General features: G+C 69.1%; 51 protein-coding genes, 1 other RNA gene and 1 riboswitch (2 of these 53 running past the window's edge). Of the genes, 27 read left to right on the top strand and 25 right to left on the bottom strand.

What is annotated here, in order from left to right; translation table 11 throughout:
* Both WS54_RS25910 and cobA read left to right on the top strand, forming a co-directional pair.
* Positions 1-1,284: the 3' portion of a sulfate adenylyltransferase subunit 1 gene (locus tag WS54_RS25910; protein WP_034208152.1), read on the top strand. 33 nt of this gene lie to the left of the window's left edge; 1,284 of the gene's 1,317 nt are visible here — the last part of the coding sequence; its start codon lies off the left edge, out of view; it ends in the stop codon at positions 1,282-1,284.
* A 60-nt stretch (positions 1,285-1,344) separates the two neighbouring features.
* Positions 1,345-2,094, top strand: a complete 750-nt coding sequence (gene cobA, locus WS54_RS25905) for a uroporphyrinogen-III C-methyltransferase (RefSeq protein WP_034208151.1) — start codon at positions 1,345-1,347, stop codon at positions 2,092-2,094.
* Between the two features lie 81 nt (positions 2,095-2,175).
* On the opposite strand, the gene WS54_RS25900 is transcribed toward cobA, so the two are convergent.
* The 3 genes from WS54_RS25900 to lptF are packed head-to-tail and all read right to left on the bottom strand — an operon-like array spanning position 2,176 to position 4,832.
* The gene (locus tag WS54_RS25900; protein WP_034208150.1) at positions 2,176-2,559 is read right to left on the bottom strand and encodes a sirohydrochlorin chelatase; all 384 of its coding nucleotides are present in this window, start codon (positions 2,557-2,559) and stop codon (positions 2,176-2,178) included.
* A gap of 26 nt (positions 2,560-2,585) precedes the next feature.
* Positions 2,586-3,734: an LPS export ABC transporter permease LptG gene (lptG, locus tag WS54_RS25895; protein ID WP_034208149.1), complete on the bottom strand. Its 1,149-nt coding sequence runs from the start codon at positions 3,732-3,734 to the stop codon at positions 2,586-2,588.
* A gap of 3 nt (positions 3,735-3,737) precedes the next feature.
* The gene (lptF, locus tag WS54_RS25890; protein WP_034208148.1) at positions 3,738-4,832 is read right to left on the bottom strand and encodes an LPS export ABC transporter permease LptF; all 1,095 of its coding nucleotides are present in this window, start codon (positions 4,830-4,832) and stop codon (positions 3,738-3,740) included.
* A 122-nt stretch (positions 4,833-4,954) separates the two neighbouring features.
* Here lptF and WS54_RS25885 point away from each other — a divergent pair, with 122 nt between their 5' ends.
* From WS54_RS25885 to WS54_RS25875, 3 genes are read left to right on the top strand one after another with little or no spacing between them, the layout of a single operon-like run.
* Positions 4,955-6,466 (top strand): leucyl aminopeptidase, encoded by a 1,512-nt coding sequence (locus tag WS54_RS25885; RefSeq protein WP_034208147.1) that lies wholly within the window; start codon positions 4,955-4,957, stop codon positions 6,464-6,466.
* Positions 6,467-6,500: 34 nt separating this feature from the next.
* The gene (locus WS54_RS25880; RefSeq protein ID WP_034208146.1) at positions 6,501-6,917 is read left to right on the top strand and encodes a DNA polymerase III subunit chi; all 417 of its coding nucleotides are present in this window, start codon (positions 6,501-6,503) and stop codon (positions 6,915-6,917) included.
* A gap of 25 nt (positions 6,918-6,942) precedes the next feature.
* Positions 6,943-7,704 (top strand): DUF2486 family protein, encoded by a 762-nt coding sequence (locus tag WS54_RS25875; RefSeq protein ID WP_059782280.1) that lies wholly within the window; start codon positions 6,943-6,945, stop codon positions 7,702-7,704.
* A gap of 164 nt (positions 7,705-7,868) precedes the next feature.
* Here WS54_RS25875 and WS54_RS25870 read toward each other — a convergent pair whose 3' ends face one another.
* Positions 7,869-8,195: a c-type cytochrome gene (locus WS54_RS25870; RefSeq protein ID WP_059782282.1), complete on the bottom strand. Its 327-nt coding sequence runs from the start codon at positions 8,193-8,195 to the stop codon at positions 7,869-7,871.
* 125 nt (positions 8,196-8,320) lie between these two features.
* Positions 8,321-9,994, bottom strand: coding sequence for a dihydroxy-acid dehydratase (ilvD, locus tag WS54_RS25865; protein WP_059782284.1), 1,674 nt, complete (start codon positions 9,992-9,994; stop codon positions 8,321-8,323).
* A gap of 134 nt (positions 9,995-10,128) precedes the next feature.
* Between ilvD and WS54_RS25860 the strand changes: the two genes are divergently transcribed.
* Both WS54_RS25860 and lgt read left to right on the top strand, forming a co-directional pair.
* Positions 10,129-11,043, top strand: coding sequence for a LysR substrate-binding domain-containing protein (locus WS54_RS25860; RefSeq protein ID WP_034208142.1), 915 nt, complete (start codon positions 10,129-10,131; stop codon positions 11,041-11,043).
* An 89-nt stretch (positions 11,044-11,132) separates the two neighbouring features.
* Positions 11,133-12,029 carry a prolipoprotein diacylglyceryl transferase gene (gene lgt, locus WS54_RS25855; RefSeq protein WP_034208141.1) on the top strand — a complete coding sequence of 299 codons (897 nt, stop codon included), beginning with the start codon at positions 11,133-11,135 and terminating at the stop codon, positions 12,027-12,029.
* Positions 12,030-12,153: 124 nt separating this feature from the next.
* Here the strand turns inward: lgt and WS54_RS25850 are convergent, their stop codons facing one another.
* The 5 genes from WS54_RS25850 to WS54_RS25830 all read right to left on the bottom strand — a co-directional run bounded on the left by WS54_RS25850 (position 12,154) and on the right by WS54_RS25830 (position 14,530).
* Complete coding sequence (locus tag WS54_RS25850; protein WP_059782286.1) at positions 12,154-12,894, bottom strand: SIMPL domain-containing protein; 741 nt, start codon at positions 12,892-12,894, stop codon at positions 12,154-12,156.
* 180 nt (positions 12,895-13,074) lie between these two features.
* Positions 13,075-13,536, bottom strand: coding sequence for an EVE domain-containing protein (locus WS54_RS25845; RefSeq protein ID WP_034208139.1), 462 nt, complete (start codon positions 13,534-13,536; stop codon positions 13,075-13,077).
* Positions 13,537-13,605: 69 nt separating this feature from the next.
* Positions 13,606-13,787: non-coding RNA, 6S RNA (gene ssrS / locus WS54_RS25840), on the bottom strand.
* A gap of 81 nt (positions 13,788-13,868) precedes the next feature.
* Positions 13,869-14,183: a cell division protein ZapA gene (locus WS54_RS25835; protein WP_006478091.1), complete on the bottom strand. Its 315-nt coding sequence runs from the start codon at positions 14,181-14,183 to the stop codon at positions 13,869-13,871.
* Positions 14,180-14,530: an ATPase gene (locus WS54_RS25830; protein ID WP_034208138.1), complete on the bottom strand. Its 351-nt coding sequence runs from the start codon at positions 14,528-14,530 to the stop codon at positions 14,180-14,182. Before WS54_RS25830 ends, WS54_RS25835 begins: the two co-directional genes overlap by 4 nt.
* A gap of 154 nt (positions 14,531-14,684) precedes the next feature.
* Positions 14,685-14,932, top strand: a riboswitch (cobalamin riboswitch).
* Positions 14,933-15,092: 160 nt separating this feature from the next.
* Between WS54_RS25830 and WS54_RS25825 the strand changes: the two genes are divergently transcribed.
* The 5 genes from WS54_RS25825 to cobC all read left to right on the top strand — a co-directional run bounded on the left by WS54_RS25825 (position 15,093) and on the right by cobC (position 19,379).
* Entirely contained in the window at positions 15,093-16,091 is a 999-nt protein-coding gene (locus WS54_RS25825; protein ID WP_059782348.1) for a FecCD family ABC transporter permease, read from the top strand.
* On the top strand, positions 16,088-16,906 hold the full coding sequence (locus WS54_RS25820; RefSeq protein WP_034208137.1) for an ABC transporter ATP-binding protein: 819 nt from the start codon (positions 16,088-16,090) through the stop codon (positions 16,904-16,906). Before WS54_RS25825 ends, WS54_RS25820 begins: the two co-directional genes overlap by 4 nt.
* 61 nt (positions 16,907-16,967) lie before the next feature.
* Complete coding sequence (cobT, locus tag WS54_RS25815; protein WP_059782288.1) at positions 16,968-18,023, top strand: nicotinate-nucleotide--dimethylbenzimidazole phosphoribosyltransferase; 1,056 nt, start codon at positions 16,968-16,970, stop codon at positions 18,021-18,023.
* A gap of 13 nt (positions 18,024-18,036) precedes the next feature.
* Entirely contained in the window at positions 18,037-18,789 is a 753-nt protein-coding gene (locus WS54_RS25810; protein ID WP_059782345.1) for an adenosylcobinamide-GDP ribazoletransferase, read from the top strand.
* Positions 18,774-19,379 carry an alpha-ribazole phosphatase gene (gene cobC / locus WS54_RS25805; RefSeq protein WP_059782289.1) on the top strand — a complete coding sequence of 202 codons (606 nt, stop codon included), beginning with the start codon at positions 18,774-18,776 and terminating at the stop codon, positions 19,377-19,379. Before WS54_RS25810 ends, cobC begins: the two co-directional genes overlap by 16 nt.
* Positions 19,380-19,460: 81 nt before the next feature.
* Here the strand turns inward: cobC and WS54_RS25800 are convergent, their stop codons facing one another.
* The 4 genes from WS54_RS25800 to cobU are packed head-to-tail and all read right to left on the bottom strand — an operon-like array spanning position 19,461 to position 22,879.
* Complete coding sequence (locus WS54_RS25800; protein ID WP_059782291.1) at positions 19,461-20,378, bottom strand: cobalamin-binding protein; 918 nt, start codon at positions 20,376-20,378, stop codon at positions 19,461-19,463.
* The gene (gene cobD / locus WS54_RS25795; protein WP_059782293.1) at positions 20,375-21,394 is read right to left on the bottom strand and encodes a threonine-phosphate decarboxylase CobD; all 1,020 of its coding nucleotides are present in this window, start codon (positions 21,392-21,394) and stop codon (positions 20,375-20,377) included. Before cobD ends, WS54_RS25800 begins: the two co-directional genes overlap by 4 nt.
* Complete coding sequence (gene cbiB / locus WS54_RS25790) at positions 21,387-22,331, bottom strand: adenosylcobinamide-phosphate synthase CbiB (RefSeq protein WP_034208131.1); 945 nt, start codon at positions 22,329-22,331, stop codon at positions 21,387-21,389. The genes cobD and cbiB overlap by 8 nt, the downstream gene beginning before the upstream one ends.
* Positions 22,325-22,879, bottom strand: coding sequence for a bifunctional adenosylcobinamide kinase/adenosylcobinamide-phosphate guanylyltransferase (gene cobU, locus WS54_RS25785; protein WP_059782295.1), 555 nt, complete (start codon positions 22,877-22,879; stop codon positions 22,325-22,327). Before cobU ends, cbiB begins: the two co-directional genes overlap by 7 nt.
* 75 nt (positions 22,880-22,954) lie before the next feature.
* On the opposite strand from cobU, the gene WS54_RS25780 reads away from it, so the two are divergent.
* The 4 genes from WS54_RS25780 to WS54_RS25770 all read left to right on the top strand — a co-directional run bounded on the left by WS54_RS25780 (position 22,955) and on the right by WS54_RS25770 (position 26,046).
* Entirely contained in the window at positions 22,955-24,457 is a 1,503-nt protein-coding gene (locus tag WS54_RS25780) for a cobyric acid synthase (RefSeq protein ID WP_059782297.1), read from the top strand.
* 82 nt (positions 24,458-24,539) lie between these two features.
* Complete coding sequence (locus WS54_RS34030; protein WP_179955212.1) at positions 24,540-24,677, top strand: hypothetical protein; 138 nt, start codon at positions 24,540-24,542, stop codon at positions 24,675-24,677.
* Between the two features lie 148 nt (positions 24,678-24,825).
* Entirely contained in the window at positions 24,826-25,239 is a 414-nt protein-coding gene (locus tag WS54_RS25775) for a DoxX family protein (protein ID WP_059782298.1), read from the top strand.
* 147 nt (positions 25,240-25,386) lie between these two features.
* Positions 25,387-26,046: a ParA family protein gene (locus WS54_RS25770; protein ID WP_034208127.1), complete on the top strand. Its 660-nt coding sequence runs from the start codon at positions 25,387-25,389 to the stop codon at positions 26,044-26,046.
* Between the two features lie 189 nt (positions 26,047-26,235).
* Here the strand turns inward: WS54_RS25770 and panD are convergent, their stop codons facing one another.
* The 4 genes from panD to WS54_RS25750 form a co-directional block, all read right to left on the bottom strand.
* Entirely contained in the window at positions 26,236-26,622 is a 387-nt protein-coding gene (gene panD, locus WS54_RS25765; RefSeq protein WP_034208126.1) for an aspartate 1-decarboxylase, read from the bottom strand.
* A gap of 45 nt (positions 26,623-26,667) precedes the next feature.
* On the bottom strand, positions 26,668-27,507 hold the full coding sequence (gene panC / locus WS54_RS25760) for a pantoate--beta-alanine ligase (protein WP_034208125.1): 840 nt from the start codon (positions 27,505-27,507) through the stop codon (positions 26,668-26,670).
* Between the two features lie 259 nt (positions 27,508-27,766).
* Positions 27,767-28,639 (bottom strand): segregation and condensation protein A, encoded by an 873-nt coding sequence (locus WS54_RS25755; RefSeq protein ID WP_012329011.1) that lies wholly within the window; start codon positions 28,637-28,639, stop codon positions 27,767-27,769.
* Positions 28,640-28,643: 4 nt separating this feature from the next.
* Positions 28,644-28,832, bottom strand: a complete 189-nt coding sequence (locus WS54_RS25750) for a DUF3460 family protein (RefSeq protein WP_009692996.1) — start codon at positions 28,830-28,832, stop codon at positions 28,644-28,646.
* Between the two features lie 255 nt (positions 28,833-29,087).
* Between WS54_RS25750 and WS54_RS25745 the strand changes: the two genes are divergently transcribed.
* A complete protein-coding gene (locus WS54_RS25745) occupies positions 29,088-30,902 on the top strand; it encodes an autotransporter assembly complex protein TamA (protein WP_059782300.1) in 1,815 nt (604 codons plus the stop codon).
* Positions 30,903-30,942: 40 nt separating this feature from the next.
* Positions 30,943-34,986: a translocation/assembly module TamB domain-containing protein gene (locus WS54_RS25740; protein ID WP_059782350.1), complete on the top strand. Its 4,044-nt coding sequence runs from the start codon at positions 30,943-30,945 to the stop codon at positions 34,984-34,986.
* Between the two features lie 92 nt (positions 34,987-35,078).
* Here WS54_RS25740 and metG read toward each other — a convergent pair whose 3' ends face one another.
* Both metG and WS54_RS25725 read right to left on the bottom strand, forming a co-directional pair.
* Positions 35,079-37,235 carry a methionine--tRNA ligase gene (metG, locus tag WS54_RS25735; RefSeq protein ID WP_059782302.1) on the bottom strand — a complete coding sequence of 719 codons (2,157 nt, stop codon included), beginning with the start codon at positions 37,233-37,235 and terminating at the stop codon, positions 35,079-35,081.
* A gap of 381 nt (positions 37,236-37,616) precedes the next feature.
* Positions 37,617-38,264, bottom strand: coding sequence for an OmpA family protein (locus WS54_RS25725; RefSeq protein ID WP_006485420.1), 648 nt, complete (start codon positions 38,262-38,264; stop codon positions 37,617-37,619).
* 352 nt (positions 38,265-38,616) lie between these two features.
* Here WS54_RS25725 and apbC point away from each other — a divergent pair, with 352 nt between their 5' ends.
* The 5 genes from apbC to WS54_RS25700 all read left to right on the top strand — a co-directional run bounded on the left by apbC (position 38,617) and on the right by WS54_RS25700 (position 44,316).
* Positions 38,617-39,708 (top strand): iron-sulfur cluster carrier protein ApbC, encoded by a 1,092-nt coding sequence (gene apbC / locus WS54_RS25720; RefSeq protein ID WP_059782303.1) that lies wholly within the window; start codon positions 38,617-38,619, stop codon positions 39,706-39,708.
* A gap of 133 nt (positions 39,709-39,841) precedes the next feature.
* Complete coding sequence (gene sodC / locus WS54_RS25715) at positions 39,842-40,378, top strand: superoxide dismutase [Cu-Zn] (protein ID WP_034208121.1); 537 nt, start codon at positions 39,842-39,844, stop codon at positions 40,376-40,378.
* Between the two features lie 195 nt (positions 40,379-40,573).
* Complete coding sequence (gene dcd / locus WS54_RS25710) at positions 40,574-41,143, top strand: dCTP deaminase (RefSeq protein ID WP_006398615.1); 570 nt, start codon at positions 40,574-40,576, stop codon at positions 41,141-41,143.
* Positions 41,144-41,224: 81 nt separating this feature from the next.
* Positions 41,225-43,504: an arginine/lysine/ornithine decarboxylase gene (locus tag WS54_RS25705; protein WP_059782305.1), complete on the top strand. Its 2,280-nt coding sequence runs from the start codon at positions 41,225-41,227 to the stop codon at positions 43,502-43,504.
* Positions 43,504-44,316, top strand: a complete 813-nt coding sequence (locus WS54_RS25700; RefSeq protein ID WP_034208119.1) for a lysozyme inhibitor LprI family protein — start codon at positions 43,504-43,506, stop codon at positions 44,314-44,316. The genes WS54_RS25705 and WS54_RS25700 overlap by 1 nt, the downstream gene beginning before the upstream one ends.
* A gap of 89 nt (positions 44,317-44,405) precedes the next feature.
* Here the strand turns inward: WS54_RS25700 and WS54_RS25695 are convergent, their stop codons facing one another.
* The 3 genes from WS54_RS25695 to WS54_RS25685 all read right to left on the bottom strand — a co-directional run bounded on the left by WS54_RS25695 (position 44,406) and on the right by WS54_RS25685 (position 47,509).
* Complete coding sequence (locus WS54_RS25695) at positions 44,406-45,089, bottom strand: HAD family hydrolase (RefSeq protein ID WP_059782307.1); 684 nt, start codon at positions 45,087-45,089, stop codon at positions 44,406-44,408.
* A gap of 96 nt (positions 45,090-45,185) precedes the next feature.
* Complete coding sequence (argH, locus tag WS54_RS25690) at positions 45,186-46,595, bottom strand: argininosuccinate lyase (protein WP_034208117.1); 1,410 nt, start codon at positions 46,593-46,595, stop codon at positions 45,186-45,188.
* Between the two features lie 104 nt (positions 46,596-46,699).
* Positions 46,700-47,509 carry a helix-turn-helix transcriptional regulator gene (locus WS54_RS25685; RefSeq protein ID WP_034208116.1) on the bottom strand — a complete coding sequence of 270 codons (810 nt, stop codon included), beginning with the start codon at positions 47,507-47,509 and terminating at the stop codon, positions 46,700-46,702.
* A 232-nt stretch (positions 47,510-47,741) separates the two neighbouring features.
* On the opposite strand from WS54_RS25685, the gene WS54_RS25680 reads away from it, so the two are divergent.
* Complete coding sequence (locus tag WS54_RS25680; RefSeq protein WP_034208115.1) at positions 47,742-48,494, top strand: class I SAM-dependent methyltransferase; 753 nt, start codon at positions 47,742-47,744, stop codon at positions 48,492-48,494.
* Positions 48,495-48,612: 118 nt separating this feature from the next.
* Here the strand turns inward: WS54_RS25680 and ppc are convergent, their stop codons facing one another.
* Complete coding sequence (ppc, locus tag WS54_RS25675; protein ID WP_059782309.1) at positions 48,613-51,642, bottom strand: phosphoenolpyruvate carboxylase; 3,030 nt, start codon at positions 51,640-51,642, stop codon at positions 48,613-48,615.
* Between the two features lie 216 nt (positions 51,643-51,858).
* On the opposite strand from ppc, the gene hemC reads away from it, so the two are divergent.
* The 3 genes from hemC to WS54_RS25655 are packed head-to-tail and all read left to right on the top strand — an operon-like array spanning position 51,859 to position 56,023.
* A complete protein-coding gene (gene hemC / locus WS54_RS25665) occupies positions 51,859-52,863 on the top strand; it encodes a hydroxymethylbilane synthase (protein ID WP_059782311.1) in 1,005 nt (334 codons plus the stop codon).
* Complete coding sequence (gene hemDX / locus WS54_RS25660) at positions 52,863-54,833, top strand: fused uroporphyrinogen-III synthase HemD/membrane protein HemX (protein WP_059782313.1); 1,971 nt, start codon at positions 52,863-52,865, stop codon at positions 54,831-54,833. The genes hemC and hemDX overlap by 1 nt, the downstream gene beginning before the upstream one ends.
* Positions 54,834-54,835: 2 nt before the next feature.
* Positions 54,836-56,023 carry a heme biosynthesis protein HemY gene (locus WS54_RS25655; protein ID WP_034208111.1) on the top strand — a complete coding sequence of 396 codons (1,188 nt, stop codon included), beginning with the start codon at positions 54,836-54,838 and terminating at the stop codon, positions 56,021-56,023.
* A gap of 273 nt (positions 56,024-56,296) precedes the next feature.
* Here the strand turns inward: WS54_RS25655 and WS54_RS25650 are convergent, their stop codons facing one another.
* Positions 56,297-56,500 carry the end of an MFS transporter gene (locus tag WS54_RS25650; protein WP_034208110.1) on the bottom strand. 1,101 nt of this gene lie beyond the right edge of the window, so the window shows 204 of its 1,305 coding nt (coding positions 1,102-1,305); the start codon falls outside the window, past its right edge — the gene reads right to left on this strand; its stop codon occupies positions 56,297-56,299.

Raw genomic sequence — 56,500 nt, 5'->3', positions numbered from 1 at the left:
GTGTTGCGCTTCATCACCGCAGGCAGCGTCGACGACGGCAAGAGCACGCTGATCGGCCGCCTGCTGTACGACAGCAAGGCCGTGCTGTCCGACCAGCTGTCCGCGCTGTCGCGCGCGAAGAACAAGCGCACGGTCGGCGACGAGCTCGATCTCGCGCTGCTGACGGACGGGCTGGAAGCCGAGCGCGAGCAGGGCATCACGATCGACGTCGCGTACCGCTATTTCGCGACCGCGAAGCGCAAGTTCATCATCGCCGACACGCCGGGCCACGAGCAGTACACGCGCAACATGGTGACGGGCGCGTCGACCGCGCACGCGGCGATCATCCTGATCGACGCGACACGCATCACGGTCGAGAACGGCGTCGTGCAACTCCTGCCGCAGACCAAGCGCCACAGCGCGATCGTCAAGCTGCTCGGGCTGCAGCACGTGATCGTCGCGATCAACAAGATGGACCTCGTCGACTACAGCGAGGCGCGCTTCAACGAGATCCGCGACGCGTACGTCGCGCTCGCGAAGCAGCTCGGCCTGACCGACGTGCGCTTCGTGCCGGTGTCGGCGCTGAAGGGCGACAACATCGTCGGCGCGAGCGAGCGCATGCCGTGGTACGCCGGCGAGCCGCTGCTCGACGTGCTCGAGTCGCTGCCGGTCGAGACGCAGGCGCACGACGCGCTGCGCTTCCCGGTGCAGTGGGTCGCGCGCCAGGACGGCAGCTCGGCCGACGATTTCCGCGGCTACATGGGCCGGATCGAGTCGGGCGAAGTGAAGGTCGGCGACGCGATCGTCGTGCTGCCGTCGAACCGCACCGCGACGGTCGCCGAGATCGTCGCGCCGGTGCCGGGCGGCACCGCATCGGTCGCGCACGCGTTCGCGGGCCAGACGGTGACGATCCGTCTCGAAGAGGATGTCGACGTGTCGCGGGGCGACATGTTCGTCACGGCCGCCGAGCCGGTCGAGCCGGCGAAGAAGCTCGAGGCGGACCTGTGCTGGTTCGACGAGACGCCGCTGTCGCCGCAGCGCAAGTACCTGCTGAAGCAGACCACCAGTACGGTGTTCGCGAAGATCGGCGGCGTCAAGCAGGTGCTCGACGTGCATACGCTGTCGCACGCGACCGATCGCCAGGACCTGAAGATGAACGATATCGGCCGCGTGGCGCTGACGCTGCAGAAGCCGATCGTGTGCGACACCTACGATGCGCACCCCGGCACGGGCGCGTTCGTGCTGATCGACGAGGCGACGCACCACACGGTCGCCGCCGGGATGATCCGCGCGTTCTCGGCGTAATCGTCAATCTGCGCGGCGGCGAACCGGCCGCCGCTGCAGGACCCTAGCGAAGCGACAAACATGGGCAAGGTATATCTGATCGGAGCAGGACCGGGCGCCGCGGACCTCATCACGGTGCGCGGCATGCGGCTGCTCGAGCAGGCCGACGTCGTGCTGCACGACGCGCTCGTCGAGCCTGCGATGCTCGACTATGCGCCGAACGCGCGGAAGATCGCGGTCGGCAAGCGCTGCGGGCAGCGCTCGACCGCGCAGCATTTCATCAACAAGCAGATCGTCGACGCGGCGCGCGAGCACGCGTGCGTCGTGCGGTTGAAGGGCGGCGATCCGATGCTGTTCGGTCGCGCCGAAGAGGAAATGCGCGCACTCGACGCGGCCGGCATCGACTACGAGATCGTGCCGGGCATCACCGCGGCGCTGGCCGGCGCGGCGACGCTGAAGCGTTCGCTCACGTTGCGCGGCGTATCGCGCAGCGTCGCGTTCGCGACGCACAGTCGCGCACCGGGCAGCGACGAGATTCGCGAAGCCGCACGCGCCGATTCGATCGTCTACTACATGGGCCGCGACAGCGCGCCCGGCATCGCGCAGGAATTGATCGACGCCGGCCGTGCGCCGGCGACGCCGGTGGCGATCGTCGAGGCATGCAGCACCGCGCGCGAACGCACGCTGACGCTGACGCTCGCCCGGATGGCGGCCGGCGATGCGCAGGCGTGGCTCGACCCCGCGGAACCGAGCCTGCTGATGATCGGCGATGCATTCGCCGAACGCACACGGCAGGCGCAGGCGGGCGATCCGGTGCGCAATGCCGCCTGAGCGCGGCTCGCGCGCGGTCCCAAACGCAAAAAGCGCCGGCAGATGCCGGCGCTTTTTCTTTGGGCGTCGCGAAGACGTGGCCTACGCGTCGTCGCCGAGCTGGTCGACGCAATAGCGCGCGACCGCGTCGAGCACGCCGTCGTCTTCGCCGACGGCCGTCGCGCAGCGGATCTCGACGCCCGGATGCGCGGCGCGGCATGCGTCGACGAGCTGCGGCAGGTCGCGGCGGACATGGCCGCCCTGGCCGAAGAACACGGGCACCACGGTGATGCGCGCGCAGCCGGCCGCGACTTGCGCGGCCACGGCCTCGGCGAGCGACGGCGGCATCAGTTCGAGGAACGCGAGCGACACCTGCGCGGCAGGGGAGCCGGCGCCGCGCAGCCGCGCGGCGAGCCGCTCGAACGGCTCGGCCCAGCGCGGGTCGCGGGCGCCGTGGCCGAACAGGACGATACCGTGCGAATGCATGTCGAAGCCTCCGTCGCGCGCGGCGCTCAGTGCCGGTCGACCCACTTGAGCGCGAACAGGCCGAGCGCGAGATAGATGAGACCCGGCGTCGCGGCGGTGAGCGGCGCGGGCCACGTGTTCAGCGTGCCGATGTGCGAGAACAGCGTGTTGAGCAGCTGGAAGCTCATGCCGAGCATGATGCCGCCGAACACCTTCACGCCGACCACGCCCGCCCGCGTGTGCAGGTAGGCGAACGGCAGCGACAGCACGAGCATCACGAATACCGCGAACGGATACAGCAGCTTGCGCCACAGCGCGATGTCGTAGCGCTGCGTGTCCTGCTGGTTCTCGCGCAAGTGCTGGATGTAGCGGAACAGGTTGATGATCGACATGCGCTCCGGCGACACGAGCAGCACCGACAGGATCTGCGGCGTCAGGTCGGAGCGCAGCCGGTATTCGGGCAGCGACACCTGCTGCGACCGGTACACGGGGTTCAGCGCATCGGCCGGCTGGCCGCTGACCGGCTTGATCGGCGTCAGCTCCGTTTCGGTGACGCCTTTCAGCAGCCAGTGGCCGGGGGGCTCGTAGCGGCCGGTTTGCGCGATCCGCACGTTCTGCAGCTGGAACTTGGAGTCGAACTCGTAGATGCGCACGTTGCTGATCGTCGAGTCGGGCGACAGGCTGCCGACGTTGACGAAGCGCGTGACCTGCTCGCCGTTCTCGCGGGCCGCGAGCGTGTCCTTCACCCATACGCCCGACTGGAAGTTCGACGACACCGATGCGCCGAGCGCCTGCAGCCGCACGCGTTCGGACAGCTGGTCGGCGTACGGGCCGACGAATTCGCCGATCAGATAGGTGACGATCACGAGCGGCACGCCGATCTTCAGCAGCGAACGCAGCGCCTGGTTGGTCGCGAGGCCCGACACGCGGAAGATCGTGAATTCCGAGTTCGCGGCCATCTGTGCGAACACGTAGATCGCGCTGATCAGCGCGGCGACCGGGATGATCTCGTAGAAGCGCGACGGCGTCTGTAGCGCGACGCGCAGCACCGCGTAGCCGAACTTGTAGTTGCCGTGCCCGACCGAGTTCAGTTCGCTGATCAGGTCGAAGAAGAAGAACAGACCGGAGAACGCGAACAGGATGAAGATGAACGTGATGTAGATCTGCCGCGCGAAGTACTTTTCATAGAGCCGCATCGATCATGCTCCCGAGCGGCCGAACAGCGCGCGTGACAACAACGGACGATTGCGCACGCGCAACCAGAAAATGAACGCGACGATCGCCGCGACGAGCACGTGCAGCCCGACGAGACCGACGCCGAACGACATCTTGCCCTGCTCGATCTGCGCTTGCACGACGTTCAGCAGGTTCGAATACGTGAGGTAGATCAGCACGGCCATCACGAGGTTGATCGTGCGGCTGCGGCGCGGGTTCTGGTACGCGAGCGGGATGCCGAGCACCATCAGGTTCAGCGCGATCAGCGGCAGCCCCGCGCGCCACGCGAATTCCGCGAGATTGTCGCGCGTCGGGTTGCGCAGCAGGTCGGGCGTGGGCGTGCTGTTGGTGGTCTGCACGTTGACGACCGGCTTGCTGGTGATCTTCACGCCGTAGCGCTCGAATTCCATGATCTTGAAGTTCGGCTGGCCGGGCGTGCCGTCGTAGCGGCGGCCGTCTTCGAGGACGACGAAACGATCGCCGTCCTTCGCGGTTTCCGTATGGCCCGTCTGCGACACGACCACGTTGAGCTTGCCGTTTTCCGTCGACGTGACGAACACGTTCTGGACCTTGCTCTGGTCGGGCGACATCTTCTCGATGAAGAACACGCGATGGTTCGCGGCCGATTCGCGGAACTGGCCGGGCGCGAGCAGCGAGATTTCGTCGCGCTGCTGGAAACGTGCCTTGATCATCTTGCTCTGCTGGTTCGACCACGGCCAGCCGACGAACGCGAAGAACGCGATCAGCAGGACGATCGGCGTGGCGAACACGCCGATCGGCTTGATGAGGCGCGTGAGGCTCACGCCGGACGCGAGCCACACCACCATTTCGGAGTCCCGGTACCACCGGGTCAGCACGAACAGGATCGACACGAACAGCGTGACGACGAGCATCACGGCGAGGTAGCCGATCACGGTCAGGCCGATCAGCACGAGCACGTCCCGCGGATCGATTTCGCCGGACGCGGCGTAGCCGACGATGCGAATCATCATCGTCGTGAGCATGATCGTGAGCAGCACCATGAACACGGCGCCAGCCGTATACGCAAGCTCGCGCTGGAGGGAGCGTTCGAAGATCATTCTTGATGAGAAGAGGGCGGGAGGCTGCGCACGCGTGGTGGAGCGCTCGCGCCGCCACGGGAAAAATAGCGGATAATTGCGGCTTTCATCCTTAGCCCAGATTTTATCCGAGGACAAGCGCGATGGACTTTAGCATAAAAGGCTGTGATTGGAGCAAAGGCGAGGCCAAGGGGTTCCTGACCGGGAAGTCCGACTGCATCGTGCTCGGCATCTTCGAGGCGCAGACCCTGTCGGGCGCGGCGCTCGACATCGACACGGCCACCAAGGGGCTGATCTCGCGCGTGGTGAAGGCCGGCGACATGGACGGCAAGCGCGGCAAGACGCTGTTCCTGCACGAAGTGTCGGGCATCGGCGCGTCGCGCGTGCTGCTCGTCGGGCTCGGCAAGCAGGATGCTTTCAATCAGAAAGCCTATAACGACGCGGTGACCGCCGCCTGGCGCGCGCTGCTGGCGACCAAGGTCGTCCAGGTCACGTTCTCGCTCGCGCAACTGCCGGTCGACGAGCGCAGCTCCGACTGGGGCGTGCGCGCCGCGATCCTCGCGCTGCGCAACGAGACCTACCGCTTCACGCAGATGAAGAGCAAGCCGGAACCGGCGTCGCACACGCTCAAGCGTGTCGTGTTCAGCGTCGATCCGGCGGACGAAAAGGCCGCGAAGGTCGCGATCAAGCAGGCCGTCGCGCTCGCGAACGGGATGGATCTGACCCGCGACCTCGGCAACCTGCCGGGCAACGTCTGCACGCCGACCTATCTCGGCAACACCGCGAAGAAGATCGCGAAGGATTGGGGCCTGAAGGCCGAGGTCCTCGGGCTCAAGCAGATCCAGGCGCTGAAGATGGGGTCGTTCCTGTCGGTCGCGCGCGCGTCGGTCGAGCCGCCGCAGTTCATCGTCCTGCACTACCAGGGCGCCGCCGCGAAGGCCGCGCCCGTCGTGCTGGTCGGCAAGGGCATCACGTTCGATACGGGCGGCATCTCGCTGAAGCCGGGCGAAGGCATGGACGAGATGAAGTACGACATGTGCGGCGCGGGCTCGGTGCTCGGCACGATCCGCGCGGTCGCCGAGATGGGCCTGAAGATCAACGTCGTCGCGATCGTGCCGACCTGCGAGAACATGCCGGGCGGCAACGCGACGAAGCCGGGCGACATCGTCACCAGCATGAAGGGGCTGACGATCGAGGTGCTGAACACCGACGCCGAAGGCCGCCTGATCCTGTGCGACGCGCTCACGTATGCCGAGCGCTTCAAGCCGGCCGCCGTGATCGACGTCGCGACGTTGACGGGTGCGTGCGTGATCGCGCTGGGCGGCCACAACAGCGGGCTGTTCTCGACGAACGACGCGCTCGCCGGCGAGCTGCTCGACGCGTCGCGCGAGGCGAACGACCCGGCATGGCGCATGCCGCTCGACGACGAGTACCAGGAACAGCTGAAGTCGAATTTCGCGGATCTCGCGAACATCGGCGGGCGTCCGGCCGGCGCCGTGACGGCCGCATGCTTCCTGTCGCGCTTCACCGAGAGCTATCCGTGGGCTCACCTCGACATCGCGGGCACCGCATGGAAGGGTGGCGCGGCGAAGGGCGCGACGGGCCGTCCGGTGCCGTTGCTCGCGCAGTTCCTGATCGACCGCGCCGGCCAGTGATGGCGGTGCCGACGACGCTGCGGGTGCGCGGGCAATGACGCGGATCGATTTCCACTCGAACGTCGGCGATTCGCTTGCGTACGCGTGCCGGCTGCTGCGCAAGGCCTATCAGGCCGGGCAGCCGGTCGTCGTGCTCGCCGAGCCCGCGCGCCTGCGCGCGCTCGACGAGCGGCTCTGGACGTTCTCGCCGCTCGATTTCATCCCGCATTGCGGCATCGACAGCGAGCACGCCGCCGGCACGCCGATCGTGCTGGCCGCCGATCTCGACCGCGCGCCGCATCATCACGTGCTGCTGAACCTCGGCGCGACCGTGCCCGCGCAGTTCGCCCGCTTCGAACGCCTGCTCGAAGTGGTCGGCAACGCGCCGGACGAGCTGGCCGCGGGCCGCGACCGCTACCGGTTCTACCGCGACCGCGGCTATGCGCTGAACAACTACAAGCAGGGCGGCTAGCCGCAACCGTCGACGGAGTGTTCCCGTGACAGAAGCCGATTCATCCTCGATTCCGACGCTGACTGACGTGCTGGTGCCGGGCAAGCCGGCGCCGGCGCGCTCGCCCGCGTCGGCCGCCCCCCGGCCGCACGACGATGCGGCGATTCCGGTGCTCACCGACGTGATCGCGCCACCGGCCGCCGCGGGCGCCGCGTCGGCCGAATCGCGTAAAACCGAGGCCGACCCCGATTCCGTCGTGATCGAACCCGTGCCGACGCCGCACGTGCCGGCGGTCGAGCTGCCGGGCGACGCGGCGACGGCCGCCGCCGCGGGCGAAACCGATGCGCCGGCCGAGCCTGGCGCCGCCGAGCACGTGGTCGCGGAGGATGCGGCGGCGATGACGGCGCCGCTGCGCTCGTCGCTCGTCGATGACAACCTGCCGAAACACACGTTCGCCGCGATGGCGCGCGACGCGGCCGCGCACGCGCCCGAATCGGCGACGCCGGAGGTGGTCCTACCGGGCGCGGTGCCGCCGCAGCCGGATGCGCAGGCCGCAGTCGCGCTGACGCCGGAAGATGCGCAGCACATCGCCGAACGGCTTCGCAATCGCCTGACGAACTATCTGACCGGGGCAGGGCGCGACGCCATCGAAGCGCGTTGTCGCGATGCGCTGCACGAGCATTCGGCCTGGCTGGTCGGCCAGGTCACGCGCGAAGTCGCACTCGCGCTGGAAACCGAGGTGATGGACTGGGTGCGCGAGGCGGTCGATGAAGAGATCGCTCGCCGTCGCGCCGGTCATTCCGGCTGAACGGGCAATCGTTCGCGGCGGCGAAAAAGAGAATGCGGGTTCAGTAAGCGCAGTAAACGCGTGCGAAGCCGCTGGGGAGGGGCCGGTCGGTCAGTACGCGGCCGTCCTCTCGCGACGTCCCGCGCACAAGCGCACAAGGTGGGTACCCGCGCGGGTATTCGCTTTCAGCGTACCGACAGCACCCACTGGGCGAGCGTATGGGCCTCGGTGCTCGTCAGTTGCGTATTGGCGGGCATCGGCACGCTGCCCCATACGCCGACGCTGCCTTTCACGATCGATTGCGCCAGGTAGTCGACGCCGTCGCCGCGCACCGCGTACTTGCCGGCGATGTCGCGGAACGACGGACCCATCAGCGGCTTGCCGATCGCATGGCAGGCCATGCAGTTCTTGCGCTGCGCCAGCGCGAGCCCGTCGGCCTGGTCGGCACGTGCCGCCGCCGCGGCGCCGGTCAGCAGCAGGGCGAGCAGCACGCGCAATATCGTCTGTTTCATGCGGTTCTCCGCCGGCGGGGACGGCCGGCTTCATGGTCCGCGCATTATAGAAGCAAAGGGAACGCACGTTTTGCGCGTTCCCCCGGGCGCCCTTTATCGGGGTCGCATGCGATGGCGCCTCTGCATCAACCCGTGACCGCCCCCTGGTTCGCCGGCCGGGCGAGCGCCGCGAATTTGGCGAGCACGCCGCGCGTATAGCGGGGCGCCGGCTGCCGCCACGCAGCGCGGCGGCGCGCGAGTTCCGCGTCGTCGACGTTCAGTTGCAGCAGCAGCCGGTGCGCGTCGATCGTGATCGAATCGCCTTCCTGCACCAGCGCGATCGTGCCGCCGACGAACGCCTCAGGCGCGACGTGGCCGACCACCATGCCCCAGGTGCCGCCCGAGAAGCGGCCGTCCGTGATGAAGCCGACCGATTCGCCGAGCCCCTTGCCGATGATCGCGGACGTCGGTGCGAGCATTTCCGGCATGCCGGGGCCGCCCTGCGGGCCGAGGTAGCGCAGTACGAGGATGTCGCCCGCGCGGATCCGGTCGCCGAGGATCGCATCCATCGCGCTCTGCTCGTCGTCGAATACGCGCGCCGGGCCCGTGATTACCGGGTTCTTCAGGCCGGTGATCTTCGCGACCGCGCCGTCCTCCGCGAGATTGCCCTTCAGGATCGCGAGATGGCCCTCGTTGTACAGTGCGCGCTCGATCGGGAAGATCACGTCCTGGTCCGCGCGCGGCACGCTCGGCACGTCCTTCAACTCGTCGGCGATCGTGCGGCCCGTGATCGTCATGCAGTCGCCGTGCAGCAGCCCCGCGTCGAGCAGGATCTTCAGCACCTGCGGAATCCCGCCGGCCCGGTGCAGGTCGGTCGCGACGTACTTCCCCGACGGCTTCAGGTCGCAGATCACCGGCACGCGCTTGCGGATGCGCTCGAAATCGTCGATCGTCCAGTCGACCTCGGCCGCGTGCGCGATCGCGAGATAGTGCAGCACCGCATTGGTCGAGCCGCCGGTGGCCATGATCACCGACACCGCGTTCTCGATCGATTCCTTCGTGATGATGTCGCGCGGCTTCAGGTCGCGCTTCACGGCCTCGACCAGCACACGCGCCGATTCGGCGGCCGAATCGACCTTCTCCTGATCGGGGTTCGCCATCGTCGACGAATACAGCAGCGACATGCCGAGCGCCTCGAACGATGAACTCATCGTGTTCGCGGTGTACATGCCGCCGCACGAACCGGACGTCGGGCACGCGTTTTTCTCGACGCCTTCGAAGTCCTCCTGCGACATCCGGCCCGCGGTGAATTCGCCGACGGCTTCGAACGACGACACGATCGTCAGGTCGCGGCCCTTCCAGTTGCCCGGGCGGATCGTGCCGCCGTAGACGTAGATGCCCGGCACGTTCAGGCGCGCGAGCGCGATCATGCCGCCGGGCATGTTCTTGTCGCAGCCGCCGACCACCACGACGCCGTCCATCCACTGGCCCTGCACGCAGGTCTCGATGCAGTCGGCGATCACTTCGCGCGACACGAGCGAGTACTTCATCCCTTCGGTGCCCATCGACATGCCGTCCGAAATCGTCGGCGTGCCGAAGATCTGCGGGTTCGCGCCGGCGGCCTTGACGGCGTCGACGGCCGCGTCCGACAGGCGCTGCAAGCCGGAATTGCACGGCGTGATCGTCGAATGGCCGTTGGCAATGCCGATCATCGGCTTGTCGAAATCTTCCTTCTGGTAGCCGAGGGCGTAATACATCGAGCGGTTCGGCGAACGGGCCACGCCTTGCGTGATGTGCTTCGAGCGACGGTTGTACGACATGGGGGACTCCATCGTGGTATGGGCGTCGCTCGCGAGGGCGCGCCGGTTCGGATCGACCAAGCATGGAGTGTCCTGATTGGGATGTCCAATATATTATTTGTCGCCTATTAAGTCGTTTTGCGAATGAGTCGAACATGGCCGATCCGATCCCCGACCTGCGCCAGTGGCGCTATTTCGCGACCGTCGCCGACGAGCGCCATTTCGGCCGCGCGGCCGAGCGCCTGTCGATGACGCAGCCGCCGCTGTCGCAGGCGATTCGCGCGCTGGAGGACGCGCTGGGCGTCGCGCTGTTCGTGCGCACCAAGCGCTCGGTGGCGCTGACGGCGGTCGGCGCGGCGCTGCTGCCCGACGTGCGCCGGCTGCTGGCGTCGGCCGATGCGCTGCCGCCGCTGGCGCGCCGGCTCGCGCGCGGCGAGGCCGGTTCGCTGTCGCTCGCGTTCGTGTCGACCGCCGATTACGGGCTGTTGCCGTCGTTGCTGCGTGCGTTCGGCGCGCGCTATCCGCAGGTGCGGCTGCAGCTCGCGGAAGCGACGAGCGACGTGCAGATCGACGAACTCGTCGCCGGGCGCATCGACGCCGGGCTCGTCATTCCGCCCGTGCCGCCGCGTCACGCGGCCGGCTTGTCGTACCTGCCCGTCGTACGCGAGCCGCTGGTGGTCGCGATGCCGAGTACGGCTTCCGACGCGCCCGAGGACGAGCCGGTGCAGCTTGCCGACGTCGCCGCGTTGCCGCTCGTGATCTTTCCGCGTCGTTTGGCGCCCGGCTTTTATGACATCATTACGGGCTGCTACGGCGCGGCGGGGGAAACCCCGCGCATCGGTCAGGAAGCAATCCAGATGCAGACGATCGTCAGCCTCGTGTCGGCCGGCATGGGCGTCGCACTGGTGCCGCAATCGCTGCGTAACCTGCGGCGCACCGGCGTGGTCTACCGGCCGCTCGCCGGCCACGCGCCGCTCGTCGAGACGGGCCTCGTGTGGCGTACCGACGACGTGAGCCCCGTGCTTGCCGGGTTCATCGACGTCGTGCGCGCGCAGGGTCTTGCCGCATGACGTGAACGATGGCGTGCGGGCGCCGTCCAACGCGCGGTGCTGCGCGCGTGCGACGGCCGTACCGTATTCGAAAACTTCTTCGCTAATCCATGATCATTCACCCGAATTTCGACCCCGTTGCGATCCATCTCGGGCCGCTGGCCGTGCGCTGGTACGGCCTCATGTATCTCGTCGGCTTCATCGCGGCGATCGTCGTCGGCCGGATCCGCCTGAAGCTGCCGCATGTCGCGGCGCAGGGCTGGACCGCGAAGGACATCGACGACATGATGTTCTACGGCGTGCTCGGCACCGTGCTCGGCGGCCGGCTCGGCTACGTGCTGTTCTACAAGGCCGGTTTCTACTTCTCGCATCCGCTCGACGTGTTCAAGGTGTGGGAAGGCGGCATGTCGTTTCACGGCGGCTTCCTCGGCGTGACGCTCGCGATGATGCTGTTCGCGTGGCAGCGCAAGCGGCACTGGCTCCAGGTCACCGATTTCGTCGCGCCGATGGTGCCGACGGGGCTGGCGGCCGGGCGTCTCGGCAACTTCATCAACGGCGAACTGTGGGGCCGCGTGACCGATCCGACGGCGCCTTGGGCGATGCTGTTCCCGGGCGCGATGCGCGACGACGCGGCCTGGTTGCCGAAACATCCGGAGCTCGTCGAGAAGTGGCATCTCGCCGACGTGTTCATGCAATACCAGATGCTGCCGCGCCATCCTTCGCAGCTCTATGAAATCGCGCTCGAGGGGATCGCGCTGTTCTTCGTGCTGTTCTTGTTCGCGCGCAAGCCGCGGCCGATGGGTGCGATATCCGCGCTGTTCCTGATCGGTTATGGCCTCGCGCGTTTCACGGTCGAGTTTGCGCGCGAGCCGGACGACTTCCTCGGGCTGCTCGCGCTCGGCCTGTCGATGGGGCAGTGGCTGTCGCTGCCGATGATTCTCGCGGGGATCGCGTTGATGGTCTGGGCGTATCGCCGCCGCGCGGCGAACGCGAATGCGGCTGCGTGACGTGGCTGCATGACGCGGTATCGATGCATACGCGATCGGCGCGTGCATCGATACCCGGACGCGCATAAAAAAACGCCGGCCCTCGGGCCGGCGTTTTTCGTTTCCTGCAGCCGCGCGATGCGCGTTACTTCATCTGCACGGAGCCGTTGACGGTGACCGACACGGTGGCCTTGCCGCCTTCGACCGCGATCGGCGCGCTCATCTTCGCGCTGTCCATCGGCGCCGCGGCCATCGCCATCATGCGCGGGTACGGCTGCACGTTGCGGCCGCTGCCGACGTTCACGTCGCGGATCGTGTAGCTGCTGTAGCCGAACGCCTTCGCGGCTTCGTCCGCGCGGGCGCGGAACGACTTGATCGCTTCGGTCGTGAGCTTCTGCTCGGCCGTGCGCTGCGCTTCCGGCGACAGCGAGAACTCGACGTTCGCGACCTGCATCAGGTTCGACAACTGGCCCGCCAGCTTCGACGCCGCGGCGAAATCGCGCGATTCGAGCGCGACCTCGGTGCGGCCGCGCCATGCGGAGATCTTCCCGTCGCGATCGGTGCTCGGATACACGGAGAACGCGCCCGTGTGCGCGGTGACGCCCGACACGCCCTTCGCCTGCGACAGGGCCGCGTCCGCGCGCTGGTTCAGCTGCGCGGTGAGGCTGCCCGGATCCTTGGCCTGCTGCTCGTAGAACAGCGTGATGTGGATGATGTCCTGCGGCACGTCGGCACTGGCCTGCGACGAAAGCGACAGCACGCCGGCCGGCTCCGGAAAGTGCGGGTTCACCGCCTGGGCGTGCGCGGCGGGCGACGCGAGCGTCAGCGCGACGGGAACGGCGGCGGCGAGGGCGAGCGACAGCGCGAGTGCGGATTTCTTGGTCATTGTTGGATTCCTTGTGCGAGGGCGCGCACGCGGGTTACGCGTGCGCGACGCGGGCGTACCGCGCAACGAAAAAACGACGGCCGGCCCGTTCGGCCGGCAGTGGTTGCTTAGGCTGCGCGACAGTGCCGCGAGTTCCGTTACGGTCGCGCGTACTGACCGGATTTGACCTTTGGCGCGCGCCTACTTCATCAGCTTTTCGGTGATGAATCGCCATTCCGCACGCGTGACGGGCGTGATCGACAGCCGGTTGCCGCGCGCGAGCACGCGCATGTCGGCGAGTTCGTCGTGCTCGCGCAGCGTGGCGAGCGGCACGAGCGGAGACTTCTTCACGAAGCGCACGTCGACGAGCAGCCAGCGTGGCGCTTCCTGCGTCGATTTCGGGTCGTAATAGGGGCTTTTCGGATCGAACTGCGTGGGATCGGGGTAGGGCGTCGACGAGACTTCGGCGAGCCCGGCGATGCCCGGCTCGGGGCAGCTCGAGTGATAGAACAGCACGCCGTCGCCGATCTTCATCGTGTCGCGCATGAAATTGCGCGCCTGATAGTTGCGCACACCCGTCCACGGCAGCGAGCGCTGCGGTGCGTCGGCGAGATCGTCGATGCTTGCTTCGTCCGGTTCGGACTTCATCAGCCAGTATTGCATGGTCGTGGTCGACGCAGAAAAGGCTGCTACAAAAGAAAACGGCACCGGGACTTGCCCGATGCCGTTGGATAGGCCCCCACCTTGGCCGCTAGGCCGGCATCCTGAACCTGAGGTTCAGAATTGGTCGCAGTTAGCAGCACTTCGGGTACATCAGACAGAGTGACGCGCGCGCCCGTGCTACAAATTTCCGCAACCGTGCACATGGCATTGGTTCAAGGAATATATGACCTTGGCGAACCAGGCAGGGAAGCTGACTGAACTGTGATTCGATGCGCCAATTTGACCACCGTTGACCGTCGAGATCAAGGGGAATCGACGCATCGTTTGAAACGTTACTGCGTCTCGTGCTGTGCGAGCACCGCGCCGAGCTGTTCGTTCATCTGGTGCATTGTACGACGGATTTCCTCCGCCGGAAACGCTTCACCATGCCGCACGCTCGTTTGCAGCCGCAGCAATTCCGATGCGAGCGACAGCGCCGCCATCACCGCGATGCGATCGGTGCCGCGCACCGAGCTGTTCGAGCGGATTTTCGACATTTCGGCGTCGACGCGCGCGACCGCTTCGAGCAGCGCCGCTTCGGTCTCGGCCGAACAGGCGAGCCGATAGGGCTGACCGAGAATCGAGACTTCGATCTGCTTGGTGCTCATGCATGTTCTCCGTGGCTGGCCGTGTCATCGCCATCCGTGCGCGCCTGCGCATCCAGCAGGTCGAGCTGGTTGTCGGCTTGCTCCGCGCCCTTCGAGCGCGGCAGCTTTTCGAGAATCGCGTTCAGTTTCACCTGGGCGTCGTCGATCTTCGCCGACAACGTGTCGCGCTCGGCCGCGAGCGCATTGCGTTCGTCGCGCAGCTGCGCGAGCTCCGCGCGGACCGTGTCCGCTTCCGCGCGCAATTGCGCGACCTGCTCCTCGAGCGCGAGCCGTTCCGAGTGATAGCGCTTGTTCAGCGAAATCAGACGGCCAATATTTTGAGATAGGGTTTCGAGTTCGTTGAGCATTTGCTGCGTCCTCTAAAGACCCAGCATTTTAGCGCGGAATAACGCGCAATCCGACATCTGTAACGTTTCCAGTCGTAACACCCCTGCTTCTTGCCGCGAATAGGCGCGTCCCGCGCGGGTCCGGACGCTTCCTTGACGCTCGCGCGACCGGCTCCTAAACTGGCGCCGCCTCGGTGCTCGCGCGCAGGACGCGCGGTTAAACGGGAAGCAGGGTGCGGGCTCCAGGAGCGCGCCGACCTGCGCTGCCCCCGCAACGGTAAGCGGCCGCGTCGCGTGACGCAGGCCGGCTCGGGCGCGTTTCGCATGCAGTCGCATGCGGGCGCGGGCCACTGCGCGTCATCGCGCGGGAAGGCGAGCCGGACCGCCGCCAGCCCGGATACCGGCCGAGACGGGGAGCCCGCACGGGCTCCATGACACGCGGCCTGCGGGGAAGCGGGACGCGCAACGGTTCACGGAACGTTTCTTCGATGCCGACCCCAATCGTCCGCCACGCGCCGCCGTCGCGCCCGGCCGGCTCCCGCAAGCGGATGTGCCGCGCGTCGTGCGCGCGGCCGGGCGCGGCATGAGCGCCGCGCGCGCCGCCGCGATCTGGGCCGCGCTGGCCGCCGCGGTCGCGCTGCTGTTCGTCGCGTCGCTGTCGATCGGCAGCGTGCCGATGTCGCCGTGGCAGGCGCTCGCGTCGCTCGTGCCGCACGGCGGCGATACCCTGTTCGCCGATATCGTCCGGACGCTGCGCCTGCCGCGCGCGCTCGCGGGTTTCGCGTGCGGCGCGCTGCTCGCGCTGGCCGGTGCGCTGTTGCAGGTGCTGCTGCGCAATCCGCTCGCGGAGCCGTACGTGCTCGGCGTGTCCGGCGGCGCGGCCGGCTTCGCGCTCGTCGCGATGATCGCGGGCGGCGCGTGGTGGCTCGTCGACGCGTCGGCGTTCGCCGGTTCGCTCGTCTCGGTCGCGCTCGTGCTCGGGCTCGCGAGGCGCGAGCTGTGGCGCGGCGAATCGCGCGACGCCTCGCCGCGGCTGCTGCTCACGGGCGTCGTGATCGCGGCGGGGTGGGGCGCGCTCGTCACGCTGTTGCTGTCGCTCGCGCCCGACGCGCGGCTGCGCGGCATCATCTTCTGGCTGACGGGCGACCTGAACGGCGCGACGGCGCCGTGGTTCGCGTGGGGCGCGCTGTTGCTGAGCGCATGCGTCGCGCTGCCGGCCGCGCCGCAACTGAACGTGCTGCTGCGCGGCGACGCGACCGCGCTCGCGCTCGGCGTGCCGGTCGCACGCCTGCGCGTGCGGATCTATCTCGTCGCGTCGCTGGCCGCCGCGGCCGCCGTGACGACGGCCGGTACGATCGGCTTCGTCGGGCTCGTCGTGCCGCATGGGTTGCGGCTCGCGTTCGGCAACGACCAGCGGATGCTGCTGCCGGCCGCGATGCTTGCGGGCGGCGGCGGCGTGATGGCGGCCGACCTGCTGGCGCGCACCGCGATCGCGCCCGCGCAATTGCCGGTGGGCGCGATGACCGCGTTGATCGGCGTGCCGGTGTTCCTGTGGATGTTGCTGAGGAGACCGATGCGATGACGGGCGCCGCCGCACCGCACGCCGCTGCCGGCGACATGCGCTACAGGGCCGTCGAGCTGACGCTGAAGGCCGGCGCGCGCACGCTGCTCGAGCGCTTCACGCAGGCGTTCCGCCCCGGCGAGATCTGGTGTGTCGCCGGACCGAACGGCGCGGGCAAGACGACGCTGCTCGCCACGCTCGCGGGATTGCAGCCGCCGGCCGGCGGACACGTCGAGATCGACGGCCGGCCGCTTGCCGCGTGGCGTCCCGGGCAACTCGCGCAGCGCCGCGCGCTGATGCCGCAGCAATTGCACGATGCGTTCAGCGCGACCGTGTTCGATACGGTGCTGCTGAACCGCTTTCCGTATCTCGGCGGCTGGGGCTGGGAGCGCGACGGCGACCGCACGGCCGCGCGCGATGCGCTCGCGACGTTCGACCTGAGCGCGCTCGCGTCGCGCGACGTGATGTCGCTGTCGGGCGGCGAGCGGCAGCGGGTCGCGCTGGCCGCGACGCTGTGCCAGGATGCGCCGCTGATGCTGCTCGACGAGCCGCTCGCGCATCTCGACCTGCATCACCAGATCGACTGCCTGACCGCGTTGGCCGCGTGGCTCGCGGCAGGCCCGCGCACGGTGATGTTTTCGTGTCACGACCTGAACCTCGCGCGACGTTTCGCGACGCATGCGCTGTTGCTCGACGGCCGCGGCCATGCGTGGGCCGGCCCCGTGCACGACGTGCTGACGCCCGAGCGCGCGAGCGACGCGTTCGGCTATCCGCTCGTGCTGATCCGCGAGAACGGCCGCGATGCGCTGCTGCCGGCATGGCCTGCGCGACAATGACCCTTTCCGTTCCGATTTTTCCGATGCGCGGCGCCTGCCGCGCCCACGACACGGCTCCCCGATGACGACTCCGACCTGTTTCCCGCCCGCGATCGCGCCGCTCGACGACGCGCTGCGCACGCGCCTGCAACATGTGATCGACCACAAGACCAAGCCGCCCGGCAGCCTCGGCCAGCTCGAGGCGCTCGCGCTGCAGATCGGCCTGATCCAGCGCACCGAGCGGCCGGTCGTGCAGCGTCCCGTGACGATCGTGTTCGCGGGCGATCACGGCATCGCGGCCGAAGGCGTCAGTCCTTATCCGCAAGCGGTGACCGCGCAGATGGTCGCGAACTTCCTGGCCGGCGGCGCGGCGATCAACGCGTTCTCGGGCGTCGCGCAGAGCACGCTCGAGATCGTCGATGCGGGCGTCGCGTCGCCGCTGCCGCCGTCGGAGCGGCTGGTGTCGCTGCCGGTCGCGCGCGGTACGCGCAACTTCGCGACGGAACCGGCGATGACGCGCGAAGAAGCGATGACGGCGCTGGCCGCCGGCGCGGCGCGCGTGCGTCTGCACGCCTCGCTCGGCACGAACGCGATCGGCTTCGGCGAGATGGGGATCGCGAACACGTCGTCGGCCGCGTGCCTGATGAGCCGCCTGCTCGACGTGCCGATCGACGCATGCGTCGGTCGCGGCACGGGGCTCGACGACCAGGGCCTCGCGCACAAGCGCGCGGTGCTCGGCCGCGCGCTCGTCAAGCACGCGCATGCGATCGCGCCGCTCGACGTGCTCGCGACGTTCGGCGGCTTCGAGATCGCGATGATGGCGGGCGCGTACCTCGCGGCCGCGAGCGAGCGGATGACGATCCTCGTCGACGGCTTCATCGCGAGCGCCGCGCTGCTCGTCGCCGAGCGCATCGCGCCCGGCGTGCGCGACTACTGCGTGTTCTCGCATACGTCGCACGAGGCCGGCCACCGGCGCATGCTCGAGCATTTCGGCGCGAAGCCGCTGCTCGCGCTCGACCTGCGGCTCGGCGAAGGCACGGGCGCCGCGCTCGCGCTGCCGCTCGTGCGCGCGGCGGCCGCGTTCCTCGCCGAGATGGCGAGCTTCGAGTCCGCCGGCGTCGACGATCGTGACGCCTGAGCGCGCGCGCGGCATGCGGGCCGAACTGCGCTACTTCTTCGTCGCGCTCGGCTATTTCACACGCGTGCCCGTGCCGCGCTCGATCGGCTACGCGGCTGGCGATCTCGATCAGGCCGCGCGTTATTTCCCGCTCGTCGGCGCGTGCGTGGGCGCATGGGGCGCGCTGGTCTATCTCGTCGCACTGCGCGCGCTGCCCGTGTCGATCGCGGTCGGGCTGTCGATGGCCGCGACGCTGCTCGCGACCGGCGCATTCCACGAAGACGGCCTGGCCGACAGTTGCGATGCGTTCGGCGGCGGTTACACGCGCGACGACGTGCTGCGCATCATGCACGATTCGCGGATCGGCACGTTCGGCGCGGTCGCGCTCGTGATCGCGCTGGGGCTGAAATGGCAGGCGCTGACGTCGATGCTGCCGTTGCGCGCCGCATGGACGATGATCGCCGCGCATGCGGCGAGCCGCGCGATGGCCGTGAGCCTGCTGATGTCGCTCGACTACGTGCGGCCCGAAGGCAAGGCGAAGCCGGTTGCGCAACGCATGGGCGCACGCGCGGCATGCATCGCGGCGGCGTTCGGGATGCCGTGGCTGTTCTGGCCGGACTGGCGCATGGGCGTCGCCGCATGCGTGGCGCTCGTATTGGTGCGCGCGTCGCTGGCCCGCTATTTCGTGAAGCGGATCGGCGGCTATACGGGCGACTGTCTCGGTTTCGCGCAGCAACTGGGCGAACTGGCGATCTATCTCGTGGTGCTCGGATGGACGTCGTCCTGATTCGTCATCCGGCCGTCGGCATCGAGCCGGGCATCTGCTACGGACGCAGCGACGTGCCGCTCGCCGAATCGGCCGACGACGGCGCGCAGGCCGTGCGTGCGCATCTGTCGGCACTCGGCGCGCCGTCACCCGAACGGGTCGGGACGAGCCCGCTCGCACGTTGCGCGTCGATTGCCGAACGGCTCGCGCGGGCATTCGACGTGCCGCTGCGGCGCGATGCCGACTGGCAGGAAATGGATTTCGGCGCATGGGAAATGCAGCGCTGGGACGATATCGACCGCGCGGCCCTCGATGCGTGGGCGGCCGACCTGATGCATGCATGCGCGCACGGCGGAGAAAGCGTGGCGCGATTCGTCGCGCGGGTCGCGCGGCAGGCCGATACGATGGCGACGCTCGACGGCTCGCAATGGGTCGTCACGCATGCGGGCGTGATCCGCGCGTTCGCGTCGCATGTGTTGCGCGTGCCGCTCGACACGCTGCTGTCGCGGCCCGTGCCGACGGGCGGGGTCGTCTGGCTGCGCACGAACGACGACGCGCAAGCATGGGAAATCGTGCACTGGGACGCATGGGCGCACGTGCGTCCGCAATGAACGACGCCGCGCACGTTCGATCCGTCTCGGGCGCCGCACGCATCCGGCATCGGTGCACGACAATGCGCCAGCCGCCGGCAATCAGCGCGCCGACCGCCGCGCACGCGCGGCATCCAGATCCTCGCACAGCGCGGCCGCGCCCTGCACGATCCGCGGCGACGGCCGCGTCAGCAGATCGCCGTCGATCGCGAACAGGTTGTGGCGCGCGACGGCCTTCAGCGCGGGCCATGCACGCCACCGCGCGAGGCTCGGCAGCGGTTCGGTCGAACGGGTCGCCCCCGCGCTCGTCGTCACGATCGCTTCCGGATTCGCCGCGAGCACGGCCTCGTCGGTCACGGTCGGCGCGAGCGGCTTGAGCGACGCGAATACGTTGCGCCCGCCGCACAGTTCGAATACTTCGTCGATCAGGTGCGCGCCGTTGAGCGTCGTCAGCGGGCGGTCCCACACCTGGAAGAACAGCGTGACGGGCGGGCGTGCCGCGTAGCGTGCGCGTAGCGCCGCGAGGTCCCGCGTGAACGCAGCGGCGGCGGCATCGGCGGTCGGTTGCGTGCCGAGCAGCGTGCCGAGCCGGCGCAGCGACGACGACACGTCGTCGAGATGCTTCGGTTCGCTGAAGAACAGCGGGATGTGCAGCGCGCGCAGCGCATCGGTCTGCCGCTCGGCGTTGCCGTGCCGCCAGACGACGATCAGGTCGGGCTTCAGCGCGGCGATGCGTTCGAGATCGAGCGCCTTGTTATCGCCGACGCGCGGCACCGCTTGCGCGGCGGCCGGATAGTCGCTGTACGTGACGGTGCCGACGAGCTTCGCGCCGCCGCCGGCCGCGTAGACGAGCTCGGTCGCGTGCGGCGCGAGGCTGATCACGCGCTGCGCGGGCGCGGGCAGCGTGACCGTGTTGCCGGCGTCGTCGCGTGTCGCGACATCGGCGTGGACGAGCGGCGCATGAGCGAGCGCCGCGAGCAGTGCGGCCGGCGCGAGCCGGCGGAACGGGCGCGGCCTCATGCCGGGACTCGCTGCAGCAGCGGCACGCAATGTGCGAGCGCATCGCCGAGGCGCCGCCATTCGGCTTCGCTGCCCGGCAGGCCGACGCGCACGCTCGACGGGGTCGGGAAGCGCCGCGTCCAGATCCCGCGCGTCGCGAGCGCCGCATGCAGCGCCTCGGCTCGCGGGTCGTCGGTCCAACTGAAGAGCGGTGTCGCGCGAACCGCGAAGCCGTGCGTGCGCAATAGCGCGGCCAGTCGTTCGCCGTCGGCCGCGAGCCGCTCGCGGGCGGCAGCTTGCCACGCGCGATCGGCGAACGCCGCGGCGACCGCGTGGCGTGCGGGGCCGCTGACCGTCCACGCGCCGAGTCTGTCGCGCAACGCGACGATGCGGTCGGGGCACGCGAGCACGAAGCCCGCGCGGATTCCGGCGAGCCCGAAGAACTTGCCGACCGAGCGCAGCACGACGAGGCCGGGACGATCGACCTGCGGCGCGAGCGATGGCGTGGCGCCCGTATCGGCGAACGCTTCGTCGACGATCAGCGTTCCGCCGCGTGCCGCCAGTTGCGCATGCCAGCCGAGCAGGCGCGCGGTCGGCACGAACTCGGCGGTCGGATTGTTCGGATTCCCGACGATGACGTGGCGCAGCGTCGCGGGCAGCGTATCGGCGCGGATGTCCAGCGCGACGACACGATGGCCGTGGCGCGCGAACGCGGGCGCATATTCGCCGTACGCGAGCGCCGCGACGCCGGCGTCGCCGGCCGGCAGCAAGCCGGGCAACGCGCGGATCGCGGCCTGGCTGCCGGCGACCGGCAGCACGTGCGCGGCATCGGGCGCGCGGTAGTACTGCGCGGCGCAGGCCGCGAGGCCGTCGCCGTCGTCGGGTAGTCGGCGCCATGCGTCGGCCGGGACGGGCGGCACCGGGAAGCCCGCCGGATTGATGCCGGTCGACAGGTCGAGCCACGCGTCGTACGGAATGCCGTGGCGGCGGGCGGCTTCGTGCAGGTTGCCGCCGTGCGCGATGGATGAATCAGACATGATGGGTGGCCATGACGAGTGCGCCGCTCGCGACCAGCAGCGCGAGCCACAGGGCGAGCGTGCGCGTGACGAGCGACAGCGCGGCGACGATGTGGACGGCAGTTGCCGTGGCGCCGGTGCCGAGCGCCGGGCGATCCTCGATCTCGCCGTGATAGACGGCCGGGCCGCCGAGCTGCACGTTCAGGCTGCCGGCACCCGCGGCCATGACGGGGCCCGCGTTCGGGCTGTCCCAGTGGCGCGCCTGCGTGCGCCAGCAGCGCCACGCGGCGGCCGTGTCGCCGAGCAGCGCGTAGCTCGCGGCGGTGAGGCGTGCGGGCATCCAGTTCAGCGCGTCGTCGATGCGTGCGGCAGCCCAGCCGAAGGTCAGGAAGCGGGGCGTGCGATAGCCCCACATCGCGTCGAGCGTGTTTGCGAGCCGGAACAGCAACGCGCCGGGACCGCCCGCGACGACGAACCAGAAGAGCGCGCCGAAGATCGCGTCGTTGCCGTTCTCGAGCGCCGATTCGACGGCCGCGCGCGACAGCGCGCCTTCGTCCGCGCTGCCGGTGTCGCGCGACACGATGCGTGCGGTCAGCGTGCGCGCCGCGTCGAGGTCGCGCCGCAGCAGCGCGGCGGCGATCGGCGCGACGTGGTCGGCGAGGCTCTTCGCGCCGAGCGCGAACCACAGCAGCGCGACGTGCAGCGCAGCCGCGAACGGCCACGGCAGCGCGCAGACGAGCCAGGCCGCGACGGCCACCGGCGGCACGACCGCCGCGAGCCATGCGGCGACGCCGACCAGGCGGCCGCGCCGGCCCGTGTTCAGCGCGGCTTCGATGCGCGCGGCGACGCGGCCGAACGCGACGAGCGGATGCCAGCCGGCCGGCTCGCCGATGGCGCGGTCGACGAGCGCGGCCGCGACCGCGAGCATCGCGACGACGGGCAGCGACAGCATCAGCATGGCTGCGCGCTCGCCTTGAGGTCGAGCGGCAGCCCGGCAACCAGCAGCGTGACGCGCGTCGCGAGCGCGGCGACGCGCTGGTTCAGGCGCCCGAGCTCGTCGACGTAGCGGCGCGTGACCGACCCGAGCGGCACGACGCCGAGCCCGATCTCGTTGCTGACGACGATCACCTTCGCGCGCGCGCCGCGCAATGCGTGCTCGAGCCGCTCGACGTGCGTCGCGTACTGCGCGTCGTCGAGCGGTTCGCCGTCGGCGGGGCACAGCAGGTTCGTGAGCCATAGCGTCAGGCAGTCGACGAGCAGGCACGCGTGCGGATCGTCGAGCCGCGCGAGCGTGCCCGCGAGATCGACCGGCGCGTCGGCGAACCCCCAGGCGGCCGGCCGGCGCGCGCGATGATGCGCGATGCGCTGCGCGAATTCGGCATCGGCGGCGGTCGCGGTCGCGATGTAGGTGACGGGGCGGCCGCTGTCGGCGGCGAGCCGCTCGGCATGCGCGCTCTTGCCCGAGCGCGCGCCGCCGAGGACGAAGGTGAGGTCGTGCGGAATCATCGCGTGATTGTAACGGCGCGCGCGACCCGCCGCGGGCGATAATGCCGCCTTTGCTTCGCGACGATCTTTTACACGATGAATGCACCCGAGCCGCGGCCGCGCGGCACGCTGATGATCCAGGGCACGACGTCCGACGCGGGCAAGAGCACGCTCGTCGCGGGCCTGTGCCGCCTCGCGCGCCGCGGCGGCGCACGCGTGGCGCCGTTCAAGCCGCAGAACATGGCGCTCAATAGCGCGGTGACGGTCGACGGCGGCGAGATCGGCCGCGCACAGGCGTTGCAGGCGCTGGCCGCCGGCGTCGCGCCGCATACGGATTTCAATCCGGTCCTGCTGAAGCCGACGAGCGATCGCGGCGCGCAGGTGATCATTCACGGCAAGGCGCGCACGAACCTCGACGCGCGGGCGTACCACGACTACAAGCCGGTCGCGTTCGATGCGGTACTCGAATCGTATGCGCGCCTGCGCGCCGGGTACGACACGGTGATCGTCGAAGGCGCCGGCAGTCCGGCCGAGATCAACCTGCGCGACGGCGACATCGCGAACATGGGGTTTGCCGAGCGCGTCGACTGCCCGGTCGTGCTCGTCGCCGACATCGATCGCGGCGGCGTGTTCGCGCATCTGGTCGGCACGCTCGCCTGCCTGTCGGACAGCGAGCGCGCGCGCGTGCGCGGCTTCGTGATCAACCGCTTCCGCGGCGACCGCGCGCTGCTCGAACCCGGGCTCGACTGGCTGCGCGCCCGGACGGGCAAGCCGGTGTTCGGCGTGCTGCCGTACCTGCACGGGCTGCTGCTCGACGCGGAGGACATGCTGCCCGCGCAGGCGCGCAGCGCCGCCGCACGCGGCGATGGCGGCGTGTTGCGCGTCGTCGTGCCCGCGCTGCCGCGCATCAGCAACCACACCGATTTCGACCCGCTGCGCGCGCATCCGCAGGTCGAATTCACGTACTGGAAGAGCGGCCCCGTGCCCGACGCGGACCTGCTGATCCTGCCCGGTTCGAAGAGCGTGCAGCGCGACCTCGCGTGGCTGCGCGACACGGGCTGGGACGCGCTGATCCGGCGTCATCTGCGCTACGGCGGCAAGGTGATCGGCATCTGCGGCGGCATGCAGATGCTCGGCCGCACGCTCGACGATCCGCTCGGCCTCGAAGGTGCGCCCGGCAGCGTGGCGGGGTTCGGGCTGCTCGATTTCGACACGACGCTGCAACCCGACAAGACGCTGAAGAACGTGACCGGGCAACTCGCGCTGCCGGGCGAGGCAGCCGTGCGCGGTTACGAGATCCACATGGGCGACACGCGCGGGCCGGCGCTCGCGACGCCCGCGCTGACGCTGGCCGCCGATGCCGCGCAGGATGGCGTGCGTCCCGACGGCGCGATGTCGGCCGACGGCCAGATCCTCGCGACCTATGTGCACGGGTTGTTCGACGCGCCCGACGCGTGCGCGGCGCTGCTCGCGTGGGCGGGGCTCGATGGGGCGGCGCGCATCGACTACCCGGCGCTGCGCGAGGCTTCGCTCGAGCGGCTGGCCGACACGTTCGCCGCGCATCTCGACCTCGACGCGCTGTACGCCGAGTTTCGGTGACGGCGGGCCGGTCCGCCCTCGCTTTTTCCGCCCGATCGCGTACAACGAAGGAGGGCGGAGGTCCGCCCGCAGGAGGGCGACGATGAAGGTTCGATGGTGGTGGAGCGTGCTGCTTGCGGCGCTGCTGGGCGCGTCGGCGGCGGCGCATGCGTGCGATTCGTATGCGCCGGGCGGCGGCCAGTCCGGCGGCGACGCAACGCAAGGCAAGAGCGGTTACTGAGCAGGACGGAGGGCATGTTCGGTCATGCCCTTTTTTCGCTTCGATTCGTTCTGGATAAGAATCAATTTAATCGTCATGGCGTGTTTATCGGCCGAATCGATTCGAATAGAGTGCGATCCATTCCCATCCACTCCCGAAGGAAGCCGTCATGAACGCCAACCGCCTGAACGATTTCGCCGCGACGTTGCTGCGCGTCGCCCTCGGCGTGCTGTACCTCGCGCACGTCGCGCAGAAAGTATTCGTCTTCACGCTGCCCGGCACCGCGCAGTTCTTCACGTCGATCGGCCTGCCGGGCTGGCTCGCGTACCTGACCACGTTCGTCGAACTGGCGGGCGGCCTGGCGCTGCTCGCGGGGTTCCGCGTGCGCATCGCCGCGCTGGTGCTGCTGCCGTTCATGCTCGGCGCGCTCGCCGCGCATCTGCCGAACGGCTGGAGCTTCTCGTCGCCGCACGGCGGCTGGGAATATCCGGCGTTCTGGGCCGTCACGCTGGCCGTGCAGGCCCTGCTGGGCGGCGGCGCGTTCGCGATCGGCGCGGCGGAGGCCGCGGCCGGGCGCGCGTAATGTGAAGGAACGCGCACGAAAGCGGCCCGCGGGTCGCCGCGACCGGTTCCGGTGACACCCCGTTTGCCGATATCATCGCTCCCTGTATCCGCAATCGAGCGGCGCCTGCCATGCGGCCGGCGCCGCGCGGCTTTATCGGGGGAATTCATGACGGTCATCGTGGTGGCGAATCCGAAGGGCGGCGTGGGGAAGAGCACGCTGTCCACCAATCTAGCCGGCTATTTCGCGGCGCAGGGCGCGTGGGTCGCGCTGGCCGACCTGGACCGGCAGCAGTCCGCGCATGCGTGGCTCGACCTGCGGCCGGCCGGCTTGCCGACGATCGAGGCGTGGGATCTCGATCCGGACGCGCCGTCGAAGCCGCCGCGCGGCCTCGAATATGCGGTGATCGATACGCCGGCCGGCCTGCACGGCACGCGGCTCAACGTCGCGCTGCAACTGGCCGACAAGGTGATCGTGCCGCTGCAGCCGTCGATGTTCGATATTCTCGCGACCCAGCAGTTTCTGGAGCGCCTCGCCGGCGAGAAGGCCGTGCGCAAGGGCGGCGTCGAGGTCGGGATCGTCGGGATGCGGGTCGATGCGCGCACGCGCTCGTCCGATCAACTGCACCGGTTCGTCGAAGGGCTCGGCCTGCCGGTGCTCGGCTACGTGCGCGACACGCAGAACTACGTGCAGATCGCCGCGCACGGCCTGACGCTGTGGGACGTCGCGAAGAGCCGCGTCGAGAAGGATCTCGAACAGTGGCGGCCGATCGTCGAATGGGCCGAGCGCCGCATGCCGAAGGCCGACAAGGCCGCGAAAGCGTCCTGACCCGCCCGCGCGCGGGCCGCGCTGCAAGCGGCGAGCGCGGCGGATTCCGTCAAAAGGACAAAGGGCCTGATCCGGCATCGCGCCGAATCAGGCCCTCCGTCCGTATGTGGCGGCTCGGTGTTGGCCGCCGGGCGCCCGCCGCATCGCGGCGACACCCGGCGTGTCGCGACACCCCGGCGGCCGCGCGGATCAGCTCCAGCTCTGCGTCGGCACGTGGTCCCGGTGGCCCTTGATCTTGTTGCCGTCGTCGATGAACACGAGCTTCGGCTTCCAGCCGGCCTGCAATTCGGCTTCGTCGACCATCGCGAACGCCGCGATGATCACGAGGTCGCCGAGCTGCGCGCGGCGCGCGGCGGAGCCGTTCAGCGAGATCATCCCGCTGCCGCGCTCGCCCTTGATCGCGTACGTCGAGAAGCGCTCGCCGTTGTTGATGTTCCAGATGTCGATCCGTTCGTTTTCGATCAGGCCCGCCGCTTCGAGCAGGTCTTCGTCGATCGCGCACGAACCTTCGTAATGCAGTTCGCAGTGCGTGACCGCCGCACGGTGGATCTTCGATTTGAGCATGTGGCGCTGCATGGTGTCTCCGGTGAGGCGTCGTGAGAGGCGCGGGCAGGGCGCCCGTCAGATTTCCAGGTTGTCGATGAGGCGCGTCGCGCCGAGCTTCGCGGCCGCGAGCACGACGAGCGGCTCGCCGGCTTCGAGTTCGGCGGCGCTCGGTGCGATCAGGTTCGCGCGGCGGCGGATCGCGATGTAGTCGGGCACCCAGCCGCGTTCGGCCAGGTGCGTGTGCGCGTGCCGCTCGAGCTTGCCGAGATCGCGTTCGCCGCCGAGCACGCTGTCGCGCACGCGCTGCAGCGTTTTCGCCAGTTCGGGCGCTTCCTTGCGCTCGTCGGTGGTCAGGTAGCGGTTGCGCGACGACAGTGCGAGGCCGTCCTCGTCGCGCACGGTTTCGGCTGCGACGATGTCGACCGGCAGCGCGAGCTGCTGGCACATCCGGCGCACGATCATCAACTGCTGGTAGTCCTTCTTGCCGAACACGGCGACGCGCGGCTGCACGCAGGACATCAGCTTCGTGACCACCGTGCACACGCCGGCGAAGAAGCCCGGACGGAATTCGCCTTCGAGAATCCCGCCGAGATCGTCCGGCGGCAGCACGCGGTATTCCTGCGGCTCGGGGTACATGTCGCGCTCGGTCGGCGCGAACAGCACGTACACGTTTTCCTGCTGCAGCTTCTCGATATCGTCCTGGAGCGTGCGCGGATACTTGTCGAAATCCTCGTTCGGGCCGAATTGCAGCCGGTTGACGAAGATGCTCGCCACGACCGGGTCGCCGTGCTGGCGCGCGAGGCGCATCAGCGACAGGTGCCCTTCGTGCAGGTTGCCCATCGTCGGCACGAACGCCGTGCGGTTCTGTCCGCGCAGCTGGTCGCGCAGTTCCTGGATCGAGCTGATGACTTTCATGATCGGGTAACGGGTTCCTCGCGCAGGCGCGCGTTGACGCCGCGGCAGCGGCGTCGGGGTCGAAGCGGAGAACGCCGGCGCGCGGGCGGCGCATCGGGCGTCGGCGGATTGTAGAGGATTTGGCCGCGGCACGCATCGATAAAAGAACGATCGTTCACTTTTTATCGGGGCGTGCCGAACACCCGCCGAACGGTCGTCCGCCGCGGCGCAGCGGCGAGCGTCGGAACGAACCGGGAACGGGAAGCGGCGGGGGCGGCCCTTACGCGGGCAGGTACGCGAGGCGCACGTAGATCGGCGCGAACGGCTCGGCCTGCGTGATCTCGAGCAGCGATTCGCGCGCGAGTTCGAGCATCGCGATGAAGTTCACGACGACGACCGGCACGCCGCGCGACGTGTCGAACAGGTCGGCGAACTCCATGAAGCGCGCGTTCTGCAGCCGGCGCAGGATCAGGCTCATGTGTTCGCGCACCGACAGCTCCTCGCGGGAGATCTTGTGATGCTGGACGAGCTTCGCGCGCTTGAGCACGTCGGCCCACGCGGCGCGCAGATCGTCCGAATTCACGTCGGGAAAGCGCGGCGTGACGCTTTGCTCGATATACACCTCGGCGCGCAGGAAATCGCGGCCGAGCTGCGGCAACTGGTCGAGCCGCTGCGCGGCGAGCTTCATCTGCTCGTACTCGAGCAGCCGGCGCACGAGTTCGGCGCGCGGATCCTCGGCTTCCTCGCCGGTGTCGGCCTTCTTGACCGGCAGCAGCATCCGCGACTTGATTTCGATCAGCATCGCGGCCATCAGCAGGTATTCGGCCGCCAGCTCGAGATTCGACGTGCGGATCTGGTCGACGTAGCCCAGATACTGCGCGGTGACCTGCGCCATCGGGATGTCGAGCACGTTGAAGTTCTGCTTGCGGATCAGGTACAGCAGCAGGTCGAGCGGGCCTTCGAACGTCTCGAGGAACACCTCGAGCGCGTCGGGCGGGATGTAGAGATCCTGCGGCAGCTTGAAGAGCGGCTCGCCGTACAGGCGAGCGAAGGCCGCGACACCGTCGACCGTGTCGGGCGTCGAATCGGCGCCCGCGGGCGCGGCGATCGCGTCGTCCTGCCGGGCGGCGCTGGCCTCGTCGGCGGCGCTCACGTCGTCAGAAGTTCTGGTAGTAGACGTACGGCGTTTGCTTCACGCGCGATTCCTGCTGCTCGGCGCGCTCGTCGAGATCGATCGGCTGCTTGTCCCACAACAGGGAACGGCCCTTGCGTTGCTCTTCCTCGAGCGTCGGCTTCTGCTGCTTGAGCTGGTTCAGGAACTGCGTGACGTCGGACTGGTACGGCATGGCTGGATCTTCCGTTTCGGGCGGCGCACGATGCGCCGGATTCGCGATGGCGGGATTTTACCGCATCGCGGGGAACAGCCGGCGCCAATCGCGCGTCGAAACCGTGGGCGGTGCCGGCGGGCCGACGGCCATTGGGCGGCGGCCCTGTCGGGCGCTGGCACTCTTTCACAATCGTTTGGCTGCGACGCCCGCGCCCTGTGGTCAAATACAGGGTTTTCCACGAAACCGTAACGATCCAGGACGGCGAGGTCATATTTGGCGGGGCAGTCGAACCAGCAAGCACACACGGCACATGACGCGGGCCCGCGCGCGGCACGCGATCGCGCCGGCGCCGCGGCCCGCGTCGCGCGGGCGGCCCTCGCGGGTTGCCTGGCCGCGTGCTTCGCGCTGCCGGCCCACGCGAAGTACGACGTCGACATCGACGCGCCGCGCTCGATCCGCAAGCTCCTCAAGACCCATCTCGATATCGCCCGCTTCGCCAAGCGCGACGACATCAGCGACGACCAGTTCGACTTCCTCGTGACCGCCACGCCGCAGCAGGTGCGCGACCTGGCCGCGACGGCCGGCTATTTCTCGCCGGTCGTGCGTACCGACGTGCGCACCCGCGACGGCAAGCGCGACGTGCGCATCGCGGTCGATCCGGGCAAGCAGACCGTCGTGTCGACGGTCGACCTGGCGTTCAAGGGGCCCGTCGAAACCGAAGATCCGGCGCAGGAGACGGCCACCCGTTTCGCGTTCTCGATGAAGCCGGGCGACCCGTTCACGCAGTCCGACTGGGACGATGCGAAGGGGGCGGCGCTCCGGCAGTTGCAGGCGCGCCGCTATCTCGGCGCGAAGATCGCGTCGTCCGAGGCGCGCATCGATCCGCGCACGCAGCGCGCGACGCTCGCGGTCACGTTCGACAGCGGCCCGACGTTTACGATCGGCAAGGTCGATGTCGACGGCGTGCGCCGTTATCCGGAAAAGATCGTCACGAACGTCAATCCGCTGTCGGAAGGCGAGATCTACGACGTGCGGCGGATCAACGAATTGCAGCGGCAGTTGCAGAACACGCCGTACTACGCGAGCGTCGCGATCGACGTCGGCGACGATACGTCGAAGCCCGAGCGCACGCCCGTGCACGTGAAGGTCAGCGAGTTCCCGTACAACAACATCCGCGGCGGCGTCGGCTTCGCCACCGATACCGGGCCGCACGTGCAAGGCTCCTATACGTATCTCGACACCTTCGGCGCCGCGTGGCCGCTGACCGTGTCGGGTCGGCTCGACCAGATCCAGCAGTACGGGCAGGTCCAGCTGTCGATGCCGCCGGGCGAGAAGGGCTGGACCAACAGCGTGCTCGCGTCGTACACGAACACCAACGTGTCCGACACGCGTATCTACAGCGCGCGGGTCGGCGTGCAGCGCACGCGCACCGGCCAGTTCATCGACTATTCGTATTCGCTGATGTATTACCAGGACCGGCTCGACCAGAACGGCGCGGGGCCGACCACGAGCCGCGCGCTCGTGCCGCAATGGGCGTGGACCCGCCGCAACGTCGACGATCCGCTGTTTCCGCGTTCGGGCAACCTGATTCACGCGGAGGCGGGCTTTGCGGTCAAGCACGTGCTGGCCGACGAAACCTTCATCCGCGGCTACGCGCGCGGGCAGCAGTACCTGCCGATCGGCAAGCGCGACCTGTTCGTGTTCCGCGCGGAGCTCGGCGGCGTGTTTACGAGCGGCAGCTCGACCGGCGTGCCGGCGTCGCTGCTGTTCCGCGCCGGCGGCTCGAATTCGGTGCGCGGCTACGGCTACCAGAGCATCGGCAACAGCGTCGACGGCTCCGTTCTGCCGACCAAGTATCTGGTGACGGGCACGGCCGAATACCAGCACTGGTTCAACCGCGACTGGGGCGCCGCGACGTTCTTCGACATCGGCACCGCGACCGATGCGTGGGGCGAGCGCGTGTTTTACCCGGGCGTGGGCGTCGGGGCGCGCTGGCGCAGCCCGGTCGGCCCGATCAACGTCGACGTCGCGTACGGGTTGCGCAATCACAGCGTGCGCCCGTACCTGACGCTCGGCATCGCTTTCTGAACCTGTCGCCCTATTGACGACGACCCGCACGACGAACCGCATGACGAAGGACCCGAACGACACGCCGCCGCCTCACGATCCGGATTCGCCCGACGGCGCGCCCGACACGCCGCCGCGCGCGCCGCGCCGCGGCCGCGCGTGGCGTGTCGTCGCGTGGACGCTCGCGACGGTCGTGCTGCTCGTCGTGCTGGCGGCGGCGCTCGTGCTGGGCGCGGTGACGACCGAGCGCGGGACGCGGCTCGCGTGGCAGGCGGCCGGCAAGGTGCTCGGCACGCGGCTCGCGGGCACGCTCGAAGGGGGCGCGCTCGCGACCGGCGTGCGCCTGCGCGGGTTCGCGTGGACCAGCCCCGACGGCACCGGCACCGAGGTGCGCATCGATCGCCTCGACGGCCGCTGGGCGCTGACGCGCGCGCCGTGGCGGCTGTCCGTCGCGTACCTGCGCGCCGGCACGATCGACGTGCGGATCGCGCCGGGGCCGTCGACGCCGAGTACGATGCCGCAGGACCTGAGCCTGCCGCTGCAGGTGCGGATCGACGACCTGCGCGTCGACCGCCTCGCCATTCACGAGGGCGGTTCGACGACGCAGCTCGACCATCTCGCGCTGAACGGCCGCAGCGACGGCCGTCACCATGAACTCGTGCTCGACGGCGTCGACACGCCGTACGGCGCGCTGACCGCGCGTGCGAAGCTCGACGGCGTGAAGCCGTTCGCGCTGACGGGCGAAGCTACCTATGCAGGCAAGCTGTCCGACGAAGCGGTCGACGCGCGGGCCCGCGTGTCGGGCTCGCTCGAGGCGCTCGTCGCCGAGGTCGATGCGAGCGGGATGAAGCTGAACGGGCGCGCGCACGTCGAGGCCGCGCCGTTCGGCGCCGTGCCGCTCACGCGCGCGACGCTCGCGTTCGATCACGTGAACCCGCAAGCGCTTTCGCCCGGCGCGCCGGCGGCCGATCTCGCGGTGCGCGCGGAACTCGCGCCGGTGACCGCGCGGGCAGGTTCGGCGCCGGCGAAGGGGTTCGCGGTGACGGGCCCGGTGTCGATCGTCAATGCGAAGCCGGGCACGCTCGGCGACCATCTGCTGCCGCTGATCGACGCGCATGCGAACGTGCATCTCGACGCGCACGCGCAACGGATCGACGGCCTCGCGCTGAAGCTGATCCGCGACGGCAGCGTGACGGGCGGCGGCACGCTCGCGGGCGGCAAGGGCCGCTTCGACCTGAAGGTCGCGAACCTCGACCTGAACGCGTTCGTCGCCGAGCTGCGGCCGATGCGCCTTGGCGGCCCGCTCGGCGTCACGCTCGCGGGCGACGCGACGACCGTCGATTTCGACCTGAACGACCCGAAGCTCGCGCTCGGCGCGCGCGCCAAGGTCGCGCTGACGCAGAAGCAGACCGTGCTGACCGACACGCGCGTGACGGCGGCCAAGGGGCGCATCGACCTGACCGGCGTATTCCGCCACGACGCGCATTCGAGCTACGACGCGAAGGCGACGCTCACCGCGTTCGATCCGCTGCTGCTCGCCGCGACGAGCGCACCGAAGGCGAGCGGCGGCAAGGCGCCGGCGAAGGCCGCCAGGGCGCCGGCCAAGCGCGGCGAGACGCGCGTGTCGGGCACGCTGACCGCGTCGGGCGCATTCGCGCCGCAGGTCTCGACGAAGGCGACCTTCAAGCTCGCCGACAGCCTGTACGACGGCGTGCCGCTGACCGGCGCCGGCGTCGTGCAGCTCGCCGGCTCGCGGATCCTGCCGAGCAACGCGACCCTGTCGATCGCCGGCAACCACGTCGACCTGCGCGGCAGCTTCGGCGCGCCCGGCGACCGGCTGCGCTTCGTCGTCGACGCGCCGCAGCTCGACCGGCTCGGCTTCGGCGTCGAAGGGCTCGTGCAGGCGCAGGGCGACCTGACCGGCAGCTTCGCGCATCCGAACGTGACGGCCACCTACAAGGCCGAGCACGTCGTCGTCGGGTCGAACCGGATCGGCACCGCACAGGGCCGCGCGGACATCCGCGACGGCGCGCACGGCGCACTCGTGTTCACGGCGGACGCGGCCGACATCGCGCTCGGCTCGTTCAAGCTGAAGTCGTTGCGCGCGAACCTCGACGGCACGCGCGCGAAGCACACGTTGGACGCGTCGGCGCTCGGAGCGGCCGGCGGCCGCGTGATCGACCTGACGCTCGCGGCGAACGGCGGCGTGGTCGAGAACCGCGACGGCATGCGCTGGGACGGCACCGTCACGCGTCTCGCGAATCGCGGCACGCCGGCGCTCGCGCTGCAGGCGCCGCTGACGATATCGGCCGGCGCCGGCCGCGTGACGCTCGGCGCGACGCGGCTCACGCTCGAAGGCGCGGCGATCGACCTGAAGTCGTTCGTGTTCGATCGCGGCCAGATGCGTTCGGCCGGTTCGGTGAGCGGCGCGTCGGTCGCGCGTTTCCTCGAGGTCCGCCAGGAACTGACGGGGCAGCGGCCGCCTGTGCGCACCGACGTCGTGCTCGATGCTGACTGGGATTTCTCGCTCGGCGCGAACGCGACGGGTTACGTGCAGGTGAAGCGCCGCGGCGGCGACGTGACGATCGAGACCGGGCGCGGCATCGCGTCGCTCGGCCTGACCGATCTGTCCGCACGCGCGAGCTTCGCGCCCGGCAACCGCCTCAACGTGACGGCGCTCGCGAAGGCGAGCCGGATCGGCACGCTCGATGCGAACGTCGCGGTGCCGTTCGCGCTGCGCGACGGCGTGTTCGGGGTCGTCGACGACGGTCCGCTGTCGGGCCGCATCGATGCCGACATCCCGGCGCTGAAGACCACCGGCAACCTGTTCGGGCCGAGCTACCTGCTCGGCGGACGCGCGGCGCTGAAGCTGACGGTCTCCGGCACGCCGGTGAAACCGAACCTGTCGGGGACGCTGACGGGCGACGACCTGTCCGCGACGCTCATCGACCAGGGCGTGCAGCTGAAGGACGGCATCGTGCGCGTGAAGCTGTCGGACAACCTCGTCGAATTCCAGCAGGTCGAATTTCACGGCGGCGACGGCACACTGCGCGCGCTCGGCCGCGTGCGCCTCGACGGCGAGGCGCCCGACCTGACCGCCAGCATCGTCGCGGACAAGCTCGAACTGTTCGCGGCGCCGGACCGCAAGCTGTCGCTGTCGGGCAAGGCCACCGTCGCGAACGACGGGCCGCGCGGCGCGTTGTCGATCGACGGCAAGTTCGTGGTCGATCGCGCGCTGTTCGACCTGCCGGAGCAATCGGCGCCGCACCTGTCCGACGACGTCGTGATCGTGCAGCCGGACGGCACGGTGCGCGGCGAGACGCCGACCGGCACCGCGGCCGCGAAGCCGAAGCCGGTCGAAAACAAGCCGGCGCCGTCGCTGGCGCCGCGCGCGAACATCGACGTCGGCCTCGGCAACAACTTCCGCTTCAAGGGGCACGGCGCCGATCTCGGGCTGCGCGGCACGATCACCGTGATGAGCGCGCCGGGCGTGCCGCTGCGAGCGGTCGGCAACGTGCGCGTGACCGAAGGCTCGACGTACACGACGTTCGGCCGCAAGCTCGCGGTCGAGAACGGCTTCTTCACGTTCAACGGCCCCGTGTCGAACCCGGGCGTCAACATTCTCGCGATGCGGCGCAACCAGGAGGTCGAGGCTGGCGTGCAGGTGACGGGCACGATCCAGTCGCCGACGGCCAAGCTGGTGTCGGAGCCGAACGTCACGGACAACGAAAAGCTGTCGTGGCTGCTGTTCGGGCACGGCACCGATCAGGGCAACAACGTCGGCCAGCAGGGGGCGATGACGGCGGCGCTCGGGCTGCTCGGCAGCGTGACCGGCAAGCGGGTCGCGCAGACCTTCGGTCTCGACGAGGTCTCGGTCGGCCGCAGCGAAGTCGGCCTGACCGATCCGCAGGTCGTGCTGGTGTCGAAGGCGATCAACGAGCGGTTCGTGCTCGGCTTCGAGCAGGGGCTGCAATCGGCGAGCAACGCGTTCAAGGCGACGATCAACCTGACGCGCTTCTGGTCGGTGTCCGCGTACGGCGGCACGTTCCAGGGCGTCGACTTGAACTACACGCGGCGTTTCGACCGCTGGTTCGGGCAGCGCTGAGCGCGGGCGCGGCGTAGCGGGCGGCAATGAAAAAGCCCCGCACGATGTCGAATCGTGCGGGGCTTTTTGGCGCCGGCAGCAGCGCGTTCGGCTTACTTCACGCGCATGCCGGGCTTCGCGCCGCTGTGCGGCTCGAGGATGTAGAGACCCGGTTCCGCCTTTTCGTCGGCGGCCGACGCGGCGAGCACCATCCCTTCGGACAGGCCGAACTTCATCTTGCGCGGCGCGAGGTTCGCGACCATCACCGTCAGCTTGCCGACGAGCTGCTCCGGCTGATACGCGGACTTGATGCCCGAAAACACGTTGCGGGTCTTTTCCTCGCCGACGTCGAGCGTGAGCTGCAGCAGCTTGTCCGAGCCTTCGACGGCCTGGCACGCGACGATCTTCGCGATGCGCAGGTCGATCTTCGCGAAATCGTCGATCGAGATCGGCGCGTCGTCGGCGCCGTTCGCGGCGGCCGGCTTCGCGTTCGCGTTGGCATCGCGCTTCGCATGCTTCGCGGCGTTCGCGCTCGCGGCGGCTGCACCCGTTGCTTCGGCCTGCAGCGAATCGCGGTTCGCGGCCAGCAGCGCTTCGATCTGCTTCGCATCGACGCGCGTCATCAGGTGCTGGTACGCCTTGATCGGCTGCGCCGACGACAGCGGCTTCGCGGCATCGGCCCACACGAGCGGCGCAATCCCGAAGAACGCCTCGACCGCTTCGGCGACGCGCGGGATCACCGGCTTCAGCGCGAGCGACAGCAGGCGGAAGGCTTCGAGGCTCACGCTGCAGGTTTCGTGCAGCGCGACCGCGTTGGCCGGATCCTTCGCGAGATCCCACGGCTTCGCGCCGTCGACGTACGCGTTCACTTCGTCCGCGAGCTCCATCGTGTGGCGCAGCGCGCGGCCGTATTCGCGTGCTTCGTAGTTCGCGGCGATCTGCGCGATCGCATCGCGCAGCTTCGCGACGAGCGGATGATTCATCGCGCTGTCCTGCACGCGGCCGTCGAAACGCTTGATCAGGAAGCCGGCCGCGCGACTCGCGATGTTCACGTACTTGCCGACGAGATCGCTGTTCACGCGCGCCTGGAAGTCGTCGAGGTTCAGGTCGATGTCTTCCATCGTCGCGTTCAGCTTCGCGGCGAAGTAGTAGCGCAGCCACTCGGGGTTCAGGCCCGTGTCGATGTAGCTCCGCGCGGTGATGAACGTGCCGCGCGATTTCGACATCTTCGCGCCGTCGACCGTCAGGAAGCCGTGCGCGAACACGTTGGTCGGCGTGCGGTGGCCCGAGAACTCGAGCATCGCCGGCCAGAACAGCGTGTGGAAGTACAGGATGTCCTTGCCGATGAAGTGATATTGCTCGGCCTTCGAGCCCGGGCGGATCCACGCGTCGAAATCGATGCCGTTGCGGTCGCACAGGTTCTTGAAGCTCGCGTAGTAGCCGACCGGCGCGTCGAGCCACACGTAGAAATACTTGCCGGGCGCGCCGGGGATCTCGAAGCCGAAGTACGGCGCGTCGCGCGAGATGTCCCAGTCGGCGAGCTTGGCTTCGCCGGCGTCGCCGAGCCATTCGCGCATCTTGTTGGTCGCTTCGGGCTGCGCGAGGCCGCTCACCCATTCGCGCAGGAACGATTCGCAGCGCGGGTCGGACAGGCGGAAGAAGTAGTGCTTCGAGGTCTTGCGCACCGGCGTCGCGCCCGACACGACCGAATACGGGTTCAGCAGATCGGTCGGCAGGTACGTCGAGCCGCACACTTCGCAGCTGTCGCCGTACTGGTCCTTCGCGTGGCACTTCGGGCACTCGCCCTTGATGAAGCGGTCCGGCAGGAACATTTCCTTGACCGGATCGTACGCTTGCTCGATTTCGCGTTCGGCGATCAGGCCGGCTTCCTGCAGCGCGAGATAGATCTTCTCGCTCAGCACGCGGTTCTCGTCCGAATCGGTCGAGTAGAAGTTGTCGAACGACACGCCGAAGCTGTCGAAGTCGCGCTTGTGCTCGGTCCACACGCGGTCGATCAGCTGCTTCGGGGTCAGGCCTTCCTGCTCCGCGCGCAGCATGATCGGCGTGCCGTGCGTATCGTCGGCGCCGATGTAGTAGACCTCGTGGCCATGCATTCGCAGCGCCCGCACCCAGATGTCGGTCTGGATGTACTCGACCAGGTGGCCGATGTGGATCTGCCCGTTGGCGTAGGGCAGTGCGGACGTAACGAGGATCTGGCGGCCACCTTGCGGCGCCGCAGCCTGCACGGAAGTGAGGTCGGATGCGGACATAGGGTCTGGAGAAGAACAGCGGGAAAAACGACGGGAAACCGCGATTCTAGCAGGGGGCAAGGGCCAGCGCGGCGGGCACGCGCCGCGGACCGGGGCGGCAGAAGGGGCGAGGCCGCGCAGGTGGCGCGCCTGACAGCGCCATGCTGCGTTGCAGCACGAATTTCGCGAACAAAAAAAACCGGGGCGGATACGGCCCCGGAGCAACAACGACAAGAGGAGAATGGTGACGCGCCGGCAACACCAGCCGCGTACCGTAAATACTGACCACGGCCTGCGACAGAAGTTCGAAAAATTTTTCGATTTGTTACCGGCCCCGCCGAAAGCCTTGTGAGGCGGGGCTGTGCGGGCAGGGCGCCCGCACGTTTCCTCTCGTGGTCGCGCTTACTGATGCTGTTGCGGCGCGCGCAGGTAGATCTCGACGCGGCGGTTTTGTGCGCGGCCGGCTTCGGTCGCGTTGTCCGCGATCGGGTTCGATGCGCCCATGCCTTGCGCCGACAGACGGCCGCCGTTCACGCCGCGCTGCACGAGCGCGTTCACGACGCTTTGCGCGCGGTTCTGCGACAGCGTCTGGTTCAGCTGCGCCGAGCCCGTGCTGTCCGTGTAGCCGACGATCGACGCCGTCACTTGCGGGTTCTGGTTCAGCGTCGTCGCCAGGTCGTTCAGCAGCGGCGTGAACGCCGGCGTGATCGCGTACTGGTTCGTCGCGAACGTGACCGAGCTCGGCACGTTCAGCTTCAGCGAGCCGTCCGGCTGTTCGGTGACCTGCGTACCCGTCTGCGCTGCCGACGGTGCGAGCTTGTTCTTGATCGCTTGCCAGTTGTAACCCGTCACGCCGCCGACCAGTGCGCCGACGCCCGCGCCGATCGCCGCGCCCTTGCCGCCGCCGGCCAGTGCGCCGATCCCTGCGCCCAGCGCCGCGCCCGTGCCGGTGCCGACGGCCGTATTGTTGCCCTGCTGCGTGGCGCAGCCTGCCAGCAGCGCGCCGGCGAGTGCGAAGACGGACAGGCGAGTCGCGATTTTCATGTTCATGTTGGATTCCTCTCTTGGTTGAACGAGTCGACAACGACGACAAACAACAGCTACGGCTCCCTGCGCGGGCCGGCCGAAAAAGGAAGGCCGGCCTGCGCTCGCGGCAGCCGCCGAGGCGATCGCATGCCCTGTCCGTCAGCGTGGCTGTTCGGACAGCGCGACGCGTCAGCCTCTACAATATAGGCGGTAAGCGGCCGATTTGGCCCTATAGCGTGCCGCACGCGAAGAGTGCGCCGGGTCGCGCGTTCGCGCAATGGCGTGCAACAGATTCTTTCACTTTTCCCGATTTTCGCAGCGTAATTTGATATTTTTTGACGTTTGCGTGCGAGAAAAACGTTTTCACGGAGTTTCGATGAGCATTGACCGGGTACAAGTCGACGCCGCACTGGCGGCAGTCGTCGACCCCAATACCGGCCGGCCGTATACGGCGAACAAGGGCGTGCGCAACGTCGCGATCGACGGCGATGTCGTGGCGCTCGACGTGGTGCTCGGTTATCCGGCGCGCAGCCAGCACGACGACGTGCGCGCGCGCGTCGCCGCGGCGCTGCAGGCCGTGCCGGGCGTGCGCGACGCGCGCGTCGCCGTGTCGCAGGAAATCGTCGCGCATACGGTGCAGCGCGGCGTGAAGCTGTTGCCGAATGTGAAGAACATCGTCGCGGTCGCGTCGGGCAAGGGCGGCGTCGGCAAGAGCACGACGGCCGTGAACCTCGCGCTCGCGCTCGCCGCGGAAGGCGCGTCGGTCGGCATCCTCGACGCCGACATCTACGGCCCGTCGCTGCCGACGATGCTCGGCATCCACGGCCAGCGCCCCGAGTCGCCGGACAACCAGTCGATGAACCCGCTCGTCGGCCACGGGCTGCAGGCGAACTCGATCGGCTTCCTGATCGAGGAAGACAACCCGATGGTGTGGCGCGGCCCGATGGCGACGTCCGCGCTCGAGCAACTGCTGCGCCAGACCAACTGGCGCGAGCTCGACTATCTGATCGTCGACATGCCGCCCGGTACGGGCGACATCCAGCTCACGCTCGCGCAGCGCGTGCCCGTCACCGGCGCGGTGATCGTCACGACGCCGCAGGACATCGCGCTGCTCGACGCGAAGAAGGGGCTGAAGATGTTCGAGAAGGTCGGCATCCCGATCCTCGGCATCGTCGAGAACATGAGCATCCACATCTGCTCGAACTGCGGCCACGAGGAGCACATCTTCGGCGCGGGCGGCGCGGAGCGGATGGCGAAGGATTACGGCGTGAACGTGCTGGGCAGCCTGCCGCTCGACATCGCGATTCGCGAGCGCGCCGACAGCGGCGCGCCGACGGTGGCGGCCGAGCCGGACGGCGCGCTCGCGCGGCGCTACCGCGATATCGCGCGCGGCGTCGCGCTGGCGATTGCCGAGCGATCGCGCGACATGACGTCGAAGTTCCCGTCGATCGTTGTTCAAAATACGTAAAACCCTTGCGGGGCGGGGCCTCACGCTGTTTACGGCGCCGCGAGGCGCGGTATCATGGCGACTTTTCCCGGGTCCCTTTACCCACCCGGCGCGGCCGTCGTCTCGAACGGCCGCCAGCCGGTATGAGGATCGAATGAAACAACGACATCACGGCGTGCGCGCCGGCCGCGCGCGGCGCGCGCTGCTGGCCGCCGCCGCGCTGGGCCTGCTGGCCGGCTGTACCTCCTTTTCCTCGTCGCACGAAAAACGGGCCGACGCGCAACTGCAGCCGACGGTCGGCTCGCAGGCGCGCGGCGCGGTGACGTTCGTCGAGCGCCCGGACGGCGTGCAGGTCACCTACAACCTGGTCGGCCTGCCGCCGAACAGCGATCACGCGCTGCAGGTGCACGAACGCGGCGACTGCAACGCGGGCGACGGCTCGAGCGCCGGCCAGGTGTTCGCGCCGGCCGCCGACCGGCTGCGCGCGGGCGCGCGCGTCGCCGGCGATCTCGGCAACATCCATGCGGATGCGAACGGCGTCGCGGCCGGCTTCATCGTCGCGCCCGATCTGGCCCTCGACGGTGTGCGCTCGGCGATGAACCGCGCGGCGCTGGTGCACCGCGACTCGAGCGACCCGGCGTTTCCGCAGCATGGCGCGGGGCCCGCGCTGGCTTGCGGCGTGATCCGTTGACGGCCGCCGCGTGCGTGAGCCGATGATCGCGTAAAATGTGCGCCTTTCCCGGCCGCCGCCTGGCGCGAGCGGCCCTTCCCGACTGTCACGCAGCGTTTCCTGGCGCCCCGATATGAAACGACCCCAACGCTCACTTCGTTCGCTGTCCCACGAGGGGACGGTCAGCCCCTCCGGGACGGCCCTGCGGAGGCTGGCATGAGCATCAAGTCCGACAAATGGATTCGGCGCATGGCCGAAGAGCACAAGATGATCGAGCCGTTCGTGCCCGATCAGGTCCGCGCGTCCGAGGACGGCCGCCGGATCGTCAGCTACGGCACGTCGAGCTACGGCTACGATATCCGCTGCGCGGACGAATTCAAGATCTTCACGAACATCAACTCGACGATCGTCGATCCGAAGAACTTCGACGAGGGCTCGTTTGTCGATTTCAAGGGCGACGTGTGCATCATCCCGCCGAATTCGTTCGCGCTGGCCCGCACCGTCGAATATTTCCGCATCCCGCGCACCGTGCTGACGGTCTGCCTCGGCAAGTCGACCTACGCGCGCTGCGGGATCATCGTCAACGTGACGCCGTTCGAACCCGAGTGGGAAGGCTACGTCACGCTGGAATTCTCGAATACCACGCCGCTGCCCGCGAAGATCTACGCGAACGAAGGCGTCGCGCAGGTCTTGTTCTTCGAGAGCGACGAGGTGTGCGACGTGTCGTACGCCGATCGCGGCGGCAAGTATCAGGGTCAGCGCGGTGTCACGCTGCCGAAAACCTGATCTGGTTGCATAACGTCTCACCAGTTTCCGGGTGACCGCTGCGCGTGACGCGCCGCGGTCGTTCTTTTTGGAGAATCGCCCATGAAGTTTCGTTTCCCCGTCGTCATCATCGACGAAGATTTCCGCTCCGAGAACATCTCGGGCTCCGGCATCCGGGCGTTGGCCGAAGCGATCGAGAAGGAGGGCGTCGAAGTCCTCGGCCTCACGAGCTATGGCGATCTGACGTCGTTCGCGCAGCAATCGAGCCGCGCGTCGTGCTTCATCCTGTCGATCGACGACGACGAACTCATGCTCGGCGAAACCGGCGCGGACGGCGAGCTGCCCGAGCTCGCGACCGCGATCATCGAGCTGCGCGCGTTCGTCGCCGAAGTGCGCCGCCGCAACGCGGACATCCCGATCTTCCTGTACGGCGAGACGCGCACGTCGCGGCATCTGCCGAACGACATCCTGCGCGAACTGCACGGCTTCATCCACATGTTCGAGGACACGCCGGAGTTCGTCGCGCGCCACATCATCCGCGAAGCGAAGGTCTATCTCGATTCGCTCGCGCCGCCGTTCTTCAAGGAGCTCGTCAAGTATGCGGACGAAGGCTCGTACTCGTGGCACTGCCCCGGTCACTCGGGCGGCGTCGCGTTCCTGAAGAATCCGCTCGGCCAGATGTTCCATCAGTTCTTCGGCGAGAACATGCTGCGCGCGGACGTCTGCAACGCGGTGGACGAACTCGGCCAGTTGCTCGATCACACGGGCCCCGTCGCGGCGTCCGAGCGCAATGCGGCGCGCATCTTCAGTGCCGACCACCTGTTCTTCGTGACCAACGGCACGTCGACGTCGAACAAGATCGTCTGGCACGCGACGGTCGCGCCCGGCGACATCGTGCTGGTCGACCGCAACTGCCACAAGTCGATCCTGCACGCGATCACGATGACGGGCGCGATCCCGGTGTTCCTCACGCCGACGCGCAATCATTTCGGCATCATCGGGCCGATCCCGCGCGACGAATTCAAGCCGGAGAACATCCGCAAGAAGATCGAGGCGAACCCGTTCGCGCGCGAGGCGATGCGCCAGAACCCGGACATGAAGCCGCGGATCCTGACGATCACGCAGAGCACGTACGACGGCGTCGTCTACAACGTCGAGATGATCAAGGACCTGCTCGGCGACCTGCTCGACACGCTGCACTTCGACGAAGCGTGGCTGCCGCACGCGACGTTCCACGATTTCTACCGCGACATGCACGCGATCGGCGACGGCCGTCCGCGCACGGGCGCGCTCGTGTTCGCGACGCACTCGACGCACAAGCTGCTCGCCGGCATCTCGCAGGCCTCGCAGATCGTCGTGCAGGATTCGGAGAACCGCACGTTCGACAAGCATCGCTTCAACGAGGCGTACCTGATGCACACGTCGACGAGCCCGCAGTACGCGATCATCGCGTCGTGCGACGTCGCGGCCGCGATGATGGAGCCGCCGGGCGGCACCGCGCTCGTCGAGGAATCGATCGCCGAGGCGATCGACTTCCGCCGCGCGATGCGCAAGGTCGACGCCGAATACGGCGACGACTGGTTCTTCAGCGTGTGGGGGCCGGACAACCTGTCCGAGGAAGGCATTGGTTCGCGCGAAGACTGGATGCTGAAGCCGAACGACCACTGGCACGGCTTCGGCCCGCTCGCCGAAGGCTTCAACATGCTCGACCCGATCAAGGCGACGATCATCACGCCGGGGCTCGACGTCGACGGCGAGTTCGGCGAGACCGGCATTCCGGCCGCGATCGTCACGAAGTACCTGGCCGAGCACGGGATCATCGTCGAGAAGACCGGCCTGTACTCGTTCTTCATCATGTTCACGATCGGCATCACGAAGGGCCGCTGGAACTCGATGGTGACCGAGCTGCAGCAGTTCAAGGACGACTACGACAACAACCAGCCGCTGTGGCGCGTGCTGCCGGAATTCGTCGCGCAGCATCCGCGCTACGAGCGCGTCGGCCTGCGCGACCTGTGCACGCAGATCCACGACGTGTACCGCGCGAACGACATCGCCCGCCTGACGACCGAGATGTACCTGTCGGACATGGAGCCGGCGATGAAACCGTCGGACGCGTTCGCGAAGCTCGCGCACCGCAAGATCGATCGCGTGCCGCTCGACGAGCTCGAAGGCCGCGTGACGAGCATCCTGCTCACGCCGTACCCGCCGGGCATTCCGCTGCTGATCCCGGGCGAGCGCTTCAACAAGACGATCGTGAACTACCTGCGGTTCGCGCGCGACTTCAACGAGCGTTTCCCGGGCTTCCACACCGACATCCACGGCCTCGTCGCGGAAGAGGTGAACGGCCGCGTCGAGTACTTCGTCGACTGCGTGCGCGACTGATGGCGACGCACGGACGACTCCGGACGATGCGCGCGGCGCTGGCCGCGCTCGTCGTCTGGGCGGCAGGATTGATGGGGCTCGCAGGCGCGGGTGTCGTGCATGCGGAAGTCGCGGCGGCCGACCCGATCGACGTCGCGATGCGGCAGTGCCTCGCGCGGCGCGACCGGTCGTCGCCGGCCGGCCAGATCCAGTGCATGGGCGAAGCGCAGCAGCAGTGGCAGGCAGTGATGGACGGCGCGTACCAGCGCCTGTCGAAGGATGCGCCGGCCGACGCGAAGCGCGGCTGGCAGGAGAGTCAGCGTCGCTGGCTCACGTGGCGCAAGGACGAAGTGCAACTGCTGAAGGCCGTGTACGACACGACGCGCGGCACCGCGTATGCGATGTCGAGCGCCGACCTGCAACTGCAGCCGGTGCGCGATCGCGCGCTGGCGCTGCGCGGGGCGGCCGACCGCTATGCACCGCCGCCCGCCGCCGTGCCGGTCGCGGCGACGAGCGGCGCGCAGGGCAGTGCGGCTGCACCGGCCGGCGCCAAGCCGGCGAACGCGCCGCGCGATCCGGCGATCCGCCGCGTGCGGCCGTGCGCGCAGGACGCCGCGTGCGAACACGCGCTGTTCGACCTGAACCGCTATTACCAGAAGCTGCGCCGCAAGATGCCCGCGCATTCGGCCGCGACGCTCGTGCGCGCGCAGCGCGCGTGGGTGGCGTTCCGCGATGCGACGGCGCCGCTCGTCGGCGAGGACGGCCGCGTCGACCTGATCGGTGCGCGCATCGCGACGATGAAGCGGCTGTCGGAGACGGCCGGCAACCGGTAGGCCTCGCCGCGATGCCGATGATCCGGCACGCCAACGCAAACGGGCACCCTCGGGTGCCCGTTTGCGTTGGCGGGGGCCGGGTGCGCCGCTTACGCGGGCTGCTGCGCGTCCAGCCGGCCGAACCACGTCGGCACGAGCGAGACCGCGTCGTCGAGCGACGCGAGCACGTGCAGGCTCAGCGCGACGATGTCGGGCGTCGGCGCCTTCAGGTCGGGCACGGTGACGACCGCGGCGCCCGCGCCGGCGGCCGACAGCGCGCCGAAGTCGCTGTCCTCGAACGCGACGCACGCGTGGGCCGGCACGCCGAGGCGCTCGGCCGCGAGCCGGTAGACGGCCGGGTCGGGTTTGCCACGCGCGACTTCGTCGCCGCCCGCGATCGCGCGGAAGAACGGCAGCACGCCGACGGCGTCGAGCCGCGCGCGGATCACGTCGCGCGCGGACGACGATGCGACCGCGCACGGAATGCCGGCCTGCGCGAGCGTGTCGAGCAGCGCACGCGCGCCCGACTTCAGCGGAAACTTCGGATGGGGCTCAGGTGCGGCGAGTTGCTCGCGCACGCGGATGCGCACCGCGTCGAACGTGTCGGGGTCGCCGATCAGTCGCGCGAGGATCACCTGGCCTTCGGCGAACGAGCGGCCGACGATCTGCAGGTAATCGAGCTCGGTCAACACGACGCCGTGCGCATTCGACACGTCGATCCACGTGTTCATGATGGTCCGCTCGGAATCGACGAGCAGGCCGTCCATGTCGAAGAGCGCGGCGGAAAAGGTCATCGGGGGCATCCGTGAAGCGGGGAAGGCGGCGGGCGGCGCGTCGGCCGCCCGAATGAAAAACGGACGCCGAAGGCGTCCGTCGGGGGCTGCAGCTCGTTACTTGCCCAGCGCGGCGCGGGCGGCGTTGACGGCCGCACGCACCTGGTCGGGCGCGGTGCCGCCCGGATGGTTGCGGCTTGCGACCGACCCTTCGAGCGTCAGGTAGCCGAACACGTCGTCGCCGATCAGGTGCGCGACGTTCGGCAGTTCTCGCTTCATCTCGTCGAGCGTCAGGTCGGCGAGGTCGATGCCGCGGTCGTCGCAGATCTTGACCGCGTGCGCGACGGCTTCGTGCGCGTCGCGGAACGGCAGGCCGCGCTTCACGAGGTAGTCGGCGAGGTCGGTGGCGGTCGAGAAGCCCTGCAGCGCGGCCGCGCGCATCGCGTCCGGCTTCACGGTGATGCCGGCGACCATCTCGGCGAAGATCCGCAGCGTGTCGGCGACGGTGTCGACCGTGTCGAACAGCGGTTCCTTGTCTTCCTGGTTGTCCTTGTTGTACGCGAGCGGCTGGCCCTTCATCAGCGTGAGCAGCGCCATCAGGTGGCCGTTCACGCGGCCGGTCTTGCCGCGCGCGAGCTCGGGCACGTCCGGGTTCTTCTTCTGCGGCATGATCGAGCTGCCGGTGCAGAAGCGGTCGGCGATGTCGATGAAGCCGACGCGCGGGCTCATCCACAGCACGAGCTCTTCGGAGAAGCGCGACACGTGCGTCATCACGAGCGCGGCCGCGGCGGTGAATTCGATCGCGAAGTCGCGATCCGACACCGCGTCGAGCGAGTTCGCGCAGATGCCGTCGAAGCCGAGCGTCTTCGCGACCGCGTGACGGTCGATCGGGTAGCTCGTGCCCGCGAGCGCGGCCGCGCCGAGCGGCAGGCGGTTCACGCGGGTGCGGCAGTCGCGCATGCGCTCGGCGTCGCGCGTGAACATCTCGACGTACGCGAGCAGGTGATGGCCGAACGTGACCGGCTGCGCGACCTGCAGATGCGTGAAGCCCGGCATGATCGTGTCGGCGTTCCGTTCCGCGAGGTCGATCAGCGCGCCGCGCAGGTCGTTCAGCAGGCCGCCGATGCGGTCGATCTCGCCGCGCAGCCACAGGCGGATGTCGGTCGCGACCTGGTCGTTGCGCGAGCGGCCCGTGTGCAGGCGCTTGCCGGCGTCGCCGATCAGCGCGGTCAGGCGCGCCTCGATGTTCAGGTGGACGTCTTCGAGGTCGAGCTGCCATTCGAATTCGCCGCGCTCGATCTCGCCCTTGATCTGCGCCATCCCGCGTTCGATCGCGGCCAGGTCGTCGGCGCTGATGATCCGCTGCGCGGCGAGCATGTTCGCGTGCGCGAGCGAGCCGGCGATGTCGACGAGCGCGAGGCGCTTGTCGAAAAACACCGACGACGTGTAGCGCTTGACCAGCTCCGACATCGGTTCCGAGAAGCGGGCCGACCAGGCCTCGCCCTTTTTGTGCAGTTGGGACGTCATGGCGTTTCTTCGAAGGGGAGTTGGGCGGCGTGCGCCGCCGAGGGAATCCCGCGATTCTAACATTCGCGGGCCGGCCTACCGGCCCTTGCGGGCGCGGCCGGTGCTCAGTCGCGCACCAGCACGACGAGCTTCAGGTCCTCGCGGTGCGCGGGCTTCAGCGTGATCTGCTGGTACACGAGGCGGCCGTCGGCCGGGTGGTCGAATTCGCGCAACCCGCCTTCGCGCTCGAACACGTCCTGGGATGCCCAGTACTGCGCGAACGCGTCGCTGCCGGCCGTCAGCGCGTCGATCAGCGCGCGCGTCGGCGCATCGGTCAGGTGGCGGATCGCATCGGCGCGGAATTCGGCCGCGAGCCGCCGCGCGCGGGTTTCCCAGTCGACGATCAGCGTGCGGGCGGCCGGCGACATGAACGTGAAGCGCAGCAGGTTGCGGTCGTGCTCGCCGTCGAGCCAGCCGGAAAACAGTGCGGCGGCCGGTGCGTTCCACGCGAGCGCGTTCCATTGGCGGTCGAGCACGTAGGCGGGCGTCGCGATCGCCGCGACGGTCGCGGCGAGCGTCGGCGGCAGGTCGCCGCCCGCGACGTCGGGCTCGGCCGGGTCGCGCTGCGCGGCCAGCTCGAACAGGTACGCGCGCTCGGCCTTCGACAGTTGCAGCGCGACGGCGATCCGGGCGAGCGCGTCGGCCGACGCCGATACGGGCCGGCCCTGCTCGATCCACGTGTACCAGGTCGGGCTGACGCCGCACAGCTGCGCGACTTCCTCGCGCCGCAGCCCCGGCGTGCGGCGGCGCGGGCCGGGCGGCAGGCCGACCGCCTGCGGCGACAGTCGCTCGCGATGGGCGCGGATGAATTCGCCGAGCGCGCGAGCGGGCGTGGCGTCGAGCGGCGGGACGGGAGCGGAGGACGGCTGGTTCATGCGGAAACGGCGAAATGGAGACGAAGACGCGGCAACGATCCGTCTGCAACGATCAGACAGGTGGACCGAATACCAGAATAACTGCTTAACTTGTACTGGTACACGTGCGGGCCTATTGTAGCGGCTCGCGCGCCGGCAGGACACAGCGTGCGTCCCACGAGACGTTGCACGGGGCCGGATCGCGCGCGGGCGCGCCGGGTTCGGCCGGCTGCATCAAGAAAAGGAGCGAACGATGAAACACCACGACCAGGTCGCCGACGCATTCGGCACGACGGCCGCCGCCTATCTGACGAGCACGGTTCATGCGACGGGCGCCGACCTGCAGACGCTCGCCGACGCGGTGCGTGCGACGCCCGATGCGGCGGTGCTCGACCTCGGTTGCGGCGCCGGCCACGCGAGCTTCGCGGTCGCGCCGCACGTGCGCGACGTGGTCGCGTACGATCTCGCCGCGCCGATGCTCGCGACCGTCGACGCGGCCGCGCGCGAGCGCGGGCTCGCGAACATCCGCACGCGGCAGGGCCCGGCCGAGCGGCTGCCGTTCGACGCCGCGACGTTCGACTGGGTCGTGAGCCGGATGAGCGCGCACCACTGGCACGACATGCGCGCGGCGCTGGCCGAGGTGCGCCGCGTGCTGAAGCCGGGCGGCCGCGTGCTGATGATCGACATCGCCGGCAACGACCATCCGCTCCTCGATACGTACCTGCAGGCCGCGGAAGTGCTGCGCGACGCGTCGCACGTGCGCGACTACCGTGCGGACGAATGGCTCGCGATGTTTCGCGTGGCCGGTTTCGACGCGCAGGTGCACAGCCGCTGGCGGTTGCCGATCGATTTCGACACGTGGGTCGCGCGCATCCGCACGCCGGCCGACAGCGTCGCCGGCATTCGCGCGCTGTGGGCGCATGCGCCGGACGAGGTGCGCGGCTATTACGCGGTGCAGCCCGACGGTTCGTTCGAGCACGATGCGTTGCTGATCGACGCGCGCTGAGCGTGCGGCGCGCGCCGCACGGTTTCTCGTCGCATGAAAAAAGCCGCGATACGCATGGGCGCGTATCGCGGCTTTCGTTGTCCCGGGCGGCGCGGAATGCACCCGCGCCGCGCGCGGATCAGCCGGTGTTGCGCAGGCCGGCCGCGATCCCGTTGATCGTCAGGTGAATCCCGCGGCGCAGCCGCGCGTTCGTGTCGCCCGCGCGGTGACGCTTGATCAGCTCGACCTGCAGGTGGTTCAGCGGATCGAGATACGGGAAGCGGTTCTTGATCGAGCGCGCGAGCAGCGGGTTGGTCGCGAGGCGGCCTTCGTGCCCGGTGATTTCCGCGAGCGCCTGCGACGTGCGCTCCCATTCCGCGACGATCCGCTCGAACACGTGCTTGCGCAGCTTGCGGTCGGGCACGAGTTGCGCATAGCGCGACGCGACCGCGAGATCGGTCTTCGCGAGCACCATGTCCATGTTCGACAGCAGGTTCGAGAAGAACGGCCAGGTCTTGTTCATCTTCTTGAGCAGCGCGACGCGTTTCGCGCGTTCGGCGTCGTCGGGCGCGCCGTCGAGATACGCGCTCACCGCGCTGCCGAAGCCGTACCAGCCGGTCAGCAGCAGCCGGCACTGACCCCACGAGAAGCCCCACGGAATCGCGCGCAGATCCTCGATCTTGCGCTGCTTCGGATCCTGCAGCTTGCGCGACGCCGGGCGGCTGCCGATGTTCAGCTCGGCGATCTCGGTGATCGGCGTCGACGAGAAGAAGTAGTCGGTGAAGCCCGGGGTTTCGTAGACGAGCGCGCGATACGCGGCCATCGCCGCGTCGGACAGCGTCTGCATCGCGGCTTCGAACGCGGGCAATTGCGCCGGCGCGTTCGACTGCGGCAGCAGCGACGCCTCGAGCGTCGCGGCGACGACCGTCTCGAGGTTGCGCCGGCCGATCGACGGGTTCGAGAACTTGCTCGCGATCACCTCGCCCTGTTCGGTCAGGCGGATCTGGCCGTTCACGGTGCCCGGCGGCTGCGACAGGATCGCCTGGTAGGTCGGGCCGCCCCCGCGGCCGACCGTGCCGCCGCGGCCGTGGAACAGCCGCAGCGTGATCTTGCGCTCGCGGAACAGGTCGACGAGCGCGAGCTCCGCGCGATACAGCTCCCAGTTCGACGTGAGGAAGCCGCCGTCCTTGTTGCTGTCGGAGTAGCCGAGCATCACTTCCTGTTCCGCGCCCTGGTGCGCGATCAACGCGTCGATGCCCGGCAGCGCGAAGTATTCGCGCATGATGCGCGACGCGTCGCGCAGGTCGGGGATCGTCTCGAACAGCGGGATCACCATCAGGCTGTTGCGCGCGTCGCCGCCCGGCACGCCGAGCGTGCCTTCGAGCAGGCCCGTCTCCTTCTGCAGCAGCAATACCTCGACGAGATCGCTGACGGTTTCCGTGTGCGAAATGATGTAGTTGCGCACCGCGCGCGCGCCGAATTGCGCGCGGACCTCGCGCGCCTTCTCGAACACGCCGAGCTCGCTCTGCGCGAGCGCCGAGTATTCGAGGTACGGCGAGCGCAGCGGGCGCGGATCGGCGAGCGCGGCGAGCAGCACGCGCAGCTTGTCTTCCTCGGCGAGCGCCGCATAGTCGGCCTCGACGCCCGCGCGCGCGAACAGCTCGGCGACCACCGCCTCGTGGATGTCGGAACTCTGGCGCAGGTCGATGCTCGCCAGATGGAAGCCGAACACTTCGGCCGCGCGCACGAGCGGCGCGAGGCGCGGCGCGGCGAGCGACGTGCCGTGGTGTTCGTCGAGCGACGCGGTCAGCACCTTCAGATCGGCAACGAACGCTTCGGAATCCTCGTACGGAATCGCGCGCACCGGCGGCGCGCCGCGGCCCGCGCTGCGCACGGGTACCGTGCCTTCGCCGACGCGCACGCGCGCGCTCGCGGCGAGCCGCGTGTAGATGCCGATCAGCGCGCGGCGATACGGTTCGTCGACACGGTGCGGCGACTGGTCGGGCGACGCTGCCGCGAGCGCCTTCACCGCGTCGCTTGCGCCGACCAGCAGGTTCGACACCGACAGCTCGGCGCCGAGCTTGTGCACCTGCTCCAGATAGTGTTCGAGGATCACCGCGGCCTGGCGGTTGATCGCCTCGTCGAGCGTCGCAGCGGTCACGTTCGGGTTGCCGTCGCGGTCGCCGCCGATCCAGCTGCCCATCTGGAAGAACGCGGGCACGCGGGCCGACAGGCCGTGCTCGGCGAGCGCGGCCTCGATGTCGCCGTACAGCGCGGGCAACTCGTCGAGGAAGGTCGCGCGGTAGTACGACAGCGCGTTCTCGATTTCGTCGCCGACCGTCAGGCGCGAGTCGCGCAGCATGCGCGTCTGCCACAGCGCGGTCACGCGCGCGCGCAGCATTGCTTCGTTGTACTGGCGCTCGCGCGCGGTCAGTTCCTGGTCGCGCTCGGCGAGCAGGCGCGCGATGTCGTGCTGCGCGTCGAGGATGCTCTTGCGCTGCACTTCGGTCGGGTGCGCGGTCAGCACCGGCACGATCAGCGCATCGTCGAAGAAGCGTTGCAGCAGGCGCTTCGACGCGTTGCCGGTGGTTTTCAATTGATCGAGCGCGTACGCGACCGTGCCGGGCTGCGGCGCGGAGCCGGCCAGCGCGTGGATGCGGCGGCGGCGGTTGTGATGGCGGTCTTCCGCGATGTTCGCGAGGTGCGAGAAATAGCTGAACGCGCGCACGACGCTCACCGTCTGCTCCGGCGTCAGCTTGCGCAGCTTCTTCTCGAGCGCCTGCGCGGCTTCGCTGTCGTCCTCGCGACGGAACTTGACCGCGGTCTGGCGGATCGTCTCGACCACGTCGAACACGGTATCGCCTTCCTGTTCGCGCACGACGTCGCCGAGCAGGCGGCCGAGGAAGCGGATGTCTTCGAACAGCGGACGGTCCTTGTCGTCGCGCGCGCGGGTGCCGGCCTTCGTCGCGACGGCCTGGCGGGCGACTGCGCCGGCGGCTTTCGTCGCCGTTTTTGTCTGACGTATCGGGTCTTTCGGTTTCGTTGCCGTGGGTTTCGTCGCCGTTTTCGCACGGCCGTTCGCGGCGGTGGCGAGCGTGCCCGTCGGGGCGTCGGAGGAGGGCAAGGCAGCATTGCGGCGCGCCGTACGCGCCGATCCGGAAGACTTCACGATGGGTTTCCTTGGGAAAGCTCGAGTCAAAAGGAACTGCGGGAACTGCGGGAACTGCGGGAACTGCGGTCAAGCAACCAGCTACGTGCGGCACATCCGCACCACGGCGCCGCGACCCGCACGGAGGCAGGCCGGGCGCAGGCTCCGGGCTCGGGCGGCCGGGGCGTGCGTGCTACCATTGTTCGGTCTTCAATCCCGTCCTTCGATGTTCCAGCAATGAATTCCGAGACCCCCGCGGCCGGGCCGCACCAGGCACGGTTGCCCGCGACGTTGACGATCGCTTCGCGCGAGAGCCGCCTGGCGATGTGGCAAGCCGAACATGTGCGTGATGCGCTGCGCAAATTATATCCAGCTTGTGACGTGAAAATCCTCGGGATGACGACGCGCGGCGATCAGATTCTCGATCGCACGCTGTCGAAGGTCGGCGGCAAGGGCCTGTTCGTGAAGGAACTGGAGAGCGCGCTGGCCGACGGCCGCGCCGATCTCGCGGTGCACTCGCTGAAGGACGTGCCGATGGCGCTGCCCGACGGCTTCTCGCTCGCCGCGATCATGGAACGCGAAGACCCGCGCGACGCGTTCGTGTCGAACGATTACGCGTCGCTCGACGCGCTGCCGGCCGGTGCGGTCGTCGGCACATCGAGCCTGCGTCGCGAAGCGATGCTGCGTTCGCGTTATCCGCATCTCGAGGTCCTGCCGCTGCGCGGCAACCTCGACACGCGTCTCGCGAAACTCGATCGCGGCGACTACGCGGCGATCATCCTGGCGGCGGCCGGTCTGAAACGCCTCGGCCTCGACGCGCGGATCCGCACGCTGCTCGACGTCGAGGCCAGCCCGCCGGCGGCCGGCCAGGGCGCGCTCGGCATCGAGATCGCCGCGCGCCGCGACGACGTCGCCGCGTGGCTCGCGCCGCTGCACGACCCGCAGACCGCGCTCGCGGTCGAGGCCGAGCGGATGGTGTCGCGCGCGCTCGGCGGCAGTTGCGAGGTGCCGCTCGCCGCGCACGCGGTGTGGCGTGCTGGCGAGCTGTACCTGACGGGCCGCGTGTCGACCACCGACGGCAAGCGCGTGCTGACGGCCGAGGAGTGCGGGGCCGTCGTGACCGTCGCCGATGCGCTCGCGCTCGGCCGCGCGGTGTCCGACGAGCTCGAGGCGCAAGGCGCGCTCGACATCGTCCAGGCGCTGCTCGCGGGCTCGCAGGCCGCGGGCAAGGGCGACGCCTGATGGCGGGCGGCGCGCGCGCGTTCACCGCTGTCCTGACGCGTCCGGACGGCCAGTCCGACGCGCTTGCGTCGCAACTGGCCGATGCCGGTTGCGACGTGCTCGAATTCCCGCTGATCGACATCGCGCCGGTCAACGATCCGGCGCCGCTCGACGCCGCGTTCGCGGCGCTGGCCGACTACGCGCTGGTGATTTTCGTGTCGCCGAACGCGATCGACCGCGCGCTCGCGCGCTACGGCGCGATCTGGCCGAACGCGCTGCCGGTCGGCGTGGTCGGGCCCGGCAGCGTCGCGGCGCTCGAACGTCACGGCATCGCGGCGCCCGCGCATCGCGTGATCGCGCCGCAGGCGCCGCCCGACGGCGGCGTGCCCCATTACGATTCGGAAAGCCTGTTCGCGAGCATCGAGGCCGCGTTCGGCGGCGCGCAGGCGCTGGCGGGCAAGCGCGTGCTGATCGTGCGCGGCGACGGCGGGCGCGAGTGGCTCGCCGACCGCCTGCGCGAGGCCGGGGCGGACGTCACGCTCGTCGCCGCCTACCGGCGCGTCGTGCCCGAGCCGCGCGTCGGCGCGTGGGAGCGCGTGCATGCGCTGCTCGACGGCCAGCCGCACGCGTGGCTCGTCACGAGCTCGGAAGGCGTGCGCAATCTGCACGAGCTCGCGCGCGCCCACCTGAACGACGCCGAGATCGACGCGCTGAAGCATGCGCCGCTCGTGACGCCGCACCCGCGGATCGAGCAGACCGCGCGCGCATTGGGTTTTGATAGGATTACGCTGACCGGCGCGGGCGATGAGCGCATCGTCCGCGCGTTTCGAACGATGGCCGACGAGGCCGTCCAACCGGCGACAGCCGCACCGGTGACTAAACGCATGACAGATACCAACGATTCCAAAAGCGTCGCTTCCCAGCCGGCCGCTGCATCCGCACCGCCGCCCAACCCTCCTTATCTCGCGCCCGAGCCGCGTGCGCGCCGCGGCGGCAGCGCGGCGCTGTGGTTCGTCGTCGTCGTGCTCGGCTGCGCGGCGGGTGTCGGCGGCTACGCGCTGAACCGCAAGATCGATCGGCTCGACGGTACGTTCGTCGCGCGCCAGAAGGCGCTCGACGCGCAAGCGGCCGAAACGCGGATGAAGACCGAGCAGGCGCTCGCCGGCACGCACCAGGTCGACACGCAGCTCGCGCAGCTCGACGGCAAGCTTGCCGATGCGCAGAGCGCGCAGCAGGCGCTGCAGCAGCAATACCAGGACCTGTCGCGCAACCGCGATGCGTGGATGCTCGAGGAAGTCGACCAGATGCTGTCGAGCGCGAGCCAGCAGCTTCAGCTGACCGGCAACACGCAGCTCGCGCTGATCGCGCTGCAGAACGCCGACGCGCGTCTCGCGACGTCGCAGAGCGCACAGGCCGTCACGGTGCGCAAGGCGCTCGCGCAGGACATCGAGAAGCTGAAGGCCGCGCCGACAGCCGATCTCACCGGCCTCGCGATCAAGCTTGACGACGCGATCGGCAAGATCGACGCGCTGCCGCTGTCGGGCGAGGCGATCGTGCCGCACGCGGCGCCGAAGGCCGCGCCGGCCGACGCCGCTTCGTCGGTCGCCGCCGGCGAGCCGCGCTGGAAGGTGTGGTGGCACGACTTCTCGGCCGGTCTCGGTCAGCAACTGAAGGGCCTCGTGCAGGTGCGCCGGATCGACCACGCGGATGCGATGCTCGCGTCGCCCGACCAGGGCTACTTCGTGCGCGAGAACGTGAAGCTGCGTCTGCTCACCGCGCGGCTGTCGCTGCTGGCGCGCAACGACAGCGCGATGAAGGCCGACCTGCACGCCGCCCAGGCGTCGCTCGGCAAGTATTTCGATCAGGCGTCGAAGGACACGCAGACCGTCGAAGATCTGCTCAAGCAGGTCGACGGCGCATCGCTGAGCGTCGCGGTGCCGAACCTGAACACGAGCCTGAACGCCGTTCAGCAGTTCAAGAGCCGGGGGTAACGATGACGCTTCGAGGAATCGTCTGGCTCGCGGTCCTGTTCGCGCTCGCCGCCGCGCTCGCCACCGTCGGCCGTTTCGACGCGGGGCAGGTGCTGCTCGTCTATCCGCCGTACCGGGTCGACGTGTCGCTGAACTTGTTCGTGATCGCCATCGTCGTGCTGTTCATCGTCGTGTATGCGCTGCTGCGCATCGTGCGCAACATCTGGCGCATGCCGCAGCGGGTCGCCGCCTATCGCGCGCGCTCGCGCAACGAGAAGGCGCAGGCGTCGCTGCGCGATGCGATCGCGAACCTGTACGCGGGCCGCTTCTCGCGTGCGGAGAAGGCCGCGCGCGAAGCGCTGTCGGTCGACGCGAACCTGGGCGCCGCGAGTCTCGTCGCGGCCACCGCCGCGCATCGGATGCACGAGTACACGCGTCGCGACGACTGGCTGTCGAAGATCGACGCGCCCGACTGGCAGGATGCACGGCTGCTCGCCGCCGCCGACATGCGCGCGGACGCCCGCGATGCCGACGGTGCGCTCGCCGCGCTGGCCGACATGCAGGCCGGCGGCAAGCGCATCCACGCGCAGCAGGTCGCGTTGCGTGCGCAGCAGCAACTGAAGAACTGGGCCGAGGTGCTGAAGCTCGCGAAGGCGCTCGAAAAGCGCGAGGCGCTGCATCCGGCCGCGGCCGTGCGGCTGCGCCAGCAGGCGGCGGAAAACCTGCTGCGCGAACGCCGGCACGACCCGGACGCGTTGCTCGAAGTGTGGCAGTCGCTGTCGCCGGTCGAGCGCCAGTCGCCGCGTCTGGCCGATCTCGCGGCCGAGCTGCTCGTGCCGCTCGAGCGCCGCAACGAAGCGCGCCGGATCGTCGAGGACGCGCTCGCGCACAACTGGGATGCGCGCCTGCTGCGCCGTTATCCGGACACGGCCGGCGCCGATGCGCTGCCGCTGATCCAGAAGGCCGAAGGCTGGAAGAAGGATCATCCGGAAGATGCCGACCTGCTGTTCGCACTCGGCCGCCTCTGCCAGCAGCAGCAGTTGTGGGGCAAGGCGCAGTCGTTCCTCGAAGCGGCGCTGAAGCTGGCCGACAACGAGGCGCTGAAGGTGCGGGCGCATCGTGCGCTCGCCCGTCTGTTCGAGCATCTCGGCGAAACCGACAAGGCCGCGAAGCACTACCGCGAAAGCGCGCTCGCGATCACCGTGGTCTGACGCGGCGCTGCGCCGCGAGCGTAAAAGCCCCGAACGCCGAACGGCCTTCGGGGCTTTTTTTCGTCCGTCGCGACGCAGTGCGGACGCATCGCGCCGTCATCCGGTCGGCGAAGCATTCGGCCGCAGGGTCTTGCCTGTCCGGAATCGAAAACGCCCCGGCGGCCGGGCAGTGCCGGGCGTCGGGGCGTTTCGTGGGGCCGGCCGTCGACCGGCGTGTTCGATGCTTGGGCGCTTGATGCTCGGTACGTCCGGCGCGCCTTTACGCGCCGCGCGTCACTTGTCGACGAGCCGCTTCGGCACCGACAGCGCGAGCAGCCCGCCGAGCACGAGGAACCCGGCCAGCATGTACATGCCCGCATCGTTGGCGCCCGTCGCCTGCTTGAGCCAGCCCATCAGGTACGGGCTCAGGAAGCCGGCGAGGTTGCCGATCGAGTTGATCATCGCGATGCCGGCCGCGGCGGCCGTGCCGCCGAGGAA

This window comes from Burkholderia sp. NRF60-BP8 (assembly GCF_001522585.2).
Taxonomy (GTDB): domain Bacteria; phylum Pseudomonadota; class Gammaproteobacteria; order Burkholderiales; family Burkholderiaceae; genus Burkholderia.
The sequence above is the reverse complement of the archived record's forward strand: the minus strand, read 5'-3'. Positions and strand labels throughout refer to the sequence as shown.

Bases quoted from the DNA above. Each gene is read 5' to 3' on its own strand.
- cobA (WP_034208151.1), top strand. From the start codon at position 1,345: ATGGGCAAGGTATATCTGATCGGAGCAGGACCGGGCGCCGCGGACCTC.
- WS54_RS25900 (WP_034208150.1), bottom strand. From the start codon at position 2,559: ATGCATTCGCACGGTATCGTCCTGTTCGGCCACGGCGCCCGCGACCCG.
- lptG (WP_034208149.1), bottom strand. From the start codon at position 3,734: ATGCGGCTCTATGAAAAGTACTTCGCGCGGCAGATCTACATCACGTTC.
- lptF (WP_034208148.1), bottom strand. From the start codon at position 4,832: ATGATCTTCGAACGCTCCCTCCAGCGCGAGCTTGCGTATACGGCTGGC.
- WS54_RS25885 (WP_034208147.1), top strand. From the start codon at position 4,955: ATGGACTTTAGCATAAAAGGCTGTGATTGGAGCAAAGGCGAGGCCAAG.
- WS54_RS25880 (WP_034208146.1), top strand. From the start codon at position 6,501: ATGACGCGGATCGATTTCCACTCGAACGTCGGCGATTCGCTTGCGTAC.
- WS54_RS25870 (WP_059782282.1), bottom strand. From the start codon at position 8,195: ATGAAACAGACGATATTGCGCGTGCTGCTCGCCCTGCTGCTGACCGGC.
- ilvD (WP_059782284.1), bottom strand. From the start codon at position 9,994: ATGTCGTACAACCGTCGCTCGAAGCACATCACGCAAGGCGTGGCCCGT.
- WS54_RS25860 (WP_034208142.1), top strand. From the start codon at position 10,129: ATGGCCGATCCGATCCCCGACCTGCGCCAGTGGCGCTATTTCGCGACC.
- lgt (WP_034208141.1), top strand. From the start codon at position 11,133: ATGATCATTCACCCGAATTTCGACCCCGTTGCGATCCATCTCGGGCCG.
- WS54_RS25850 (WP_059782286.1), bottom strand. From the start codon at position 12,894: ATGACCAAGAAATCCGCACTCGCGCTGTCGCTCGCCCTCGCCGCCGCC.
- WS54_RS25845 (WP_034208139.1), bottom strand. From the start codon at position 13,536: ATGCAATACTGGCTGATGAAGTCCGAACCGGACGAAGCAAGCATCGAC.
- WS54_RS25835 (WP_006478091.1), bottom strand. From the start codon at position 14,183: ATGAGCACCAAGCAGATCGAAGTCTCGATTCTCGGTCAGCCCTATCGG.
- WS54_RS25830 (WP_034208138.1), bottom strand. From the start codon at position 14,530: ATGCTCAACGAACTCGAAACCCTATCTCAAAATATTGGCCGTCTGATT.
- WS54_RS25825 (WP_059782348.1), top strand. From the start codon at position 15,093: ATGAGCGCCGCGCGCGCCGCCGCGATCTGGGCCGCGCTGGCCGCCGCG.
- WS54_RS25820 (WP_034208137.1), top strand. From the start codon at position 16,088: ATGACGGGCGCCGCCGCACCGCACGCCGCTGCCGGCGACATGCGCTAC.
- cobT (WP_059782288.1), top strand. From the start codon at position 16,968: ATGACGACTCCGACCTGTTTCCCGCCCGCGATCGCGCCGCTCGACGAC.
- WS54_RS25810 (WP_059782345.1), top strand. From the start codon at position 18,037: ATGCGGGCCGAACTGCGCTACTTCTTCGTCGCGCTCGGCTATTTCACA.
- cobC (WP_059782289.1), top strand. From the start codon at position 18,774: ATGGACGTCGTCCTGATTCGTCATCCGGCCGTCGGCATCGAGCCGGGC.
- WS54_RS25800 (WP_059782291.1), bottom strand. From the start codon at position 20,378: ATGAGGCCGCGCCCGTTCCGCCGGCTCGCGCCGGCCGCACTGCTCGCG.
- cobD (WP_059782293.1), bottom strand. From the start codon at position 21,394: ATGTCTGATTCATCCATCGCGCACGGCGGCAACCTGCACGAAGCCGCC.
- cbiB (WP_034208131.1), bottom strand. From the start codon at position 22,331: ATGCTGATGCTGTCGCTGCCCGTCGTCGCGATGCTCGCGGTCGCGGCC.
- cobU (WP_059782295.1), bottom strand. From the start codon at position 22,879: ATGATTCCGCACGACCTCACCTTCGTCCTCGGCGGCGCGCGCTCGGGC.
- WS54_RS25780 (WP_059782297.1), top strand. From the start codon at position 22,955: ATGAATGCACCCGAGCCGCGGCCGCGCGGCACGCTGATGATCCAGGGC.
- WS54_RS34030 (WP_179955212.1), top strand. From the start codon at position 24,540: ATGAAGGTTCGATGGTGGTGGAGCGTGCTGCTTGCGGCGCTGCTGGGC.
- WS54_RS25775 (WP_059782298.1), top strand. From the start codon at position 24,826: ATGAACGCCAACCGCCTGAACGATTTCGCCGCGACGTTGCTGCGCGTC.
- WS54_RS25770 (WP_034208127.1), top strand. From the start codon at position 25,387: ATGACGGTCATCGTGGTGGCGAATCCGAAGGGCGGCGTGGGGAAGAGC.
- panD (WP_034208126.1), bottom strand. From the start codon at position 26,622: ATGCAGCGCCACATGCTCAAATCGAAGATCCACCGTGCGGCGGTCACG.
- panC (WP_034208125.1), bottom strand. From the start codon at position 27,507: ATGAAAGTCATCAGCTCGATCCAGGAACTGCGCGACCAGCTGCGCGGA.
- WS54_RS25750 (WP_009692996.1), bottom strand. From the start codon at position 28,832: ATGCCGTACCAGTCCGACGTCACGCAGTTCCTGAACCAGCTCAAGCAG.
- WS54_RS25740 (WP_059782350.1), top strand. From the start codon at position 30,943: ATGACGAAGGACCCGAACGACACGCCGCCGCCTCACGATCCGGATTCG.
- metG (WP_059782302.1), bottom strand. From the start codon at position 37,235: ATGTCCGCATCCGACCTCACTTCCGTGCAGGCTGCGGCGCCGCAAGGT.
- WS54_RS25725 (WP_006485420.1), bottom strand. From the start codon at position 38,264: ATGAACATGAAAATCGCGACTCGCCTGTCCGTCTTCGCACTCGCCGGC.
- apbC (WP_059782303.1), top strand. From the start codon at position 38,617: ATGAGCATTGACCGGGTACAAGTCGACGCCGCACTGGCGGCAGTCGTC.
- sodC (WP_034208121.1), top strand. From the start codon at position 39,842: ATGAAACAACGACATCACGGCGTGCGCGCCGGCCGCGCGCGGCGCGCG.
- dcd (WP_006398615.1), top strand. From the start codon at position 40,574: ATGAGCATCAAGTCCGACAAATGGATTCGGCGCATGGCCGAAGAGCAC.
- WS54_RS25705 (WP_059782305.1), top strand. From the start codon at position 41,225: ATGAAGTTTCGTTTCCCCGTCGTCATCATCGACGAAGATTTCCGCTCC.
- WS54_RS25700 (WP_034208119.1), top strand. From the start codon at position 43,504: ATGGCGACGCACGGACGACTCCGGACGATGCGCGCGGCGCTGGCCGCG.
- WS54_RS25695 (WP_059782307.1), bottom strand. From the start codon at position 45,089: ATGACCTTTTCCGCCGCGCTCTTCGACATGGACGGCCTGCTCGTCGAT.
- argH (WP_034208117.1), bottom strand. From the start codon at position 46,595: ATGACGTCCCAACTGCACAAAAAGGGCGAGGCCTGGTCGGCCCGCTTC.
- WS54_RS25685 (WP_034208116.1), bottom strand. From the start codon at position 47,509: ATGAACCAGCCGTCCTCCGCTCCCGTCCCGCCGCTCGACGCCACGCCC.
- WS54_RS25680 (WP_034208115.1), top strand. From the start codon at position 47,742: ATGAAACACCACGACCAGGTCGCCGACGCATTCGGCACGACGGCCGCC.
- hemC (WP_059782311.1), top strand. From the start codon at position 51,859: ATGAATTCCGAGACCCCCGCGGCCGGGCCGCACCAGGCACGGTTGCCC.
- hemDX (WP_059782313.1), top strand. From the start codon at position 52,863: ATGGCGGGCGGCGCGCGCGCGTTCACCGCTGTCCTGACGCGTCCGGAC.
- WS54_RS25655 (WP_034208111.1), top strand. From the start codon at position 54,836: ATGACGCTTCGAGGAATCGTCTGGCTCGCGGTCCTGTTCGCGCTCGCC.